Here is a 57,671-nt window from a genome sequence, read left to right as displayed (position 1 = left end):
TCCACGAGCTCTTCGTTCTTCTCGTCCATCCGTCTCATTCCTCTCGGATTTTAGGCATCCCAGGCATCGCGGCCGCGCAGTGCGCGCAGACCAATGTCGTGACGCAGGGTCTTGCCCTCAAAGTTGATCTTCTCGCAGGCCTCGTAGGCAAGGTCGCGAGCGTTCTCGAACGTATCGCCCAGCGCGGTCACGGCGAGCACACGACCGCCGTTGGTCACGAGCTTGCCGTCCACCACGGCGGTACCGGCGTGATACACCGTCACGTTCTCCATAGCCTCGGCATCCTCGATGCCGGTAATGACCTTGCCCTTCTCGTAGCTGCCGGGATAGCCCGCGCTCGTCAGGACAACGGCCACGGCCCACTCGTCACGCCAATCGAGCTCAACCTGATCGAGCTCGCAGTTGGCGCAGGCAAGCATGACCTCGACCAGGTCGTTCTTAAGGCGCGGCAGCACGACCTGCGTCTCAGGATCGCCAAAGCGGGCATTGAACTCCAGCACCTTGGGGCCGGCAGGGGTGAGCATAAAGCCGCCGTACAGGCAGCCGCGGTAGTCGATGCCCTCGGCAGCGAGCTCTGCCACGGTCTGCTCCATGACCTTCACCATGGTGGCGTGCTCCTCGTCGGTCACGATGGGCACCGGGCTGTAGACGCCCATGCCGCCGGTGTTGGGGCCCTTGTCGCCCTCGAGCGCACGCTTGTGATCCTGCGAGGTGGCCATGGGACGGACGGTCTTGCCGTCGGTAAAGGCCAGCAGCGAGCACTCGGGGCCGGTCAGCATCTTCTCGATGACCACCGTGTTGCCGGCATCGCCAAAGGTGCCGCCAAAACACTCACGCACAGCCTCCTCGGCCTGCGAAAGCTCGGTTGCCACGATAACGCCCTTGCCCGCGGCAAGGCCGTCGGCCTTGACGACCAGCGGAGCGCCCTGCTCGCGCACATAGGCAAGAGCCGAAGCCTCGTCGGTAAATGAGCCATAGGCTGCCGTCGGGATACCGGCGCGCTCCATGAGCTGCTTGGAGAACAGCTTAGAGCCCTCCATCTGGGCGCCCTCGGCACCCGGGCCAAAGCACGGGATGCCCGCCGCGCGGACGGCGTCGGCAACGCCCGCCACGAGCGGAGCCTCGGGGCCAATCACCACGAGTCCGCATCCATGGCTCTGGGCAAACGCCGCCACGGCCGCAGGATCGCAATCGTCGAGAACCACATTCTCGCCGCAGCTCGCGGTGCCGCCGTTACCCGGCGCGATGTAGAGCTTGCCGGCGCGCGGTGATGCTGCGAGCTTGGCTGCCAGAGCATGCTCGCGGCCGCCGCTGCCCAACAACAGGATGTCGATGGTTTGAGTGTCCGCCTTCAAGGGTGCCTCCTCTATGGATTACCGGCCCGCTCCGCGCGGGCCCTTTACAAGCAAATATACCCCTCGGCCGCCCATCTGGGCTGCAAAGGGGTATATCGCAATAACCAAATAACGCCGATTACTTCCAGAATCGGTTGATGATCTGCTCGCGACCGGCGCCAACGCCGATGAACGTCACGCGGGTGTGTGCCAGATCCTCGATAAACGCCACGTAGTCCTGAGCCTCCTGCGGCAGCTCATCAAAGCTGCGGCAGCCGGTGATGTCGCACTTCCAGCCAGGGAGCTCCTCGTAGACGGGCTTGGCATGCTCAAAACGCACCTGGTGCTCGGGCACGCTCGTGTAGCGCTCGCCGTCGACGTCATAGGCAACGCACACCTTAATGGTGTCGAAGGCCGAAAGCACGTCGAGCTTGGTCACAGCGATGTCGGTGAGGCCGTTGACGCGTGAGGCATAGTTGGCGATAGGGCCGTCAAACCAGCCGCAGCGACGACGGCGACCGGTGGTCACGCCGTACTCGTAGCCCTCCTCGGTCAGCGTGTGGCCGGCCTCGGACTCATAGGAAAGCTCGGTGGGCATGGGGCCCGAACCGACGCGGGTGATATAGGCCTTCATGACGCCCAGCACGCGGTCGACGTTCTTCATGCCGACGCCGGAACCGGTAATGGCGCCGCCGGCGGTGCAGTTAGAAGACGTCACGTACGGATAGGTGCCGTGATCGATGTCGAGCAGCGTCGCCTGGGCGCCCTCAAACAGCAAATCCTTGCCCTCATCGATCATGTTGTTGAGCAGCAGGCTCGTCTCGGTGATGTAGGGGCGCAGGCGCTCGGCCATGGGCAGGTACTCATCGCAAATCTGATCCACGGTGTAGGTGGGCAGGTTGTAGATGAGCTCTAGCTCGGGGTTCACGCGGGCAAGAGCGGTCTCCAGCTTATCGCGGAACAGCGCCTCATCCAGCATGTCCTGCATACGCAGGCCAATACGGGCCATCTTGTCCTGGTAGCACGGACCGATGCCGCGCTTAGTGGTACCGATGTTCTTCTTGCCGAGCTTCTGCTCAAAGGCGCCATCCAGATCGATGTGGTACGGCATGATGACATGCGCGTTGCCGCTGATCTTGAGATTCTTGGTGGTGATGCCGTCGGCCTCGAACATGTCGATCTCCTCAAGGACGACCTTGGGGTTGACGACGCAGCCGTTACCGATCACCGACACGTGGTCGGAATACATGATGCCGGAGGGCACCTGGTGCAGGCCGTACTTCTTGCCGTTGACGACGATGGTGTGGCCGGCGTTGTTGCCGCCCGAATAGCGCACGACGGCATCAAAGTCGCCGGCGACCAGGTCGCAGATCTTACCCTTGCCCTCATCGCCCCACTGGGCACCGACCAAAACGGTTGACGGCATGTTTACTCCTCACATTCATGGACTGTCCGCACACCGCAAGTGCGCAGAAGCACAAAACATTCCCAGTATACCCGTGCAACGGGCGCCTGTCCTACTCCTCGGTATGCGCCCCATCAAGCTCATAGAACTTGGTGGATGCCGGCAGGAACATCAGGTCGACGTCGCCAATCGGGCCCGAACGGTTCTTGGCCACGACGATACGCGTAACGCCCTCGTCGGGTCGGTCGTCGCGCGAGGCCTCGGCCTCGTCGGCGGATCGGTCCAAGAACATGACGATATCGGCATCCTGCTCGATGGAGCCCGATTCACGCAGGTCGGACAGCTGCGGGCGCTTGCCGGTACGGGATTCAACCTGACGCGACAGCTGCGACAACGCGATCAGCGGAATCTTGAGCTCCTTGGCCATAATCTTCAGACCACGCGACATCTCGGAGACCTCGACGGTGCGGCTCTCGGAACGACGTCCCGGCGGGGGACTCACCAGCTGCAAATAGTCCAGGATGATGATGGCCTTCTCCTTGTTATGGAGCATGCGGCGGCTCTTGGCGCGAATCTCGGTCACCGTGGTGCCGGGCGTATCGTCAATCAGAATATCGAGCTTGGACAGCGTCTGCGTGGCCTCATTGATGTTGGCCCACTGCTCGGGACTAATGCGGCCCGTACGGAAGTCGCTGATCGAGATCATGGCATAGGCGCAAATCAGACGCTGGGCAATTTCCTTGCCCGACATCTCCAGCGAGAAGAAGCCGACGGTATAGCCCGCTGCGGCGGCATTGAGCGCCAAGTTCAGGGCGAACGACGTCTTACCCACGGCGGGACGGGCGCCGATAATGATGAGCTGGCCCTCGCGGAAGCCCATGAGCATACGGTCGAGCGACGGGAAGCCCGTGGGCACGCCTGCAGCCTGACCGCCGGCCTTGCACACTTCCTCGGCCTCGTTATAGGCCTCGACCATAAACTCGGTCAGCGTCTTGTAGCTCGACTTAACCTCACGCGCCGTGACCTTGAGCAGCTTGCTCTCGGCCAGCTCCACGACCTCTTTGGTGTCGGTGGGGGCGTTGTAGGCCAGCGCGTTGATCTCGTTGGTGGCGCCAATCAGCTCGCGCAGCATCGAGTCGCGACGAACGATGGCGGCATGGTGCTGCCAGTTAACGAGCGACAGGGTCTGACCCATCAGCTCCAAAATGTATGCCTCGCCGCCCACGGCATCGAGCTTGTTGATGCTTCGCAGGTAATCGATCAGCGAGATGGAGTCGATGGGGATGCGGCTGTTGTACATATCGACCATCGCGGTATAGATGGTCTTATGAATAGGCCGGTAGAAGTCATCGGGCTGCAGCTCGACCTGGGCCTCTTCGACCACCTCAGGCGATAGCAGCATAGCAGCCAGTACGTTGGCCTCTGCATCTTGGTTTTGGGGGAGACCCAGCTTGGAACCACGGTCCTCGACCGTCAGCCCCGTCTCCCTATCGTCATATGCCATGAGCATCCTCATTCATATCGCTTGCGAGCATCCATAGTATCAGCCGCGGCTATAAATCGAGCCGCGCCTTGGCAATCATCACCGAACCAAACGGATGAACGGTCCCATACACGGGACCGCATCTCAATGACTGCCACGACACTCACCCAGCGCAAAAAATAAAAGGACGCCCTGGTCTCCCAGAGCGCCCTTCTTAGAACAAGATTGTTGCGTTGCAGCAAATGCTACTCGGCAGCAGCCTCGGTCTCGACCTCGGCGGTCTCGGTCTCGGCGACCTCAGCGGTCTCCTCAACCTCAGCCTCGGCAGCGAGCTCCTCGGCGGTAACGCCGACGAGAACGACAACCTCGGCCTTGATCTCGCGGTACAGCGAGATAGCGACGGTGTGGGCACCGGCAACCTTGATGGGCTTACCGAGCTCGACGCGCTTGCGGTCGATGTCCATACCGAGCTGATCCTTGATGGCGTCAGCGATCATAGCGGCGGTAACGGAGCCAAAGAGGATGCCCTCGTCGCCAACCTTGACGTCAACGGTGACCTGCTTGCCCTCGAAGGCAGCCTTGGTCTCGTTGGCGGTAGCCAGACGGACGGCCTCGCGCTTGGCGATGTTGTTGCGACGCTCGTCAAGCTGCTTGAGGTTGCCCTTGGTGGCGGCAACAGCGAGCTTCTTGGGGAACAGGAAGTTCTCAGCGTAACCCTGAGCGACCTCTACGACGTCACCCTCGCCGCCCTTGCCCTTGATCTCATCGAGAAGAATAACCTTCATGATGCGTCTCCCTTCTTAGCCGCGGTCGCGGTTGCCACGAGAGGAAACCACGGGGACGGTGTACGGCAGGAGAGCCATCTCGCGGGCGCGCTTGATGGCGTTGGCGATGTCATGCTGATGCTGCGTGCAAGCGCCAGTGACGCGACGGGGCTTGATCTTGCCACGGTCGGTCATGTACTTACGGAGAAGCTGAGTGTCCTTATAGTCGATGAACTCAGTGTTCTCCTTGCAGAACTGGCAGTACTTACGACGCGGCTGACGTGCAGAATAATCATTAGCCATGTCAAAATACCTTTCATTTGGCAACTTCGGCGAGTCGAAGCCGCCTCTCACTCAAAAATAGGTGAACAACCCTTAGAACGGGATGTCCTCATCGTAGACGTCGACCGCGGGCGGCGTAGCCACCGGTGCGGCAGGACGTGCTGCGGGCGCGGGAGCTGCGGGGGCGTAACCGCCCTGATCGTAGCCACCCTGGCTACCACGGGAGCTCATAAACTCGATCTCATCGACGATGACCTCAAGCTTGCTCCTGCGCTGACCGTCGCGCTCCCAAGAGCTGTAGCGCAGCTTGCCCTCGATCGCGACCTTGTTTCCCTTTGCCAGGAAACGGCTCACGGCCTCGGCGCGGGTGCCGAACATAGTGCAGTCAACAAAGTTGGGATAGTCCTCCCACTCGCCAGTCTGGGCGTTGCGGCGGCGATCGTTCACGGCGACGCCAAAGGACAGAACCTGGGTTCCGCCGGCGGTGGCGCGCAGCTCGGGATCGCGGGTGAGGTTACCGGTGATGTTCACTCGATTGATGCTCATAACTCACTACTTCCTCTTGGGGCACAAGCCCAGTCCAAAACGACAGTCTTACTCCTGGTCGTCGCGACGGACGATCATGTGGCGGACCACAGCGTCGGTGATGCGCAGGACGCGATCAAGCTCGGCGATCTGGGTAGGATCTGCGTGGAAGTTGATGAGGGTGTAGTCACCATCGGTGAGGTCGTTGATCTCGTAGGCGAGCTTGCGCTTGCCCCACTCGTCAACGGAGTCGACCTTGCCAGCGCCCTCAGCGATCGTGGTATCGATACGCTTCATAACAGCGAGACGAGTCTCGGGGTCGAGCGACGGGTCAACAAAGAACAGCAGTTCATAAGCCTTCATATTGTCACCTCCTCTGGGCAAATGTGGCTTCAGGTCGTGAAGGTGCGCCTGAAGCAGGAAAAGACTTGGTAATAATATCTTTCAACCTCCTAGGCTGCAAGAATATGCAGCTACAACCTCATGACCTCCACATATGCCCATGCTTACACAGCACTTCATGCGCGTTCTAACCAAATGCCGACCAAGAACTTGACGGATTTGTGGACAAGATACGGTGCCACGGGGACAAACTGGGTTAAGTCGCAGGTCAGCGGGCGCATGGTTGTGGTCGCAAAATACATACCAGTGGCTCACAGCACCACCCAAAGATTTTTAAATTCATTGCCGAGTCACTTATGAATACCCCTTTTGAACAATTGAGTTAATCAACCACGCTGGTCGGAAGGCGTTTTTTGGTACCTCAAACCCCACTGCAACGCCAAGCGCGGTCAAGCGCTTTAAAAAATGCCAACTTTTCTGTTTGCACTTTGCGATTCCTCGTGTATACTGACTTTCGCATTTAACGGAGAGTTGTCCGAGTGGCCGAAGGAGCACGATTGGAAATCGTGTAGGCGTCAAAAGCGTCTCCAGGGTTCAAATCCCTGACTCTCCGCCAGTTAATTCCAAAGCAGGCCTTTGAGCCTGCTTTGTTTTTACCCCACGCGGAGGGGTGGCAGAGTGGTTGAATGCGGCGGTCTCGAAAACCGTTTGGCCTGTATAAGGTCACGAGGGTTCGAATCCCTCCTCCTCCGCCATTTTGGTTGAAAAAGCTCCCAACAACGGGAGCTTTTTTGTTTTGAGTCCCTAACAAGCAAATACGGCGGAGGAGGAGGGATTCGAACCCGCCAGGGCGCGGAGCGTAAAGAAAACGCGCCTGTGGCGCGTTTTTAGCGCAGCGCGGTCGGCGTAAGCCGACCGGATAAATTTTGAGCTTCGCTCAAAATTTGGACATCCCTCCTATTCAGCCACGCCCCCATCGCGGTCGATCCCAGCCCCAAATCTCAAACGCGTACATCACCCTCCAAAACCGACATTTTTGACATCTTTGGAGGCTGACGTACATGTTTGGCCCTACGCCCGCATCCAGTCCCGACCGTTTACCGAGCAATAGGGTCGCCAGACCCGTCAACCATGTACTATGTACGGGCATTATCTAAACCCGCAATCAGAAGGACCCTATCTTGCCCATCGTCGCCGCTATGACCGTTACCTCACATGCCTCGGATGCCATGGTCGCTATTCCGTTTTGGCTTGAGATGTTCGCTGTTGTCGCGGCATCGATCTCAGGAGTTCTGGTTGCGCGCGAGCACAAGCTCGACCTGGTGGGCGCCGTCGCGCTCGCCGTGGTCTGTGGCCTGGGCGGCGGTCTTTTGCGCGATATGACGCTGCAGGTGGGCAACGTCTACATCCTCAACCAACCGATGGCGCTCCCGCTTTCCATTGCCACGGCAGCCATCATCTACATTTTCCCGGCAATCGTCGACAAGCCCGAAAAACTCATCCCCCTGCTCGACATCATCTCGGTCGGCATCTATGCCGCCACTGGAGCAGACAAGGCGCTGGTCTACGGCTTTGCGCCGGCGGTGTGCATCATGATGGGCTTTTTCACCGCGGTGGGCGGCGGCATGCTGCGTGACAGCTTTATGGGCGTGGTGCCGGGCATTTTCCAGCGCACCAACTTCTATGCCATCGCAGCCATTGCCGGCTCTGCAAGCTATGTATGCCTTGTCATGAGCGGCGTCGTCAGCAACATCACCGCGTTAATCGTATGCGTTGCGATAACCATGGGACTGCGCTGGCTGTCGCTGCGCTTCGACATCAAAAGCCCCACCGAGGAAGACATCGCACGTTTTTTGCACCGCAAAAAGTAGATTGCGCGGCCTCATCCTTCGAAATACAACCGAGAGGTTCTTTTAGAGCGCCCACGCGTTGGGTACCCTGTTAGGTGCATGTCGAGCATCTGACGAAGGATTCACTATGCCCTGCAATCAATTCCCGTCGACCCAGCGCCATAAAGCGTGGGGCCGCATCACCATCCTATTCGCGCTCATCGTGCTGGCGCTCACCGCACTTCCCACGGCGTCGTTCGCCGGCACGGACACCGCAGGAAACATACTTGCGACCGACAATGACGCCAATCCGTCCGGCGTCGAGGGTGACCTGTACTGGGCAGGCCAGGCTCTCAACTTGGACGATGCGTCCATCGACCGCGATATCATCGCCGCGGGCGATACCCTCTCGATCCGCGACTGCACGGTGGGCGGCGCCGTCCGTCTGGCGGCACGCACTATCGATATCGCCAAAACCACGGTTAATGGCAGCGTCACGGTGGCCGGTCAGCACGTTGTGCTCAATTCCGACAGCGCCGCCAACTGTTTTTACGCGATGGGCGAGACGGTTGCCCTGCGAGGCTCCGCCAAGTCGGCAGCGCTTGCAGGCGATACGGTGACCATCGACGGCACCGTCGAGGGCGATGTCGAGGTTTGGGCCGATAAGCTCGTCTTGGGCAAGAATGCCCGTATTACCGGCACCGTGAACGCGCACGTCTCCGAGGACCCCGAGCGTGCCGCAGGAGCCGAGGTAGGCGCACTCAAGATCGACCGCACCGAGAACGAGAGCGCGGCCACGACCGCTAACAACATCATCGGCGGCATCGTCGCCGCGGCGCTCTCGACCTGCTTTGTCGCCCTGCTGCTCGAGCTCGTCTTTCCGCGTGCAACCGCCAGCGCCGCTGGCATGCTCCACCAGCGCCCCACGCCCCTGTGGGTGAGCGGTCTTCTGGGTACGATTGCTGTCGTCCCCGCCGTCCTACTGCTGATTATCTCTATCGCTGGCCTGTCGCTTGCCGGAACCCTCTTGTGCGGCGTTATCGGCATCGCATTGGTGTCGAGTGCCTTTGCGGGGTGCGCAATCGCCCGCATGGTCGGACACAGCCAGAACCGTTACGCCATGGCGGCCGTGGGCGGCATCGCCGCGGGCGCGCTTACGGCAATCCCCCTCGTAGGCGACTTCATCAGCGGCGTAGCCTTTGTCTTTATGCTCGGCTACATCATCCAAATCATCTGGCGCAACGCCCACCTCAAGCCGCAGCAGGCAGCCAACACGCCAGGACTCCCCACCGCCTAGCCGCCAACCACCACAAAAGGGCCAGGCACCTTTGTGGTGGCGCAAAGCAACCTGATCCCATTGCACCAAAAAGGGCGCCGACCATTGCGGTCGACGCCCTTTCTTATTGGCAGTTATAAGCCCCAGCGCTTATTTGTTGACCTGGCCGGCGCGGACGGCTGCCTTCTTACGGTCGGTGGCGTTGAGCAGACGCTTGCGCAGGCGGATGTTCTTGGGAGTAATCTCCACCAGCTCGTCGTCGGCGATGTACTCCAGCGCCTCCTCCAGAGAGAAGGTGCGAGGCGGCACCAGCTGCACGGAGATGTCGGAGGTCGAGGAACGCTGGTTACCCAGGTTCTTGGTGCGGGCGATGTTGACGACCATGTCGCCGGCCTTGCTGCGCTCGCCCACGATCATGCCCTCGTAGCACTCGGTACCCGGCTCAACAAACAGCTGACCGCGCTCCTGCAGCGTGCCCAGGGCGTAGGCAACGGCCTTCTCGGTGGTCATGGAGATCATGGCGCCGTTCTGGCGGTTGCCGATCTCGCCGGCGTAGGGACCGTACTCCAGGAAGGTGTGGTAGAACACGCCCTCGCCGTGGGTGACGTTCATGATGCGGTTCTTAAGGCCCATGATGCCACGCGTCGGGATCTTAAACTCAAGGTGCGTCACGATGCCCGAGGTATCCATGCTCGTCATGATGCCACCGGAGGTGCCGAAGACCTCAACGACCTTGCCCGAGTACTCGTCCGGGCACTCGACGACGGCCTGCTCGACAGGCTCCATCTTGTTGCCGTTCTCGTCCTTCTTAAACAGAACGCGGGGACGGCCGACCTGGAACTCAAAGCCCTCGCGACGCATGGACTCCATCAGAACGGACAGGTGCAGGATGCCGCGACCCGAGACCTCGACGCCGCTCTTGTCCTCGAGCTCCTCGATCTTCATGGTCACGTTGTTCTCGGCCTCGTTGAACAGACGCTCCTTGAGCTGACGGGCGCCCACGATGTCGCCATCGCGGCCGACGAGCGGAGAGGTCGAAGCCTCAAAGACGATAGACAGGGTCGGCGGGTCGATCTCGATGGGCTCGAGCTCGACGGGGTTCTCGGGGTCGGTGTAGACATCGCCGATATCGGTGCGGTCAATACCGACAACGGCGGCGATGTCGCCGGCGCCGACTTCCTGGCACTCGGTACGGCCCAGGTAGTCGAAGGTAAAGAGCTGTTTGACGGTAGCGGTGGCGCTGGAGCCGTCGTTCTTGACAACCAGGATCTGGTCGCCCTGGTGAATGGCACCAGAGTACACGCGGCCGATACCGATGCGGCCGACAAAGTTAGAGTGGTCGATGGTCACGCACTGCATGGCCAGCGGAGCGGTCTCGTCAACCTCGGGTGCGGGCATGTCGTCGATGATCATGTCGAGCAGCGGGTACATGTCCATGTTGCCGTCCTCGGGATCATGACGGGCAAAGCCGTTGACGCCGCTGGCGTAGATGACATGCTCCATGGCAAACTCAAGCTGGTCGTCGGTAGCACCCAGGTCGGCCATAAGGTCCAGGCAGTCGTTGTAGGCCTTCTCGGGGTTGGCACCCGGACGGTCGATCTTGTTGATGACGATCATGATCTTGAGGCCGGTGTCGATAGCGTGACGCAGCACGAAGCGAGTCTGGGGCATGGGGCCCTCAAAGGCGTCGACCAGCAGCAGGGCGCCGTCGGCCATACGCAGCACGCGCTCGACCTCGCCGCCAAAGTCGGCGTGGCCCGGGGTGTCGATGACGTTGATCTTGACGTCCTTGTACTCGATAGAGATGTTCTTGGCGAGAATCGTGATGCCGCGCTCGCGCTCCTGGTCGTTAGAGTCCAGGACGCGGTCCTCGACCTGCTGGTTGGCACGGAAGGCGTCCGTGGCACGCAGGAGCTTGTCGACCATCGTCGTCTTGCCGTGGTCGACGTGGGCGATGATGGCGATGTTCCTCAGATTGTCTACGCGCATGTAGTTCCCCTATCTTCTATCCATATACAAACGGCACGCGTATGCGGCCCGCCCAGCGATACAACGCTCAGCGGGAATATTGAGCCTTTTACCGAAAACTCGTTTATTTTAGCGATTTTAGATGAGAGGGGTTTCCTCACCTGCAGGTTCAGGGTCGCTCCACATAAAACCATCGCCGGCGCCCATGCCCTCATACAGCACATATGCCGAAAAACCGCTCTCGAGCGTAGTCTCAAAGAAGCTCACGAGCAGAGCGTCGTGGTAGCCTCCGTCAATCTCGACGCAGCCGGTATAGCCAATGGCATAGCGGGCGATACGGCCCAGACCCTCGTCCTTAAGACCCATCTTATGCTCGGAGATAAAGTTGGTGGCCGCCTCGAGGCACGCCTCTTCGCCATCTTCGTCGAGTGCGGCCAGATAACGGTTGGAAGCGGCGTCCTCAATTGCCACAACCACGCCCGGGTTCTCGCCCGCGGCCAGGTCGTCCAAGAACGCACCAATCAGGTCACACACCATGGCGTCGAGCTCGGCGGAGACGTTAGCGGCGTCCTGCATATCCTGTGCCATCTTTAGACCTTCCCATCGAGTCCGGCGTCGTTACAGTTCTTGTGCCTCGGCAGCAATCTTGGCGGCAGCGTCGCGGGCGCGCATCATATCCATCGCGCGCTTGTCGAGTACCTTGATCTGGTTGGTCAGCATTACCGCATCGACCACACCCCAGATCACGAGGCCCGTAGAGATCGAAAACCCAAGCGCACCAACTGTACCACGAAGGCGCGAGCAGATAGCCGCGACAAGGGCGGAGACGACAACCATCTTGATAAACGAGCCGCGGCGCTCGCGAAGCGTGCGGGCCTGCGTCACATAGGCAATGCGTGCCGCCTCAGAAGCCTCCGAGCGCATCTGGGCCTCGCGCGCAATGGCCGCCGCCTCAGCCGACATACCGCCGGCCATCAGCGAACACTCCGCAACTCTGCCGCCCCGCATTTAGAAGTCATCGGGGGAGAGCGTATGGACGAACTCGTCGAACTTCTCGAACTCCTGCTCGTCGTCGACATCCTCGGCGTGGGTAGAAACAGTGCCCAAGCGATTCATGATGTCGTCCTCCACAAACATGGGAGCATTGCTGCGCACGGCAAGGGCAATGGCGTCACTGGGGCGGGCGTCGATCTTGCGCTCCTCGCCATCGACCAGTACGACGATCGTCGCGTAGAACACCGGCGGCTCGGCGCGAACGATCTCGATGCGCTCGAGTTTGGCACCCAGGGCGTCAACGGTATCGAGCAGCAGGTCATGGGTAATCGGGCGCTCGGCGCGGCCGCTATCGATGCCGCGGCTGATGGCAGCAGCTTCAAACGAACCAGTCTGAATGGAAAGGGAACGCAGCGGCGCGGGCGAGTCCGATTTGCTGCTGCGCTCACGAAGCACGATAAGCGATGGCACGGGACCGGCGGCCATGACGATGGTCTCTATGTCGACACGAACCATGGAACACCTCCGGTACGTAGCGGTTAACACGCGGCAGCCCGCCGCATTGAATAGCTATACTACCCAAACTTTCGCACAGCACACAAAATCAAAGTAGTCTTTTTGGGACGGGCTTTTTTGACTGTCTTCAGTAGATAAGAAAAGAGCCTCGAGGCAATTGCCCCGAGGCTCTTCACAGTTTTGATGGTGGACCTGACAAGATTCGAACTTGTGACCTCCCGGTTATCAGCCGGACGCTCTAACCAACTGAGCTACAGGTCCATCATGGTGGAGGTTAGGGGGATCGAACCCCTGACCTCAGGCTTGCAAAGCCCGCGCTCTCCCAGCTGAGCTAAACCCCCACGGAGACAGTAATAAACACCCCAGCGGCGACTCGGCTCTCGCTGGGGTGTTTATTGCGAAAGAAAGTGGTGGACCTGACAAGATTCGAACTTGTGACCTCCCGGTTATCAGCCGGACGCTCTAACCAACTGAGCTACAGGTCCATCGCGCAAGGGATATATTAGACGAGTCGTTACGCGCGCGTCAACAACTTTTTTGAAAATCTTTGAGGGGTGTCGGCCCCGGCTGCCCGGCGGCATGCGAAGTCGCCTGCTCGGACAGTCCTGCTCGCGCGGAGAGCACATTAAGTGCTCTCCGGCTCGTGCGGAACTCGCGATCGACTTCGCATGCCGCCGGGCAGCCGGGGCCGACGCGAGGTTCAAGATTGTCAAAAAAGCGGTCGGCGCGCAGTGCGCCGACCGCCGATATATGGGGTCTGATATTTTCTACCAGCTAGTTCCTCTTACTCGTCTAGGAGATCCTCTGGCATGTCGTTGCCGTCGCCTAGATCGACAGGGGTTTCTTCGGGGGCAGAGCCGTCTTCTGTGGCTTCGCCTTCGGGCTTCTCCTTGGCGGCCGTCATGCGGGCTACGGCGCAGATGCGGTCGTTGTCGTCGACGGTCATCATCTTGACGCCCTGGGTGGCGCGGCCGGTCTGGCTGATCTCGTCGGTCTTGACGCGAATGACCGTCGCGCCCTCCGTCACGATGAACAGCTCGTGCTGCGGGCCCACCGTCTTCATGGCCGCGAGGTTACCCTTACGCTCGGTCATTTGGATGGTGTAGACGCCCTGGCCGCCGCGATTCTGCTCCGGGTAGTCCGCGACCGGCGTGCGCTTGCCGTAGCCGCGCTCGGTGATGACGAATAGATCGCCGTTACCGTTAGTGACTTCCATGCCCAGAACGCTCACGCCGTCCTTCATTCCGATACCGCGAACGCCGCTGGTATCGCGGCCGGTGGCGCGCACCTGCTCCTCGGAGAACATGATCGCCTTGCCCGCGGTGGTGGCCAGGATAATCTTGTCGCCCTCGCGCACGCGGCGCACGGCGAGCAGCGCGTCGTCGTCACGCAGGTTGATAGCGATCAGGCCGTCGCGACGGCTGCGGTCATATGCGCTCATCACGGTCTTCTTGACCATGCCGCTCTTGGTGGCAAACATCAGGTACTCGTCGGCCGGGAACTCGCGGCAGCTGATGACGCTCGCGATCTTCTCGCCCTCCTCGAAGGGCAGCAGGTTGACGATCGCGGTACCGCGCGCCTGGCGCGTACCCACCGGCAGCTCGTGCACCTTCAGGCGATAGACCTTGCCCTTGTTCGAGAAGAACAGCACGTACTCGTGCGTGGACGCGATGAACATTTCGTCGATGACATCGTCCTCTTTGAGGTTGACGCCCTGCACGCCCTTGCCGCCGCGCTTCTGGGCGCGGTAGGCGGCCACCGGGATGCGCTTGACATAGCCGGTGTGGGTGATGGTCACGACCATGTCCTCGTCGGCGATGAGGTCCTCGACGTCCAGGTCTTTCTCGACATGGCTAATCTCGGTGCGGCGCTTATCGCCGAATTTCTTAGAGATCTCGCGCATCTCTTCCTTGATGACGCCCAGGATCTTCTCCTCGTGCGCCAGCAGGTCCTCGTAGTAGGCGATGGCGCGGCGCAGGCCGTCCAGTTCTTCCTGGATCTTGTCGCGCTCCAGGCCGGTCAGGCGGCGCAGCTTCATCTCGAGGATGGCCGTGGTCTGCTCGGGCGTAAAGCCAAAGCGCTCGATCAGGCGGCTGCTGGCCTCGGAATCGGTCTGCGAAGAGCGGATGATGCTGATGACCTCGTCGATATGGTCGAGAGCCATCAGGTAGCCCTCGAGGATATGGGCACGTGCCTGGGCCTTCTTAAGGTCGAAGCGGGTGCGGCGGGTGACGACGTCGACCTGGTGATCGATGTAGTGCTGCAGCATCTCGCGCAGGCTCAGGCATTTTGGAACGCCGTTGACGAGCGCCAGGTTGTTGGCGCCAAAGGTCGTCTGCAGCGAGGTGTACTTATACAGGTTGTTGAGCACGACCTGCGGAATGACGCCCTTCTTGAGCTCGATGACCAGACGGATGCCCTTCTGGTTGGACTCATCGCGCATATCCGAGATGCCCTCGATGCGCTTGTCGTTGACGAGCTGGGCGATCTTCTCCTGCAGGGTGCCCTTGTTGACCATATAGGGAATCTCGGTAAAGACCAGGCGGCTGCGGCCGGTCTTGGTGGACTCCACGTGTGCCTTGGCACGCACGGTAATGGAGCCGCGGCCGGTCTCGTAGCTCTGCTTAATGCCAGCGCTGCCCATGATGATGGCGCCGGTGGGGAAGTCCGGACCGGGCATGATCTGCATGAGTTCGTCGACGGTGGCGTCGGGGTTGTCGATCAGGTAACAGGTGGCCTCGATCGCCTCGGTGAGGTTGTGCGGGGCGATGTTGGTGGCCATGCCGACGGCGATGCCCTGGCTGCCGTTAACCAGCAGGTTGGGGAAGCGCGCAGGCAGTGCCACGGGCTCGGCGAGCGATTCGTCGTAGTTGGGCTGCCAGTCGACGGTATCCTTTTGCAAGTCACGCAGCAATTCCATGGCGGGCTTGGCCAGGCGGCTCTCGGTGTAACGCATGGCTGCCGCGCCGTCGCCGTCGATGTTGCCGAAGTTGCCGTGGCCGTCGATGAGCGGCGTGCGCATGGAGAACCACTGCGCCAGGCGGACCATGGCCTCATAGACCGCGACGTCGCCATGCGGGTGGTACTTACCGATAACTTCGCCGACCGTCCAGGCCGACTTCTTGTGTGGGCGGTTGGGGTAGATGCCGCTCTCGTTCATTGCGTACAGGATGCGGCGGTGCACCGGCTTTAAGCCGTCGCGCACGTCCGGCAGGGCGCGGGCTGTGATGACCGACATCGAATACTCGATAAACGACTGCTTCATCTCGCGACCGAACTCCGAAATCTGGAGCTGGCCGCCGTTGATATCCTCACCGGCCGAGGCACCACGGTCGACTTCGCCAAAGCTCTCCTCGAGCTCGGCGTCGTCGTCCTCTTCCTCATCATCATCGGGATCGGGGTTATAGGCGTCCGGGTCGCCGTCCTCGCCCTGCTCAGCACGGGCAAGCAGGCGCTTCAGATCATCGGGCATACCGGCGTCGCCGGCCTCGTCCATACCCTCGTTATTGTTGATATCGTCTGCCACGTTACCTCCTCATGGTTTGCGTGGTCCATTAATCATCCTGCCACGGAGACGGCTTTTCCAGGTGCCGCAGATTCGCTCGAAAGAGGAGGGAAGCGTACTTGGGTACGCGACCGACGATTGAGGGCGAAGGTGCGGTGGCTGGGAAAGCCGAACAGGTTAGGCGTCTAAGAAGCGCGCGTCGTGCGCGTGTTTTTCAATGTACTCGCGGCGATAGCCGACCTCGGAACCCATCAGCTCGCGCACGGCGCGGTCTGCCACCACGGCATCCTCGATCGACACGCGCTGCAGGATGCGGGTCTTGGGATCCATCGTCGTCGAGGCAAGCTGCTTGGGGTCCATCTCGCCCAGGCCCTTGTAGCGCTGGACGGTATAGCCCTTGCGCTTCTTGGTGATCTTGCCGTCCTTGGCCTTGCCGTCCTCGTCGTTGTCGTCGGGGTTCAGGCCCAGACTCTGGATGGTGTCGCGCAGGATCTCGTCTTCGGGCTGGCGGCCGTTGGGATACACGTAGTGGATCTTGTTGCGCACCTTAATGCCAAAGATGGGCGGGCAGGCAACATAGACGTAGCCGGCATCGATCAGCGGACGCATGTACTTGTAGAAGAACGTCAGCAGCAGGATGCGGATATGCGCACCGTCGACGTCTGCATCGGTCATGATGATGATCTTGTGGTAGCGCGCCTTGGTGATATCGAAGTCGCCGCCGTCGCCGGCACTCGTCGTGACGCCGCAGCCGATCGCGGTAATCAGCGACTGGATGGTGTCACTCGAGAACGCTCGATGGTCACCAACGCGCTCGACGTTCAGAATCTTGCCGCGCAGGGGCAGAATCGCCTGGATGTCTCGGCGACGGCCGTCCTTGGCCGAACCGCCTGCCGAGTCGCCCTCTACGATGAAGAGCTCGGTCAGCTCGGCATCGCGTACCGAGCAGTCAGCGAGCTTACCGGGCAGGGACGCCGTCTCGAGCAGGCTCTTGCGACGGGTCGCCTCGCGCGCCTTGCGGGCAGCGTTTCGCGCCTTGCAGGCCTGTTGCGCCTTCTTGACGATCTCGCGAGCGGGCTTGGGATGCTCCTCGAGGTAATCGGCGAGTCCGTCGGTCACGATCTTGAGCGTGAGCGCGCGCATATAGGAGCTACCGAGCTTGGCCTTGGTCTGGCCCTCAAACTGCGGATCGGGCAGCTTGACCGAGATAACGGCCGAAAGGCCCTCGCGCACATCGTCGCCGGTCAGGTTGGCGTCTTTTTCCTTGAGCAGGTTCTGTTTGCGCGCGTAGTCGTTGATCACGCGGGTGAGCGCGGTGCGGAAGCCCTCAAGGTGCATGCCGCCCTCGGGAGTGTAGATGTCGTTGGCAAACGACATGACGTTCTCGCCGTAGCCGCTATTCCACTGCAGGGAAACCTCGACCTCGCCCATCTTGGCCACGGGAGCGTCCGGGTCCGATTTGCCCTCGATGTAGATGGGCTCCTTAAAGGCCTCGGGGACGTCCTTGCCCTCGTTGAGGAACTTGACGAAGTCGATGATGCCGCCCTCGTAGCAAAACTCCTCCACGTGGGGAGTCGCTTCGCGCTCGTCGGTCAGCACGATTTTGAGGTTCTTATTGAGGAACGCCGTCTCCTGCAGACGGTTATGCAGCGTATCGAAATCGTAGATGCAGGTCTCGAAGATCTCGTCGTCGGGCCAGAAGGTGACGGTGGTGCCCGTCGAATCCGAGGTGCCCACGACCTCCATCTTCTTGACGGTCTTGCCGCGCGAGAACTCCATCTCGTAGGTGTTGCCATCGCGACGAACCTGAACGACCACACGCTTGGACAGTGCGTTGACGACGGAGATGCCCACGCCGTGCAGGCCGCCCGAGACCTTATAGGCCGAGTTATCGAACTTACCGCCGGCGTGCAAGATCGTCATGACGACCTCGAGCGTCGGGATCTTTTTAACAGGGTGCTCGTCGACGGGGATGCCGCGCCCGTTGTCGACGACCGTGATGGAGTTGTCGGCGTGGACCGTCACCTGGATCTCGGTGCAGAAACCGGCCATGGCCTCGTCGACAGAGTTGTCAACGATCTCCCACACCAGGTGATGCAGACCGCTGGCGCTCGTCGAGCCGATATACATGCCCGGGCGCTTACGAACGGCCTCGAGACCTTCGAGAATCTTAATCTCGCCGCCATCGTAATCGTTTTCGTTTGCCACACGTCCTCCTTCAGTCAAGAAAATGTGTACAGCCTTACTAGTTTATCGTAAAAAAATACCCTCGGGAACGAGGGTATTTGGCTCTACAAGGCCACCAGATGCGATTTAAGGCTCTTTTTTGCTTTGCACGCCCTTGGCCCACTCGGCACTGGCTCTCATGGCGTTCTCGAGGGCCTCGCGCAGTTTTTGGTCTTCGATGGGCGCCACTTGGCGCTCAATCTCGGTGCGCTCGGCATCGCTGAGGTCGGCGTGTGGGGCCGGCGGGCGCTCGGTCGTCGCTGGGCGAAGGCGCTCCTTGGCGGCGGGCGGCATGTGACCGGGCGCGGTGGTTTTGAACACCAGGCCGTCCACATGCGCACCGGCGCGCTCCATGCGCGCGCGGATGATCTCGCGCAACAACGTCATTTCCTGCGTCCACGAGGGCGAGTCGAGATATACCAGCAGCTCATTGGACTCGGGCAGGTAGCGCAGGCCCGTCACATGCCGCCCCTCGCGCGTGCCCGAGCACACCGCGTTCCACGCGCGATAGACCGCGCGCGACTCCTCGGCGGCCTCCATCTGCGCACGGCGCTCAGGGGTCGCAGCCGCCAGGATGCGCTGGCGCTCTGCGTTCAAAAAGCCACTGAAGGCGACCGTTTCGCTCTCGCGCTCGTAATTAGCACGTCTCACCCATGCTCACCACCTTGGCTCGATCAAGCAGGTCATCGGTAAAGTACCCCAGGTTGGTCGTGGTTATGACCGTCTGGATATCATCGCCGATCAGCCGCAGGAAAGCGCCGCGACGCTCGCCGTCGAGCTCGCTCATCACGTCGTCCAGAAGCAACAGCGGAGCAGTACCCAGAACATCGCGAGCCACGGCCACCTCGGCCACCTTCCAGGACAGTACCAACGTTCGCTGCTGTCCTTGGCTGGCAAATGAACGGGCGGAGCGACCCGCCACGGTAAATTCAATCTCGTCGCGATGCGGCCCCACCAACGTCACGCCGCGGCGAATTTCCTCGCCGGCGTGCTCATCAAGGGCGGCCAGCATGCGCTCGTACGCCCAGCCCTTCAGCTCTTCGCGATCCTCGACCTGGGGCAAATCCCCCAGCGTGGACGCATAGGACACGTTGGCGGCTTCACCGGACGCCACTTGCCCGTAGGCAGTACGCACATGGCCCGCCAGCCGGTCGAGCAGGGCCAACCGGTGCACGAGCAGAGCCGCGCCCGCGCGGGCAATCGAATCGTTCCACGCGCCGAGCATCTCACGGCAGCACCAGGTCTCCTTGAGCAAGGCGTTGCGCTGGGTCACGCAGCGCCCATAGGCGCTCGCAAGATCGGCATAGCGTGCGCTCAGTTGCATGCCAAAGTCATCGAGGGCGGCGCGGCGCACACTGGCGCCCCGCTTAACCATGTCCAGATGGTCGGGGCAAAACAGCACGCTCGGCAGAACCCCGCGCACACCGGCGGCAGAGCATCTCTTGCCGTTGCGGCTAAACGAGCGCTTACCGTCCTCCGCGCTCAATCCCATATCAAGCACGCGGCCGTCGCCCTCGAGCCTCAGCTCGACCCTGCACGAGCCCACGCCGTCATGAACGAGCTCGGCTGCGGTCGGATGCCTAAACGAGGCGCCGCTCGTCAGCAGCTGCAGCGCCTCTATGAGATTGGTCTTTCCCGCCGCGTTGGGTCCTGCAAGTATCGTCACGCCCTCGTCCAGGGCAAGGCGATAGCTATCGAAGCTGCGGTAGTGCGCGACGGAAAGATCGCGGGCGAACATGGTCATGGCGCAACGCTAGATGCGGACCGGCATGACCAGGTACAGGTAGTTGATCTTGTCGTAGGACTTGAAGATGCCCGCCTGCGAGTAGCTCTTGAGCTCCAGCGTGATCTCCTTCTCCTTGGATAGGGCATTGAGGCAGCCGAAGATGTAGTGGTAGTTGAAGGCGATGGTGCCCGACTCGCCCTCGGCCTCGACATCGATCGTCTCCTGCGCAAGGTCCTGGTCATTGGAGATGGAGGACAGGCCCATCTGCCCGTTCTCGACATCGATCTCGAACTTGACGGCGGGGTTGGCGCTCGCGATAACAGCCACGCGCTTGAGGGCGGCGTTAAGGGCGGCGACGTCGATCTTGACGCTCGTCACGCACGAATCGGGGATGAGCTGCTTGTAGTTGGGGTACACGCCCTCGATACGACGCGACACGTAGGTGGTGTTGCCGGCCTCGAAGACGACTTGGGTGTCGGTAGCCCCGATCATGATGGTCGCCTGGCTGGCCATGATGTTCAGCGCGTCGTTAAAGGCGTCAGCCGGAACGTTGAGTTCAAAGGAACCCTCGAGGGTCGAGGTCTCGACCTGCGTATCGCACACGGCCAAACGGAAGGAATCGGTCGCCACCAGGCGAACGGTGTTGTTCTCGACCTTCATGTGCACGCCGCCCAGGATGGGGCGGGCCTTGTCGGTCGAGGTGACGCGCCACACGCGGCCGACCATCTCGGACAAGATATCGGTCGGCAGCTCCACGGCACTCTCGATGGCATAGGCCGGAAACTCGGGGAAGTCATTAGCATCAAGCGTGTTCAGGCGGAACGAGCTCTTCTCGCAACCAATCAGCACCTGGCGCTCGGACAGCTCAAAGGTGACCGGGGCATCGGGGAGGGTCTTGGTGATATTGGAGAGCATCTTACAGGGGATAACCATCTCGCCCTCTTCTTCGACATGCGCCGCGATGCGATGACGGATCGAGATGGTGTAGTTAGAGGTCTGGAATTCCAAGATGCCGTCTTGCGCCTTGACGAGCACGCCCGACAGGATGGGAAGGGTGGATGCCGAAGCGACACCCTTCATAACGACGCCGATGGCTTGTGTGAGCGAGCTCTGGCTGACGGTGAACTTCATCTTTTAATACCTTTCTATAGATATAAATATCTTAATAATAGTAATAGCACTGACGAAACTGTTGATTATTCCCAAAGACGCAGGTCAGACCCAGAAAGAGAATCGACAGCAACCTGTGTGCAACAGGGGTGGTTTTCCACGTTCAAAATCTGCGCAAAACTTTTCATCACCGCGGGTTGGGTTTTAGACACCTTATGCCCGTGGTTTCGACAAGTTTTCAACAGGTGTCTCTATTTCCCTACGAGCGCAGTGTAATTTTATCGCGCAGCGACTTGAGGTCTTCGGTGACGGTGCGGTCTTCCTGGATCATCTTCTGGACCTTTTTGTAGCTCGTGCTGACGGTCGAGTGGTTGCGGTTGCCAAATTCGGCGCCCACCGCCGTGGTCGTCATTTCGCACATCTCGATGGCCAGGTAGATAGCGATATGGCGTGCTTTGGCGATATTGGCGTTGCGACGCGGGCCGATGAGCTCCTCGTGTGTCACGCCGTACTGCTCTTCGATGACGGACTGAACCGTCTGGACGTTGATCTTTTTGGCCGATGTGTCGAAGTACTGGCTGGCGATGGCGTCGATATCGTCAAAGGTGAGCTCTCCGCCCTCGCGCTCGCGGTCGCCCGCCTCGCCGGCGCAGCGCTCGCAAAAGCTCTCGAGTTCGCGGATGTTGGTGCCCGAGACCTCGGCCATGTGTTTAAAGTGCTCGTCGGTCAGGTGCCCGCCGTCGCCCCCATAGGCCGCCAGCAGTGAGTCGTCGCCCGCCTCGGGAGCGGCGACGATGGTGTTCTCGTAATAGCGCTGCAAGATCTTGTATTTCATCTCGTAGCTGGGCTCTGCGACCAGGCAGAGCATTCCGGCGTTGAAGCGGCTGGTCAGACGCTCGTCCATGCTCAGGTCCTTGGGGGCGCGGTCTGCCGCGATGACGACCTTCTTGTTGTTGCGGATGAACTCGTCCATGAGCTGGAAAAAGTAGTCCACACTCGCGCGCTTGCCGATGATGTTTTGGATGTCATCGATGATGAGCACGTCCACGCCGTGGTACGCCTGCATGATGGGGGCGTTGCTCTTCTTTTGACGGTCGAACTCGGTCATCAGGTCGTCCAGATATGCCTGGGAGTTGGCATACTTGACCTTGATCTCGGGCGACTTCTCGGCGAGCTCGTTTTTGATGGCGAGCAGCAGATGGGTCTTGCCCAGCCCCGATTTGCCATAGATGAACAGGGATGTGCATGTGCCGCGCTCGTCCGCGAGGGCGGCAAACTTGAGTGCCGAGCGATAGGCATGGCTGTTCTCGGGGCCGTAGACAAAGTTCTCAAAGGTAAATTTTGAGTTCGCGGCGAGCGGGGCTCCATCCGTATTCTGCTCGGCCGGCACGGTCGGTGCTGGCATGGGTGAAGCGGGGGCCGCAGCTTGCGTGGATTTAGTCGGCGCTCCGCCCTTCATCTGGTTCATCATGCGACGAAAATCGTCGGCCGAGAGCGTGTTCTTGATTGCAATGCCCGAATCCGCGCCCGCCGCTGCGTCGTGAGCGATGGGCATGTGCGTGACGGGTGCGTTCGTTGACGTCGCCGCCGCGCTCGTCAACGGTGCCATTGTTTCACGGGAAACATCGCTGTGCTGGTGCTCGATTGTCGGCACATCGCCTGCGGAGGCCGGCACCGCCGGGGAAGCAGCGGGAGCCGTGGCGGGCGCCGTGGCGGCAGCGGATTCCGTCGCGGCGCCTTGCGGTGCCACGATGTCGAGAGCAATCGGTGCAAAGGCGATTTCTTCCAGATAGGCCTCAATAGTCGGCTGATGCTTTTTGAGCTGCGCGATGGCAAAGCGCGAGGGGGCCTCGATCGTGAGCGTATCTTCGGTCAGGCTTATGGCGCGCGATTGCCCCAGCATGTTGATGAGGCGTGCATCTTGGCCGTCGCGCTGGCAAAAGGCGATGGCATCCCCCAGGATGATGCTTGCTTCCTCGTCCACTGTCTCTCCCGTTCTTTAGCTCTGAGCTCGTACGCGAGCGGCGCCGAGTTCGGTCAGATGGTATTTCTGGCCATGCTTGATGACCAAGCCGGCCTGCGCCAAGTCATTGAGCGTGCGTGACCAAGTGGGGGCCGAGTTTCCAAACGCCCTCGCAAGATCGGTTGCGCCGCACGCTTGATTTTGCGCCAGATAGCCCAGCGCGGCGTTGCCGCGATCGCTTACGAACACGTCCGGTTGTGGCTGTGCATACTGATTTACTGCATTAGGATACATCATTTGAGCTGCTGGTTGTTGAGAACTCTGCGTCGGCGGCATTTGCTGTTGAAAACTTTGAGGCCACTGTTGGTAAGGCTGCGGAGGCGTCTGCTGGGCCCAGGGGTTGTACTGCTGCTGCGGCATCTGCTGGTACGGCTGCTGATATCCCTGCTGGTACTGCTGCGGGAACTGCTGGCCATACCCCAGTGGCGGCATCTGCTGATATGGATATCCCTGTTGGTACGGCTGATAGCCCATTTGCTGGCCACCCGGCGCCCCCGTCGCCTGCTGCATTGCTGCTGCATCCTGATCAGCCAGCGGCATGGCCTCTGGCATGTTTGGCGGCATCGACATAGATGCCGCCTGGGGTTCTTGTGTGGGAAGCATTCCGGGCTGCTGCATCTGTCCCACGGGGGGCTGCATCTGCTGCGTTGCCACGGGCTGCTGCGCAAAAGCTCCCGGCAGGGGATATGTGGGCTGCTCCGTCTCGGGCCGCACGGCAGCGCCGCGTCCGCCGGCACGCTCGATTTCCTGCACGCGTTTAGGGTTCAGGCTTACCGTAACCACGGTGCCGTTGCCCATGTTGTCCTCGATGGATACGGCACCGCCGGCGTTTTCCAAATACTCCTGCACCATGGGAAACCCTGCTCCGGTTCCACGGATATAGCGCTTCATCTTGCTGTTTGCGCTGGTAACGCCAAAGTCGAAAGCACGTTCCTTGTCGTCGATGCCGGGTCCTTGGTCAGCAAAGCGGATGGTGTCTCCGCCGTCCAGAATCGAGATGATGGGCTCGGCAAAGTGTGCGTGGATAAAGTTTTCGACAATCTCGCGGATGACCATGAGCGAGATATGGCCACCTTGTTCTTTCATGCACTGGTAGACGGTGTTGGTCGTCTCTTCCAAATACGTGCGGACATCTTGCGGATCAATGACGATCACCCGCGGTGTCGACAGCATGTCGTCATAGACGGCGATGCGCGCGGCGTACATGGCTTTTGGCGCCTGCGTGGTCGTCTGCTCGCCTTCCGCACGCTCTTCGCGCACGCCGGTGATGTGCTCGTTGTCGGGTGCCGGGTCTCCGGAATCGACCATGGTGTAAAAGTCGTCAGACATGCCGCTCGCAATCTTTCAAAAGGTTTCGAACAAATAGTAGCTCACCGTGCAACGTTTCTCATCTTTCGACAACTTTTCAAAACTTGTTGAAAACTTTGGAAAACGGGTGAAAAGTTCTCAACATTGCCAACATGACCTGTTGAAAACTCGATGAAATATCGTGAAAGGTTGCCATGAGGCGCAAATTTCGGTTGTGCTTATGGGGGAACCGTGTGAACTGCGCAACCTTTTACCTTTGATTTCTTGACATTTGAACATTGATTTCCCTACAATCTTCAAGCTCACGTGTCTATATCTGCGTCCGCGTCCCCGCGGACACTCGAAATGCAGCAGGAGGAACTTAAGATGAAGCGTACGTATCAGCCTAATAAGCGTAAGCGTGCCAAGACCCATGGCTTCCGTGCCCGTATGGCCACCAAGGGTGGTCGTGCCGTGCTCGCCCGTCGCCGCGCCAAGGGCCGCAAGCGTCTCACTGTCTAGCAGCGATACACACATCTCGCATGAAGACTATTAAGTCTCGGCAAGATTTCGAGCATGTGTTCAGTCAGGGGCGTCGTTTCAATCACCCTCTGATTCGAATGACCATATGTGAATCGGTTGGCGAAGGCGACTCCGGAAGGGTCGCCTTCGTTGGTGCTAAACGGCTCGGTTGTGCAGTTGTGCGCAACCGTTCTAAGCGTGTGATGCGCGAGGCCGCCCGCAGCTGCGGATTTCCCGTTGCGGGTTATGACATCATCTTGTTTGCAACTCCCAAGACGAGGGTTTCCTCGCCGCAGGAGATGGACAAGGCGTTGCGTTCGCTTATGAAGCGCGCCGGCGTTGCCGGGGAGGAGCGATGAGCAATCACGTTTTGCGACGTGTTGCCATCGCTCCTATTCGCATATATCAACAGGTTATTTCGCCCTTATTGCCTGACGCCTGCATTTATTACCCAACGTGCTCGCAATACGCCATCCAGGCGATTGAGAAGCACGGTGTTTTGAGAGGCTGCTGGCTTGCCGTGAGGCGCATCGCTCGTTGCAATCCCCTGCACGTCGGCGGTTATGACCCTGTGCCCTAGCGGGCACTCGCTATCGGAGGAAAACTTACATGTGGGATTGGATCGTTAACATCCTTTTCGAGCTGCTCAAGCTCATCCAGACCTTTGCGGTCGACTGGGGCCTGTCCATCATCATCCTGGTGGTCATCATCCGTCTGCTGCTGACGCCGCTTATGCTCAAGTCGACCAAGTCGACGGCTCGCATGCAGGTGCTGCAGCCCAAGATGCTCGAGATCCAGGAGCGCTATGCCGACGATCCCCAGCGTCAGGCCGAGGAGATGCAGAAGTTCTACAGCGAGAACAAGTTCAACCCCATGGCTGGCTGTCTGCCGCTGCTGATTCAGATGCCTATCCTGTTCGCCCTGTTTACATTGCTGCGCAACCTGCCGCAGTACTTTAACGACGGCACGTTCTCGTTCTTCAACATCCTGCCCGACCTGACCACCACGCCGAGCGCTTCCTTTGCCGAAGGCTTTATGGTTGCACTGCCTGCGCTGGTTTGCCTGATCCTGTTTGCCGTCCTGACCCTGATTCCGCAGCTGTATATGTCGCGTAATCAGACTGGTCAGCAGGCCCAGAGCATGCGCATGATGGCCGTCGTGATGACCGTCATGATGCTTTGGATGGGCTGGAGCCTGCCCGTCGGCGTTCTGCTGTACTACGACGTGTCTTCCGCCTGGCAGGTTGTCCAGCAGATCTTCGTGACGCAGAAGGTTATCGATAAGGCCAAGGCCGATGAGGAAGAGCGTCTTAAGAATGCTCCGCTGCAGGTCGAGGTTACTCGTCGCGAGAAGAAGCCGCGCCCGCACAAGAAAAAGTAGTGGGACATTATTCTTATTTAGGTACCTAACTTTTGGAGTTCGTTATGTCTGAAGAGATCGTCGAGGATATGCTTGAGGAGGTTGCCCCGCAGGTCGCGGGCGATTATCCCGAGATTGCACAGCGTTACAAGGCTGGTGAAGAGCTGACCGATGAGGAGCTCGACACCATTGCCGATGTGGCTATTTCCATTCTGCGTTCCATCCTTTCGCACTTCGATGCGGCGAACTCTCCCATCGATGAGTATGAGGGCGATGAGGGTGAGTTGATTCTGGACGTAACCGCTCCGGATCTTGCTGTTCTCATTGGTCGTCACGGACGTACCCTCGATGCCCTTCAGGTTATGTTCTCGCTGCTGGTGAGCCGCAAGCTTGGCTTTAGGTATCCGGTCGTCGTCGACGTTGAGGGTTATAAGAGCCGTCGACAGGACAAGGTTGCATCTATGGCCCAGTCCGCCGCCGAGCGTGCTATTCGCACTCATAAGAGTGTTTCCCTGCCGCCCATGAATGCCTATGAACGTCGACTGGTCCATATTGCCCTTCGTGGCAACGATGCTGTCGACACACACTCTGAGGGCTCTGATCCCGATCGCCATGTTGTGATTGTTGCTCGATAAGCTTCTCGAGTCTATGCTAAGGGGATGTGGTTTCCACGTCCCCTTTTTTTGTCAAAAGTTCTTGATACACTGATTTTTGTCAGAAAGGAGTCGTCTTGTTTGTGCTAACTGATGAGCAGGCAAGCCAGATGTTGAGCCGTCTTATTTCGTATTGTAAAGACTATTCTTTGAAGGTCTCCGACGAAAACCTTCGTGTCTGTATCCAACATCTTGATCTTGTTCTTGAGGCCAATAAGAGTATTAATCTCACGCGTATCCTAAATATTGAAGACGCTGCCGTTCTCCATATTCTGGATTCACTTGTTTTACTGTTCTATATTAGCAAAGCTCCTGAAGGCGCTTTGCTTGATATGGGTACCGGCGCTGGTTTTCCAGGTGTTCCATTGACCATTGCGAGTGGTCGTAAAGCGGTGTATATCGATTCGGTTGGCAAGAAAGTTGATGCTGTTAATTCCTTTGTTAAGGAGCTTGGCCTTAAGCATGCTCATGCCGTTCACGTTCGTCTTGAGGAATATGCCCGAACTCATAAGAAGCAATTTGCAGTTGTGACCGCCCGTGCGCTCGCGCCATTACCGGTTCTCGTTGAGTATGCCTCTCCTTTTCTAAAAGATGGTGGCCTCTTTGTTGTTACAAAGGGGAATCCCTCGGATAAGGAGCTTCAATCGGGTCTTGCTGCTGCAAAGATATGTGGCTTTACCACTCTCATGACAGACGATCTCGATTTGCCGAATGGTCTGGGTCACCGCGAATTTATTATCCTTAAAAAGACTCGTCAGGCATCAGTTTCTCTTCCGCGTGCTAATGGTATGGCAAAAAAGAATCCGCTTGCCTAGATGTTTCACGTGAAACATAATGGATAGTGTCGAGTCGATATGTTTCACGTGAAACATAGCAGTCGATGTCGAATCGGAATGTTTCACGTGAAACATCCTCCGTTTGACAGCTTTAATACACACAAGGAGGGACCGTGGGATTTCGCGACGTTAAGCGTTCTAAGAGCGCAAAAGACACGCGCATCATTGCTATCATCAACCAAAAAGGCGGCGTAGGTAAGTCCACCACAGCTGTAAATCTTGCAGCAGCGTTGGGTGAACTGGGCCGAAAAACATTAATTGTCGATTTTGACCCGCAAGGAAATAGCACGAGCGGTTTTGGAATCGAGAAAGAAGAGCTCAATCACTGTATCTATGATGCATTGCTGAACGATGTCCCGGCAGAATCACTCATTCTTGATACAAATTGCAGTAAGGTATTTGTAATTCCGGCTACTATTCAGCTTGCGGGTGCGGAAATCGAACTTGTCAGTGCGATTGCCCGCGAGACTCGCTTAAAGGATCTGCTTGAGCCTGTTCAGGATGAGTTTGATTTTATATTTATCGACTGTCCGCCATCGCTTGGTTTGCTAACCATTAATGCGTTAACAGCTGCGGACAGTGTTTTGATTCCTATTCAGTGCGAATACTACGCACTTGAAGGTGTTACAAAGCTGCTTGAATCGATGAAAATGGTTAAAACGCGCCTGAATAAGAGCCTTGATACTTATGGCGTGCTTATGACTATGTACGATTCGCGCACATCGCTTTCGAACCAGGTTGTGGAAGAGGTTCAATCGTACTTTGGCAACAAGGCATTCAAGACCTTGATTCCACGTACAGTTAAAATTTCAGAAGCACCGTCGTTCGGTGAGCCTGTAATTACCTATGCGCCACAGAATAAGGGTGCAAAGGCGTATATGAACCTTGCTAAAGAGGTGATTAAGCGTGCCTAGTCCTAAGAAGCGCGGCGGCTTGGGTCGTGGTCTCAACGCACTGGTCTCGGAAGCTGAATATGAGACTGGTGGATCTGCAACATCAGCATCAAATGCCGCTTCAGAAACTAAACTTCCAATCGAAGATATCATTCCGAACCCAAATCAGCCACGAATTCATTTCAATGAGACTGAACTTCGCGAGCTGAGTGAGTCAATCCAGGAGCACGGCGTTCTGCAGCCGCTTCTTGTGCGCAAGCACGGTAACGGTTATGAGATTATTGCGGGTGAACGCCGTTATCAGGCTTCAAAGCTTGCTGGCCTTGAAGAGCTCCCCGTCATCATTAAGGACGTTGATGATGAGGAAATGCTCGCACTCGCGCTGATTGAAAACCTTCAGCGCTCTGACCTTAACCCCGTCGAAGAGGCTAAGGGATATCGACAGCTCATCGATTCAAGCGGTATGACTCAAGAAGCCTTGTCAAAGGCTGTCAGCAAGTCTCGCTCTGCAATCACCAATTCGTTGCGCTTGCTTGATCTTCCAGAGGTAGTTCAGCAGATGATCTTCGAAGGAAGGCTGGCCGCCGGTCATGCTCGTGCAATCCTTGCTGTTCCGTATGAAGATGCGCGCATTAAGCTTGCTGAGAAGGTTGTTGCAGAGGGATTGTCTGTCCGTGCGACAGAAAATCTTGCTCCACTGTTTTCTGCCGGAGAGACGCCTAAGACGCCCCGACCTGCCACGCCTCAGTCCTTTAAAAAGGCAGCACGTGTATTGCGTCAGGTGTTTAACACAAATGTTCGAGTGAAGAGCTCGCGTGGCAAAAATAAGATTGAGATCGAGTTTAAGGATGAGGAAGAGCTGTCTCGCATTCTTGGCGAGATGATTCAATTTGACCAGGGAGATCAGGATGAAGAATAGAGTTCTGACTGCTCTTGCTTTGGCTGCAACTGTAGCGGTTGGTGCATTTGCAGGATTTAAGGTCGCAACAGATGATGAATTGCGTGGTCGTCTGCTTCGCGGAGCGCAGGATATCGTCGATACGTCCAAAAAGAAAATGGATGTTATGACTGAGGATGTCGCTATGCGTACTGCTCAGGTAACTAAGAATCCGAAGATTAATCAAGATTGGGTTAATCATCAATGGGAAAATGTAGGCTTTTAGGTACCTAACAATTACTATCCTTTATTGAGGGGTCCTTCTCTGAACGCCAGAATGGGGTCCCTTATTTCGTACGAAAAATTGTTGAACAACTGAGCGATACAGATTATTGATAGATATGAAACAGCCCCGGTTGCAATTAGGCAACCGGGGCTGTTCGATGTTTCACATGAAACGTTTAGGTTGTTCTCCCCTACACGTTCTTCTGGACCTTGAAGCGCTGTTTGAGTTGGCCGCAAGCGGCGTCGATATCGTTGCCTCGAGAGTTGCGGATCGTGGTCTCAATACCACGGGACTCAAGACGACGCTGAAGGTCTTCAACCTTATGGATCGGCGACGGCTTGAGAGGGCTGCCCTCGATATCGTTGAGCTGGATCAGGTTGACGTGGCACAGCGTGCCCTCGCAGAAGTCGCAGAGTGCCTGCATCTCGGGGTTTGTGTCATTGACGCCCTCGATCATGGCGTATTCGTATGTCGGACGGCGGCCGGTCTTTTCGGTGTAGAGCTGAAGGGCCTCGTGAAGGCGCAGAAGTGTGTACTTCTTAACGCCCGGCATGAGTTTATTGCGGGTGGATTGAATGGCGGAGTGCAGCGAGACGGCGAGCGTGAACTGCTCGGGAATGTCGGCAAACTTACGGATACCAGGAATAACGCCGCTGGTGGAGACGGTGAGATGACGCGCTCCGATACCGATTCCGTCAGGGTCATTAAGGATGCGTAGTGCTTTGAGGACCTCGTCATAGTTGGCAAAAGGCTCACCCTGGCCCATGAACACGACGCTCGTCGCGCGCTCACCAAAGTCGTTGGAAACGTGGAGTACCTGGTCAACGATTTCCTGAGCGGTCAGTGAGCGCTTGAGGCCGTTCAGGCCGGTAGCGCAAAAAGCGCAGCCCATACCACAGCCCGCTTGGGTAGATACGCAGACAGACAGCTTGTTGCGACGAGGCATGCCGACGGTCTCGACGGAGATGCCGTCGTGATACTCGAGCAGGTATTTACGAGAGCCATCCTTAGACACCTGCTTGGTGAGCTCGGTCGGCGTGTCGAAGGCAAATGCCTCCTTCAGCTGCTCGCGGAAGGCCTTGGGAAGGTTTGTCATGTCATCAAACGAACAAACGTTCTTCTCAAAAACCCATTCGATGAGCTGCTTTGCGCGAAAAGCGGGTTGGCCGAGTTCGGCGACAAGTTCGCGAATATCGTTTTGGCTCAAGTCGCGAATGTCTTGAGATTTAGTCCTGGGATTCATGGAAGCCTTTCGATTTTGGGGAAACGTAGAGGGTATCGCTACAATATGGTATCAGCTGCAGGAATTATAGAGGAGGAGTCTGCCCATGCCGGGTAAAAGCCTAGAGAACATGCACGTAGCGGTCTTGGCGGGCGGCCATTCCGCCGAACGCGAGATTTCGCTCAATTCTGGAAAGAATGTCGTGGAGGCACTGAAGGAGGCCGGCTACACCTCGGTGGAGCTGCTCGACACCGCCGCCGATGACTTTATGGTGACTATGGCGACCGGTGGCTTCGACGTGGCGTTTATCGCCATGCACGGCGCCGGCGGCGAGGATGGCGCCATGCAGGGGGCCATGGAGACGCTGGGTATCCCCTACACGGCGTCAGGCGTGCTCGCCAGCGCATGTGGCGCCGATAAAGAGGTTTCAAAGCTTCTGTATGCCAAGGCGGGCATCCCCATTGCCCCCGGCCTGGCGCTTGAGGCGGGCGACGAGGTCGATATCGATCGTATCGTCGAGATTTGTGGCGAGCGGTGCTTTGTAAAGCCCGCCGTCAACGGCTCCAGCTATGGCATCTCTCTGGTCCATGAGCCCTCCGAGCTACCCGCGGCAATCGCCAAGGCGTTTGAGTACGGCGACAAAGTGCTGGTCGAGAAGTGCATCGAGGGTACCGAGATTACCGTCGGCGTATACGGCGAGGATGACGTGCGCGCCCTGCCGATTGTTGAGATCCGTAAGCCCGAGGACTGCGAGTTCTACGATCTGGACGTGAAGTATGTGGACCCCACGGATATCCATCGCATTCCGGCGCAGATTTCCCCCGAAAACTATGCACGTGCCCAGGAACTTGCCTGCGCGGCCCATAAGGCACTCGGCTGCCTGGGCATTTCACGCAGCGACTTTATCGTGAGCGAGGATGGCCCCGTCATCCTCGAGACCAACACGATTCCCGGCATGACCGATACGTCGCTGTATCCGGATGAGATTCGCCACACCGATGACATGACGTTCCCACAGGTCTGTGACAGTCTGATTCGTATGGGACTTCGTCGAGCGGGCGTTGCATGCTAATCGAGGACGCTGTTTCGTCGGGAACGCCGCAGTTTGTCATCGATTCCTATGCCACGCTTGCCGAGCGTGCCAAAACCCAATCGTTTGGTCTCATCGAGGAAGATGTTATCGTCCTCGATACCGAAACCACGGGTCTTTCGGTGCAGGACAATGAACTGATTGAGATCTCGGCTGCCCGTCTTTCGGGCCGCGAGATCGTCGACCGGTTCGATACCTTCGTGCACCCCAAGCAGCTGATTCCCGCCGAGATTACCGAACTCACGAGCATTACAAACGCCGATGTGGTGGATGCCCCATCGGCCGTCGATGCCGTGGCCGCTCTCGCCGATTTTGTCGGCGGCTGCCCGGTGATTGCGCATAACGCCACCTTCGACCGTTCGTTTATCGAGTCGGTCAAGGGCGGTGTCAACGTCAGCGACATCTGGATCGATTCGCTGGCACTGTCGCGCATCGCACTTCCGCGCTTGGCCTCGCACAAGCTGTCTTTTATGGCCGACTTGTTTGGGTGCGATTCGGTGTCGCATCGCGCGAACGCAGACGTTGATGCCCTGTGCGGTGTGTGGCGCGTGCTGTTGGTTGCGCTTACCGACCTGCCTTCGGGCCTTATGGCGCGCTTGGCGGACATGCACGCGGACGTGCCTTGGTCCTATCGCCCCATTTTTTCTTTTTTGGCCGGCCAGAACCCGGGTTCGATATTTTCGCTCAGCGCCGCTCGTGCTGACGTGCTCAAGGCCGATCGTGCAGACGATCGCGTTGATGCGGACGAGTTGCCGGTCCTTAAGATGCCGAGCCGTGAAGAGATCGAGGCGGATTATGCCCCCGGTGGCCTAGTCAATCGCATGTATCCCACGTACGAGCCGCGCGATGAGCAAATCGCGATGGCGCTCGAGGTCCGTGACGCGCTCGTTACGGGAACGCATCGCGTGATTGAGGCGGGGACGGGCGTCGGCAAATCGATGGCTTACCTGGTGCCTTTTGCCGAGGCCGCACGCCGCAACAACATCACGGTTGGTATCGCGACCAAATCGAATAATCTTGCCGACCAGCTTATGTACCATGAGCTGCCAAAGCTCGCCGAACAGCTGGACGGGGGCCTGTCGTTTTGTGCACTCAAAGGCTATGACCACTATCCGTGTCTACGCAAGCTCGAGCGCATGAGCCGTGGTCAGGTTGAGATCACCACCAAGCGCGATCCTGCTGACACGCTCACGGCGGTTGCGGTAATCATGGCGTATGTGTGCCAATCTGCCGATGGCGACCTCGATTCGCTCGGCATTCGCTGGCGCAGCGTCAACCGTCCCGACTTTACGACGGCTTCGCGCGAGTGTGCTCGTCGTCTGTGTCCGTTCTTCCCTGACAAATGCCTGGTCCACGGGGCGCGCCGTCGTGCGGCACATGCCGACGTGGTGGTCACCAACCATTCTCTGTTGTTCCGCAACGTGGCCGCCGAGGGGAGGATTTTGCCCCCGATTCGTCACTGGGTGGTCGACGAGGCCCATTCCATCGAGCGCGAGGCCCGTCGCCAATGGGCGCGCGTGGTTTCGGCAGATGAGTCGCGCGTGCTGTTTGAGCGCTTGGGTGGGTCGAGTGCCGGCGCGCTGAGTCAAGTTTCCCGTGACCTGGCCACTTCCGAGGGCTCCACGCTCTACCTGGGACTCACCGCCAAAGCGACGTCGACGGTTGCCCGCGCGAGCATGGCGATTGCCGATGTGTTCGATGGTGTGCGCGAGCTCGGCCGTCGCGCCCGTGGGAGCTACGATAACGCGAATCTGTGGATTGGCCCCGAGCTGCGCGAGTCGGATGACTGGCACGATTTTTTGCAGTCGGCCCATACCGCAATTGATGCGCTGGACCAGGCGGATAAAAGCGTAGACGCGCTGGTGCAGACCGTCGCCGCCGATAAGCCCGAGGTCGTTGTCGACCTAGGCGACATTTCGCGCCGTCTGCACGAGCTGGACGAGAACCTCAAACTCATCATTGAGGGTACGGATGAGCACTATGTGTACTCGCTGCAGGTGAACCGTCGGCTGCGCGCGGGCGGGGAGTCTATGACCGCCGAGCGCATCGATATCGGCGAGGCCTTGGCGAACGAGTGGCTGCCCGAAGTGCACACGGCCATCTTCGCTTCGGCGACCATGACGGTGTCCAAGAGCTTTGAGCATTTCAACCATGCTGTCGGCCTCGATCGCATCGGTGAGTCGACATCCTCATCGCTGCACCTGGATTCGAGCTATGACTTTGACTCGAATATGGCCGTGGTCGTGGCGGGGGACATTCCCGATCCGCGCGATCGCGAGCACTATCTGTCGGCGCTCGAGCGTGTGCTGGTCGATGCCCATCTCGCCATGGGTGGATCGGTGCTCACGCTCTTCACTAACAGGCGCGACATGGAGGACCTGTATGCCCGTGTCGAGCCCAAATTGGCGCGAGCGGGCCTGGAGCTCAATTGCCAGCAGCGCAACTCGTCCCCGCGTCGCCTGCGCGATCGGTTTATCAACGAGCCGACCTCATCGCTCTTTGCGCTCAAGGCCTTTTGGGAGGGCTTTGACGCCAGCGGCGAGACACTGCGTTGCGTCATTATCCCCAAGCTGCCGTTCTCGAGCCCCACGGATCCTCTTTCGTGTGAGCGCAACCTGCGCGAAGACCGCGCCTGGGCGCGCTACTCGCTGCCCGAGGCGGTGCTCGAAGTCAAGCAAGCCGCCGGCCGTCTCATCCGCTCGTCGACTGATTGCGGTGTGCTCATCTTGGCAGATCCGCGCTTGGTGACAAAGGGCTACGGCAAGAAGTTCTTGACGTCGCTGCCCACGACTTCCTACCAGCGTATCGAGTCGGCACAGATCGGTCATTATTTGCAGCTGTGGCGTGCACGCCACGAGCGACGCCGTTAAAGCGGGCAGGTCAGGCTCTTCGCCATATCGCATAGACGCAATGCCTGGGCGGGGTCATCCAGTATGCGGATGGCTCCGCCCGCTGCGATTACCTGGCAGAACAGCCAATGCTCTGACCCATAACGCACGGTCACCGTCGCCATGTCTGCCCCGTTTGGCTCAATCGACATGATGCCGGCCCAGTCTAGGCGCTCTGCCATGTCGAGCGGCATGAGGAGTTTTGCGCTCTGCTCCGCTTGGGAAAGGGATTCGTGGAGGGACAAGGACGCGGGCGCGTGGCGCTCCACGGAATCGTCGGTAAGGGTAAGGCCTTCGATTTTGTCCATGCGGTAGGAGCGCTGCTCGTCGACTTCGACATCCCAGGCAATCAGATAGGTTTGGTCGCCATGCGTCGCGATGCGCAGGGGGTCGATGAGACGCTCACGCGGCCGTGTGTCGTCCATCGAACGGTAGATGATGCGGCATCGAACGCCGTCTTGAATCGCGCAGTTCAGCTGTTGCCAGTGCGATCCTCGGGCAACGGTATCGACGACGCGCTGGTTGTAGCCGAGTTTCTCGGGTAGGAGGGCGTGTCGGATACGCTCTGCTGCCCGAGAGTCGATTCCCATCGATTCGAGTTCGTGGTTGAGCACGGCACCTTCGGCGGCACTTAGGCGCAAGGGCAGCACACGCCCCGCATCGCCTGTCAGGATGATGCACTCGCCGTGGCGCTCGCAGATGATGCGTGCGCCCGACTCACGGTCAGCGAGGGTCGAGACGATATCGATAATTTCGTCGAGCGCCGCACCCGTGATATCAAAACGGCTGCAGATATCCCCTCGTGTCATACCGGTCTCACCGGCAGCGTAGAGGGCCTCCATGATGTCAATCGCACGCGAGAGCCTTTGCTCGCTGGTGAGTTTACGCACGGGCATGCTCGTGCACCGTCCTTTCGATGAGGTGGTTCCACGCCAGTTTAAGTGCATCGGGGGCAACGGGTCTCATGCCGTCCATGGCGTGCTCCATACAAAACGAGGCAGCGGCATTAAGGTCGCGCACGCCGACGGTCCAGGTCCAACCCTCTTCGGTGTGCGTGAGCTCCCCGCGACCGCGCGTTAGGCCGCTGACCATGTCGGCCTGGGCTTGTGGGGCAAACGAAAAGGTCGCCATAACGGGCTTGCAATCGGCAAAATCAAACTCGAAGAACAGGCGATCGTTCAGGTTAAAGTCGGCGGGGATGGAGTAGGCCTTCGAGGGGCGCCATGCGCGAACGATACGGTCGCAGCGAAACGTCCTGATTTCATCGGTGGCGTTGTCGAGTCCGCAAAAATACGCCACACCCTCGTGCTCAAACATGCCGTATACGCAGACGGTGCGCTCTTTTTGCTCCCCGTGCCCGTTTTGATACAAAAAGCGCAGTGCGCAGCGTTCGGCGAAAGCGCTCCACACCGCATCGACGGCGGGTAAGCGACGGGCGGGAGGCTCTTCTGCGGTCGATGCGCCGGTGAGGTAGGCGATCTTGGAGCGTATGTCTGCAAGCGGCGTGGCAAACGCGGCCGAACCGGTCGCAAGGGTCTGGTCGATAGCGTCGAGCAAGATGTCCGCGTCGTCTGCGGTGATGAGGCCACCGGCCGCAAACGTGTGCTCGCGATCGATGGTCCACGCGCTTTCTTCGGTTTCTTGGGCGCCTGCTGCGCGGACTTCCTTGATCGTGATTCCGCGTTCGAGGAGTTTTTCGCGATCGCGGCGAAACTTGCGCTTGTCCGAGTCGATATTGCCCGACCCATAGCCAAGATCGGAATCCAGGACAATTTGCTCTGTGGTCAATGGCTCGGGAGAGCTGTTGAGGACAAAGAACAGATTGAGGATGCGCTGGGCGGTCTTGTCGAAACCGGGTTCCGGCGCCCCCTTTTTATTCGTTACGGTTGTATCGCTTGCCGTCATAGAATCCTCGCATGGGAAGGTGTTTGATGCCATGATTTTAGTCCGATATGGAGATTAGGCTATATCCTTGTCCGCTTGGGGCGTTAAGATGCCCAGAATTCGGCCGTTTGCGCCCGCTCGGGGTATACTTTCGACTATATACGGTTCTAATGTGCATACATTGGGCCTATTTGTCGGATTATGGATGTGGAGCGCATATGGCGAACACCCAGAACTATATTAACCACCTGTTGCAGAACACTGGCATCACGCCGGCGTGCAGCGAAGAAGAGCGCTTGGCTGCCGAAGATATCGCTCAAATTTTCCGCAACCACGGCTTTGATCCCGAGGTGCAGGAGTTTAATGCTCCCGCGCCGAGCAGGATGGCGTTTGCCGTTACGGGCATTCTGGCATTCGCCGGTGCCCTGCTTATGGGCATCGGTGGCGGTATCGGCTTAGTCGGCACCCTGTTGGCCATTGTCGGAGCCGTGCTCTATGTGCTCGAGAGAACCGGGCGTCCCGTGATCTCGCGCCTGGGCAAGACGGGCGTGAGCCAAAACGTCATCGCCTACCACAAGGCGTCGGGCCCGCTTGCCTCTCCGCGCAATCGCCCGGTTGTCGTCGTCGCGCACTATGACTCCCCGCGCGCCGAACTGCTCGCTCGCGAGCCCTATGCGCCGTACCGAGCGCTGATCGCCAAATTGCTCCCGATTGCCACGATTGCTCCCGCGGCTATTGCCATCCTGCGCATCTTGCCGCTTCCCGGCGCGTTGAAGGTCCTGCTGTGGATTGTCGCGATCCTTGCCTCCCTCGTGGCGCTCGCCAATGCCGCCAATATCATTTCCAATCGTTTTGTCCTTCCCTACACGTCCGGCTCGGTTTGCAACAAGTCCTCTGTTGCCGCCATGCTGGGTGTCATGGATAACGTCGCCCCCTATCAGGGTGAGAACGAGTTCCCTGACGATATTCCGTTTGACACGTATTTTGGCGAGCAGAAGCGTCGCGCCGAGGAGATGGCGCGCGCGGCAGCCGAGTACGCCGCGGCCCAGCAGCAAAACGATTACGGCAATACCATCGAGTACGAAGAGCCTGCCTATACCGAGGATGAGTATGGCCAGCCGGTCGCTCCCGAGGGTGAGCAGGGCGAGGCTTTTGATGAGCAAATCGATGGATTCGAAGGTGCTTCTGCCGACGAGACCCTGATTGGCGTCATTGCACCCGAGTCCCAGGTCCAAGATATTCCGGCCGAGGAGCCCGTTGCAGACGAGTCCGCTGCCGAGTCGGCAGAGGAGCCTGCCGCGGCCGAGCAGGCCGAGCCCGAGCCCAAGCTTTATCGCAATGCCGCCGGCAACATCCGGTTTGGCTCGGATGCCATCCGTGCCCTGGGAATGCTTCCCGAGTCCTGTACGCTCGATTACGAAGAGGGCGAGGAGCCGACGTTCGAGCCCGCGCCCCAGCCCGATCCGGTCGTGGCTGCGCAGCCCGATGAGGCCAATGCCGTCGAGACGGAAGCCGATGCGGAGACTGCTATCGATCCCGCAGCCGGTCTGGACGTCATGGCGCCTGCCCCGGCGCCCGAGGAGCTCGATAATACCGAGGACGACTACGATGCGTATCCGCAGCGTGTGTCCTACGAGAGCGACACCGATTTTTCTGCCGAGCTTCCGGTGACGACGCCCCATGCCGATATCGCTTCCGCGTTTTCTTCGATCGGTGCCAGCGCCTCCCATTTCTTTAAGGGGGCATTCGAAAAGGGCAAGAAACTCGTTGACGACTTTGAGGAAAAGCGCGCCGCTGCCCGCGAGGCAGCCGAGCGCGAGGCTGCAGCCCAGCAACAGGCGGCCGAGGCCGAGCGCGAGCGCGCGGCACAGGAATTTGAGCAAAACGACGCCGAGCAGCCGGTATCTGTTGATGTTGCCGACGCCACGACGTCTTTCGAGGCGCCGCAGCCTTCGCCTGCGGATGTTGCCGGGGAGACGGCGACTTTCGAAACCCAACAGCCGGTCGACAGCACTGTGTCGTTTGATGCCACGATGACGTTTGAGAAGCAGGGCACCGCTATCGCCGAGCCCCTTTCCGCTCCTGTCGAGGACGAGCCCGCTGCGCCCGATACGGTCGAGGATCAATCTGTGGCGGAACAGGTCGCTGCGGACAGCTCCGAGCAAGAGCCTGAGCCCGTGGCCCCCGAAGCTCCGCAGGCGGATGAGTCGAGGCCCTACTCTACGCAGATCTTCACCATGCCCGCGCCGAGTGATCCCGGCGCCACGGTTGCCAATGCTGCTCCGTCGCAGGCCGAGACGGTCGATGCTCTGATGGCTCAAATCTCGTCTCAGGCGTCGCCGCGCCCGAACATGAACGTTCCCGACCCGGCATCCGCGCCGGCTCCCATGCCCTCTGCGTCTCCGCTGGCCTCGGTCCCCGATCCCTCGATGCCTTCGATGCAGCAGGCCAATGTCGCCTCGCGCACCTCGCTGTTCGACCTTCCCGACCCTTCGGCTCAGGTTAACGATCCCTTCGCGACGGCACAGGGGCCCGAGCCCACATCGGCTCCGGTTGTTCCCCCCATGCCGGTCAGCTCGGATGTTCAGCCGCTTGAGACTATCTCGGCTCCTGCCGCTCCGGCCGCCAAGCCGCAAAAGCGCGGCTTGGGCGGTCTGTTCGGTCGCAAAAAGAAAAACGAGCAGGACAGCATGAGCGATTGGCTTGGTGTCGAGGATGATTACGACGCCAAGAAGTCTGGTCGCGGTATCGGCTCGTGGGATAACTTCGAGGATGACGACGACGGCTGGAAGGGCGGTGCCACGTCTTCCGATGGAGCTTCCGCCGAGGATATGCTCGCTGCCGTTGCCTCCATGGGCGATGACGAGCTGCTTGGCCACGACATCTGGTTTGTGGCTATAGGCGCTTCCGATTGCGACGGCGCCGGCATGAAGGCGTTCCTGGCCGCGCATCGCGACAAGCTCCGCGGCGTGTTCTTTATCAACCTTGAGTCCATTGGTGCCGGTAGGCTTTCGGTCGTGACGGTCGAGGGCGAGCAGCAGCTGCTCAAGGGTGACCGACGCATCATGAACTTGGTCAACAAGGTGTGCAAGTCGTTCCATGTCGATTGCGGTGCATTTGAGATGCCCTATGCCAAGACCGATGCCTATGCTGCTCTCGAGGCAAGCCGACGCGCCCTTACCATTGCCGGCGTCGACGGCCCACGTTTGGCATGCGCTCACACTGAGGACGATCTGCCGTACAACGTCAATCCGACAAATATCGCTACGGTGTCCGAGGTCGTGACCGAGGTCATTCGTCGTTCGTAGGTTGACCTATAAGGAGTCTGCGTGTTTTCGTACATCAAGCGCCACTGGCCCGTCTATCTCATCTTGGCCCTGATCGCCATTGTCCTTGGTTTCGGGGCCGCGTATATCGTGGGCGTTAAAGGCTCAACGCCTGAGTCCACGATTAGCGAAGAAGTGGAGCACGAGCAGAGTTTGGGAGCCGATGGCATCTCCGAGTCCGATCAAGCGCTCATCGACGGTGGGTCTGCATCTGGGGAATAGCCATTTCGCCACGAACGAATAAGAGGCGAGCCGGGAGACGGGCTCGCCTCTTTTTTATTGCGTCAGCGACGTTTTGACGCCAGCTTTAGATGGGCAAACCAGATTGCCGCGGCGCCGGAGGTCACGAAGGCGGTGAGGCAGGCGGCAATGGGAAGGGAGCCCGTTGCCGGTAAATCTTGCGGCATGGCGCATCGCTGGATGACGCGATCCTCGTCATGTGATTCAAGGTTGCTACCGCCGCCATTGCGACAGAGGTCAACGCGAGCGCTGTTGGCGAGTGCGGTCTGAGGCGTGTAAGACGACGCGGCCTGCATATGGATGACGGCACCGTGAATATCCGAGTCAAGGACGGCGCTCACATCATCAAGGTCGTCATGCTCGTCTTTGAGGTCCTCGCGGGTCCAAGATTCTGCAGCGCCTCTTGTCGTGAAGTCGGCCGATACGGCCCCGTACTCAAGACGAATGCCCGTGACGGCGGTATCGTCCAAAAGAGCGAGCTCTTTTGCCTCGAGGGTGACCGACTCCGTTGTTGGGATATCGGCTTTCCAAAGACGCCAATCGCCGTAATCGACCATGCGCAAATCGTCACCTAGGAGCTTTTTGACCTCGTCCGTTTCGAGCCAGGGGTTGTCATGCCCGGCGCTGAGCGTTGCATTGGTCTGTTCGCCCGTATCGATACTTCCCACTGGAGACGTTCGATACCACACGTTGCAAAGACCGTCGATGTCCCCGGTCGCGACAGGGGTTTCGATGGCGATGAGTTTGGCAGTGCCTTCCTTGGCGCATTCGAGATCGTCAGTGATGGTGAATTCATCAACCCAGGTATTCGACTCATTTTTAGCATCGAGCGTATAAGAGAAGGAGCCGTCCGCATCGGATTGTGCCACGGCTCGGTTTTTGCCATCGCCGTTGGCGACGAGACCCTTACCGATAGGGCGGGCGATCTCTTGCCGCTTGTCGACTCTGCCCTCGATCTCGATGGGTGCGTCCTTCATGGTTACCGTCTGCACTTCTCCTGTGGCCTTAATTTCAAACGTCATGTCTTCGGCAAGGTCGTAAGTGCGCGGGGGCATCACTTCGCACAGGGTGTAGGTGCCGGGCAAAAGATGCTCGATGCGATGCGGTTTGTCAGAGGAGGTCCAAGCGTCAATTTCGGTTCCGTCGGCACCGTGGAGGGAGAGCCGGGCGCCTTCCACTTCTTGTTTGCCGGTCAAATCTACTTTGGAGATGTCGATTTTGGTGTAGTCGTTAGAAACATCGAGGTGCGCATTGATCACGGGTGTTTCCTGACCGGCATACGACAGCTCGACGGTGTGGACGCTTTGGTCGAGCAGGTAACCTTCGGGTGCCTGCACCTCGATTACCTCATAGGTGGCGGTTCCGCACCCCAGTGAAAGATGAGTCGCGCACGCAAATCCCCGCTCGTCGGTCGTGATGGATGTGACGGTTTCGCCGTCCAGGGCAGCAATGCTGCCGTCGGGGCGCACGATATCGCCCGCGGCACGGATATCAAAAACAGCACCGGCAAGGGCGCGCCCACCTACGGCATCGTTCTTGACGATCTCGATGCTTCCTGTTGCCGCGTCGTCGTAAAACGAGGCGACCGCGACGGGCGTTAAGTTCATGTCGGCGGGAATCGTTATCTCCAGATCTTCACCAACAAGATACGGTTCCTTGGCGGAAGTCTCTCGTATGTAATACGTGCCCGGGTTAAGCGATTCGGGTAGGGTGACGGTGCCGGTTTCATCGGTCGTAAAGGTATTCATAACGGTATGGGCGGGATGCCAGGATGTTTGCGAGATGGGCTCACGGTCGCCGTTGAGCAGCTGAAAGGTGAACCCAGCGCGTGGTACGGCGTTGCCGGTCTGAGCATCGCGCTTCACGATTTGAAGATGTGTCGACAGGGCGTGGTTGTCTACGATGTACTGAAGCTCTGCGCCGTCCGTGATCTGCTCTGCTGTGATAGTCCATTCCCCTGCCTGCTTAAAGCCGTCGGGCACAGTGTCGACAACCTCACGAATGGTGTAGCCGGCACGGTCATACGGTATGGTTCCGCTGACGCCATCGGGGCGCTCTCCTGCGCCAAACCATGCTCCGGCCTGGTCTTTGGTCGATGCGAAGCCGTAGATATTGGTGGTCAGCGTTCCAACAACCTGCTGCGAAGTGTTGCTTGCCACTTCAAAGACCACGCCTTCCGCCGGCTGCTCTACACCAGATTCGTCACTATTACCGCAGTCCTTGAACTTTGAAATCTCGAGGTCAAAAGCGATGGGGATGTTGGGGATGCGACGCTCGAGTTCAACGACGCCCGCGTCTCCGAGCTGGTCGGCACCGATGGTATAGCTCCAGGTTTCATTGGAGGGCAGATAACCCTCGGGAGCTCTCGACTCATAGATGCTAAAGATGCCCAGGGGGATGTCGGTAAGTGTTGCCCGGCCGTCCTCATCCGTCGTGAGGGTGTGCGTCCAGCCCGGGGTAGACTGTGAGACGCAGGTGAACTCAGCGCCGGCAAGTGACGCGCTGACTTGAGGGCCTGCCCCTGTCGCGGCATCGACCTTTGCGATGCGCAGGGTAATGGTACCGGGCTGCTCATCGATGACGACATTCCCGCCGTCATTGCCGGTGGAAAAGGCGATGTGGTCACTCCTGGGGATATAACCCGCCGGAGCTTTGGTTTCGACCAGGTAATATGCCGCGTTGGGCAAAAGTGTCGCCTGCGCGCGACCGCTGCTGTCCATCTGGATGCTGCCGACACGCTTGTCGCCGACGCTCTCATAGATGTCGAACCTCGCTCCGTCGAGCCTGTAGGTATCGTTTTCGCTCGTGATGGCGGCGTTGGCTGACTGTTTTTGGAAGGATACGGAGACGGCCGGGAGCACGTAGAGCATGTCTTGACGTTTACTGCCGCCCGACACAGCTCCCAAATAGCGCCGCGCGCGATGCGGTGCGGCTTTAATGCTTCCCGACTTGGCGCCGTCGTGGAGCCAGCGCGCTGCGGCAACGACCTCATTGTCGCCGGAAAAATTTCCCCTCTCTGTGACGCCCCGGGCGGTTGTATATGAGAATGATCCGTCGGTATGGGTGGTGCCGTTGAGCATCCAGACGGCAAGTTGGGTTGCGGCACGTGCTCGATCGGGGGATAGGTTATGCCCGCCAAAGGATGTGGCGGTGGGGTAGCCATGACAGATGATGGCCGCGAATTCGTCTTCGAGCCATACCCAGCCCTGATTATAGGTGAGCCAGGGTCCGCCCGGTGTGCTAGGGCCAAAGCGCTCCTGGTTCATGCAGTAGGCAATCGAAGAATCCTGTGCCTCGTATTTGCCAACTTCAAAAGGACCGCATTCATTGCTGATAGTGCGGAATCCGAGCGATTCATAACCGTCGACGGCGAGCGCGGCATCCGGTGTCATGCAGCCTAAAAGTAAAAAGAGGACTAGGAGCAGCGATCCTGCTGTGATTGCGCTGTGGACAGAGTGCGTGGGTGCGTTGGACATGGCTGCTCCTTATCCCTCGTGCGCCGCACGGGGAGGCCGCGGCGCTTGGGATGAGGCTACCCCCGAGGTTCATGCGGGTAAGTACCAGAACCTGACCAAACGCTTGCCCGATATCTGACAAATGGCGCCTATGAAAGACAATGGAATAAAGCTGCAGGTAGACAACGGTAAATAGGAGAGCCTACAGGTCCCTATCTCCACAATTGGCTTGTTTGTAGGACGATTCTCCACAGCTAAAACAAGCATCGTCACCCTTGTATAGAACAAGACAACCGCGTTATACTATCCCCCACATATGCGGGCATCGCCAAGTGGTAAGGCATCAGCTTCCCAAGCTGACACTCGCGGGTTCGAGTCCCGTTGCCCGCTCCAGTTAAAAGCACAAGCACGGCACCATCACGGTGCCGTGCCTTTTTCAATAAAGTGCCGGGACTCGAACCCGCCAGGGTGCGAGCGTAAAGCAAACGCGAAGCGTTTGTAGCGAGCAGGCGAAGGCGCCGGAAGGCGCCTGAAGCCGGTGCGTATTTGCGAAGCAAATACGCGGACGTCCCGTTGCCCGCTCCACCGGGCACGGGAGACATGGGGACGGCCAATTCAACAAAGTTTCCCCCGCGGCTTCGTGAGGCCGAGGGGCTCGCCTGAAGCCGGTGCGTATTTGCTTCGCAAATACGCGGACGTCCTCATGACCGCTCCATCTGCAACATGTTAGGTTGATGCCCGTTGCTCATACGGGCGCCTGCGCACGGTACAATAGTCGAGTTACGACCAACGTGCCAATAGCCAAAAAGGAGCCGCTATGATCGATCGCTATACTCGCCCGGAGATGGGACACATCTTCTCCCTCGAGAACAAGTACGCCATTTGGCAGGAGATCGAGGTCCTGGCCTGCGAGGCCCAGGCGGAGCTCGGCAAGATCGGTATTTCTAAAGACGAAGCCCAGTGGATCCGCGATCACGCTAACTTTGAGAAGGCAAAGGTCGATGAGATCGAGGAAGTCACGCGCCACGACGTTATTGCTTTCCTGACCAACATGAAGGAGTACATCGACGCCGATGTTCCCGAGGGCGACCCCAAGCCCAGCCGCTGGGTCCACTACGGCATGACCAGTTCCGACCTGGGCGATACGGCTCTGTGCTACCAGCTCACCCAGGCCTGTGACCTGATCATCGAGGACGTCAAGAAGCTCGGCGAGATCTGCAAGCGTCGTGCCTTCGAGGAGCGCAACACACTCTGTGCCGGCCGTACTCATGGCATCCACGCCGAGCCGATGACCTTCGGTATGAAGTTTGGCTCTTGGGCCTGGGAGCTCAAGCGCGATCTGGACCGTCTCGAGGATGCCCGCAAGAACGTTGCCTTCGGTGCCATTTCGGGTGCTGTCGGCACCTACAGCTCCATCGAGCCGTTCGTCGAGGAGTACGTCTGCGAGCACTTGGGCCTGGTGCACGACCCGCTGTCCACGCAGGTCATCAGCCGCGACCATCACGCCTACCTCGCCGGCGTCCTTGCCACCACGGCGGCCACCTGCGAGCGCATCGCTACCGAGGTTCGCAATCTGCAGAAGACCGATACGCTCGAGGCCGAGGAGCCGTTCCGCAAGGGTCAAAAGGGCAGTTCCGCCATGCCGCACAAGCGCAACCCGATCACCATGGAGAAGGTCTGTGGCCTGTCGCGCATCGTGAAGTCCAACGCCCAGGTCGCCTTCGACAACGTCGCCCTGTGGCACGAGCGCGATATTTCGCACTCCTCTGCCGAGCGTGTCGCCCAGGCCGATAGTTTCATCGCGCTTGACCACATGTTCCAGTGCCTCATCCGCGTTATCGACGGCTTGCAGCTGTATCCGGCTCGCATGATGGCCAACCTCAACAAGACCCGCGGCCTTATCTTCTCCTCCAAGGTGCTGTTGGCCCTCGTCGACACTGGCATCACCCGCGAGGACGCCTACGCTATCGTGCAGGAAAACGCCATGGCCACCTGGCACGAAGTGCAGGATTGTGTCTCCGGTCCCACCTTTAAGGAGCGTCTCGAGGCCGATCCGCGCTGCACCGTCAGCCAGGAGAAGCTCGACGAGATCTTTGATCCGTGGGACTTCCTCACCCGCATCGACACGGTCTTCGATCGCCTGGAGCAGCTGAGCTTCGAGTAGGGTTAACCTAATTCGGCCGTTTGCGGATGCATTCCAACCTTTGGCGCCTTGCCCATCTTGGGTGAGGCGCTTTTTTATCGCCGCATCAGCCCCGGGTATACAATGAAATCCGACTGCTGTTTCGATGAAGGGAGGCTTGTGCCCGGACGTATCAAGCGAGCCGCCATCGTCTCGTTTGCGCTCATGCTCCTTGTTGCCGCCTGTGTGGCCGCCTTGTCGTATACCGTTCGAAGCAGCTCTTTCTCCTCGAATGAAGCCGACAAAGATCTCCCGGTACTCAAAATCGGCGTTACGGATAACGACCCCTATGTGTATGTCGATACCACGGGCGATTACGCCGGTATCGATATCGACATCGCCCGCGAGGCGTGTGAGCGTGCGGGGCTCAAGCCACAGTTTGTCGATATTGACTGGAACGATCGCGACCGGCTGCTCGAAAACGGCGATATCGATTGCCTATGGTGTGATTATTCTCCCTGTTATCGCGAGGATAAGTATTACTGGACCGAGCCGTATCTAACCGTGACGGTCTCGGTTGCCGCCAAGAAAACGAGTGGCATCAAGTCCTTGGCGCATCTCGATGGAAGCAAGACCATCGCGGTAATTGCGGGCTCGGTGAGTGAACGCCGATTGCTCGCAGGGGATCTGGAAATCTCGCCGAACGTGCAAATCAAATCGTATGGTTCTGCCGAACTCTGCAAAGCCGCCCTCGCCAAAGGGTATGTCGACTGTTGGATGGCGGACGTTCAGCCGCTTGACCGACTTGTCGCCCGGTATCCCGGCCTTTACCGCGTGTTCGCTGACAACGTTATGACGGTTGATCTGGGCGTCGCGTTTGATGACAGCTATGAAGGACCGATCGTAAAGGATCTCAATACCGCATTGTTTGCCATGGACCGAGATGGCACGATTGACCGTATTGTGGGCAATTACAAGACAGGAGCGACGACGGGCGGGCAAGGAGCAAATCCATGACAAATGATGAGCACCGCTTGCGTCGAAAGACTCTGGCCGTCATAGCTGTCGGCGTTATTGTCAGCGCTGTCTTGTTAGGCCTGTTGTATACGGTTGGAACCCATCGCTGCCTCGAAAAAACGCTTGGGTTTGGCCAAGAAACCATGGCGTTTTTGGAAAACGCTTGCGAAAAATATGACCGCTATGAACAGGGGAGAAAAACCGAAGAGACGCACGATTTGCTCGCCGCGGTCGAATCGTTTGCGACGTTCCTGTCCTCTGATCGCGTTGAGGTTAACGACGATCTTATCGAGCAATTTGTCCATGCCGAGAACCTTTCGGGGCTGATGGTCATGGACTCCGATGGCCATATGGCTGCCCACTACGACATCGATGGTCGCGATCCGCTCATGTTGTGGCGAGAGGAGCTGGCCTGTGCGCCGGTCGCATCGATGTATCAAGGTTCCAAAGTGACCTACTCAACTGTCGTCGAGCGCCGTGGTGTCGTTTTTGCCGTCTGTGCTATCCCGTATGGCGACGGCGTCGCCTTGGCATACCGCTCATTTGTTTCCGATCCAGCGGACGACTATTCATATGCCATAGCCGACGTGCTTTCGAACAGCACCTTCCACCAGGGCCCCACGGTGCTTGTTATGGAGGATGCGGAGATTGTCTCATCCAACAGCGCCGATGCTGACGTGTCGCTCGCCCGATTCCTCACCAGCGCAGGGGTTGAGTGGAAAGACGATGGCCTAACGCGCATCGAATATCGAGGAGACAAATGGTACGCGGTGCGTGCGGCATACAAGGACTACCGCCTGTTTGCGCTGTATCCCAAATCTGAGGTCATGTCTGGCAGGATCACATTTGTCGCCGCTGGCGTCTTGGTGTGCCTTGCGTTTTGGGTCGTGGTACTGTTGGCTCGAAATATCGTTGATCGCCGCAATTTGGTCGAAAAGGATAAACAGCTCGGCATTATCAATGCCATAAGCGCCATCTACGATTCGACCTTCCTTTTGCATCTCGACACCCTCGAGATCGAGGGAATCAATATGTCGCCGACGATAGCGAAGATATTTGCCGAGCACAGCGAGGCATATGACTTTATGGACACGGTCTGCCGGGATGTCGTGAGCCCCGAAAGCCGCGAAGCGGTTGTGGGACTCGTAGATATAAGTACGCTTCGCGAACGTATGGAGGGCGTACCGTACTTGGCTGCCGAGGTGCGAGATTGTCGAGGCGCTTGGTACTCGCTACAGGTTGTCCCCCAGCATCGCGATGAGCAAGGCCGGCTGGAGTCGGTCGTCGTGGCGACGCACAACATATCGATGGTCAAACATGCCGAGGAGCTGACATACCAAGACAAACTGACGGGGCTTCGCAACCGCAACTACCTTGAATCGCGCGGAGATAGCCTGGTAAACGAGGGCTTGCCCGTGAGCGTGATTATGTTGGACTGCAATTATCTCAAGCGGACCAACGATATCTACGGTCACGAGATGGGGGATGAACTGCTGCGACGGACGGCGTCCGTGCTGCGGCGGGTGGCTGGTGCGGATTACCTGCCGATGCGCGTTGGCGGCGACGAGTTTTTGCTGGTTTGCCCCCATACTGACAACGAGTCTGCGCTCGGGCTGGAACAGGATCTTCGTCTCGGTCTTGCCGCGGTAAGCGATGAGGCACTGACGGTCAGCGCATCGATTGGCGTGGCGACCGTCGAGACGGCTGGAAATACGCTGGCCGATGTATATCGTGTCGCCGACCACAATATGTATCGGGAGAAGCGCACAGTCCACGCACGGGGTACGGGCTGCTAATCTTGCCCCCACTAATCTATGCATCGTAGGATGTTGAATCGGTGCTTACGATAATAAGTCGGGCCAGGCGGGGATAATAGACGTCTGAAATTTCTTTCTGAGAGGGGATCTCAATGATTAGTTTTGACTACAAGCCTCAGGGTGTATGCTCTCGCAATATCCACCTCAATCTTTCCGATGACGGCAGCAAAGTGCTGGGCGTCGAGTTTACCGGCGGCTGCGACGGCAATCTCAAGGCTATCTCCAAGCTGGTTGAGGGTGCTCCTGCCGATCGCGTAATCGAGGTTCTCGCCGGTAATACCTGCGGTATGAAAAAGACCTCCTGCGCCGACCAGCTTACCCGCGCTATCGAGGCCGCTCGCGCCGAGATCGCCTAATGGGTATCGCCGACCACATCAAGAACGGAATATCGCGCCGCGGCTTTGTGCTCGGTGGAGCTGCCGCGGGCGCTGCCACGGTACTTGCCGGATGCTCGAAAAAAACGGGCACCAGCGACGATGCCGCCGGCGAGCCGCAGGTTATCAAAGATGACTCAAAAATCGTCTCGATTACGGATGAGTACGAGGCTGTCGAAATCGACCTCGAGCCTGCAGCTTCATGGACATTGCCTTTGGGTACGCTGCTGTATTACTGCGACGGTGATTACGCCGCGGCGATGATGGCGCCCGCATCGGCGCGGCATGCCAATACGCTCGGCATGCTCAACCTGGGCGACGGCTCACTCACGACGCTCGTCGAGGATCCCGTGGAAGGTGCGGGGTATTCGTTTTACGATGTCCGCGCCGGCGATGGCGTATTTGCTTGGGTCGAGATGAACTTTGCGAATGCATCATGGAAACTCTATGCGCAAAATACGGCAGGTGCGTCGCTTGTCGGCGATGTGGTCGAGCTCGACCGAGGCGGCAAGGACTACGACCCGCCGCTGTTTACGGCGTTCGAATCGTCCGTCATTTGGTACAAGATGCCTGCTGCAGGCGGCAATAAGACGAGTCACGACTCGTATTGCTACCGCCGCTCGCTCGACGAGGCAAAGGCCGAGGCCATTTGGAAGTCAACGGGCCGCTTTGCATCCGCCCCGCGTGTGAGTGACGGCATCTTGACCATTTCCCCGCGTGTGCGCAACGACGAGGGCGTCTACTACGGCATGACGGCGATCGACCTGACGGACGGCAACAATACCAAGAGGGCTCAGCTGGTCCTTCCCTCATCGGTGTCTCCCTTCGAGGCCGTATATATGGGCGACACGTTTGTGTTCTCCATCGAGGCCACCTATAGCGGCGTGGGGAGCCTAGGCAACATGGGCACCTATATCGGTAACGAGAATGGGACGTTCCTATTCCTGTCGCGCGAGCCGCTTGCGTGTGCTGCCGGCAGAAAAGGCAAATATCTGGTTAAGGTTCAGGCATCGCATTTTCTGATCGATACCTCCGCCAAAACCTATGGTTCGCTGCTGTCGCCCGACCGCGCTCTCGAATATGGCGATTATCCAGCTACGGCGGGTAAATCGAATACGTTTTTAACCTATGCCACGGTGCGTAATAGCCAAGGAATTCCCGAGACGGTTACCGCCCGCCTGTTCTCTCTTTAGCGCCGAGGGGTTAAAAGGGCGCCAACGGGGGAATAAACGCGTTGTAATTGTGAGTGCCGCCCGCCGAGCCGCCGCACTGTAGCGGTGCTCGGCGGGCATAGGTGCGTTAAAATGGGCTTGTTCTTAGCTAATTGAGACAGGGGGGCCGTGTTATGGCTTCAGATGCAAAAAAGATTCTGCTGGTCGAGGACGAGAAGGCAATCCGTGACGCTGTCGCTGCCTATCTCGAGCGCGAGGGCTACTGGGTTGTTGGCGTCGGGGACGGCCAGTCTGCGATCGAGGAGTTCGAGAAGCACCAGTTCGACCTGGTTGTGCTCGACCTTATGCTCCCCAAGATTCCCGGCGAGCGCGTTTGCCGCACCATTCGCGACACCTCGGATGTCCCCATCATTATGCTGACGGCCAAGGGCGAGATCGAGGATCGCATCATCGGCCTTGAGCTTGGTGCCGACGACTACCTGATTAAGCCGTTCTCGCCGCGTGAGCTCGTCGCCCGCGTCCGCGCCCTGTTCCGTCGTGCTCACCAGGCAGACGAGCCCGCCGTTGAGGTGCTCGACTTTGGCGATCTGGTCATCGATATCTCGGGCCACAAGATCTTGGTCGAGGACAAGGAAGTAGACCTGACTGCTTCCGAGTTTAAGCTGCTCACCACGCTTGCTCGCCATCCCGGTCGCGTCTATAACCGTATGGAGCTGGTCGAGAAGGTGCTCGGCTATGACTTTGAGGGCTACGAGCGCACCATCGACAGTCACGTCAAGAACCTTCGCGCCAAGCTGGGCGACGACCCCAAGAAGCCTAAGTGGCTCTACACCGTTCACGGCGTCGGTTATCGCTTCGAGGCTCCGGCCAAGACCGATAAGTCGGACGAGAAATAGGGAAATCACATATGACACCTGCGCGCTTTGAAATTGGGCAAAAGCATAAGCAGGAGAACGAGGCGGGTTCCAAGGCAAGTTGGAACACGCCTCGTTCCGATTCACGGCCAGCGATGAGCTATCCCTCGCGCATGGCCTTGGCTTTTGCCCTGACGTCGCTCATGACGGTATTGGTGCTGGTGGGCGTTGTCTCCGTTGTGTGGGGTACCGTCTTTTCGGATTACACGCGCTCCAATATCGTCGAGATTGCCAATTCTGCCGCCGAAAAGCTTGCGACGTCGTACGAGGAAAACGGCAACTGGACTGCGGGCGAGCTACGCACGATCGCGACATCGAGCTTGGTGTCCGACGACCTGAGTATGCAGGTTGTCAACAAAAAGGGCGTTGTCGTCTATGACGACTCATGGCCTTCGGCAAGTGCGACCGCCGATGTGCGCGAGAGCGAATCGGCGTCGAGCAGCTCGAGCGGTAAAAAGGCCTCGCATAGCCCGGTCTCGTCGGCGCCCACCGACTCCGATAGCGTTGCCAACGTCGAAATCATAACGTCTTCTGGCGAGCATGTCGGACAGGTGAAGCTATGGGCTATCGGCTCCGATGCCCTGCTCACCAAGGCGGATTCTGCGTTTAGGGAAAAGACTTTTAACGCCATGGCCCTTGCCGCGGTTGTTGCGGTCTGCATCTCAGTTGTTATCGGATCGTTCGTGTCGCGCATGCTTACCAGACCGATTCATCGTATAACCAGCACAGCCAAGCAAATTCGCGACGGCGATTTGTCCGCTCGTACCGGTTTGCGCGGCGACGATGAAATCGATCAGTTGGGTGAGACCTTTGACGAGATGGCCACCTCGCTCGAGAAAGATATGAAGCACGAAAAGCGCCTGACCTCGGATGTCGCACACGAGCTTCGCACGCCGCTCATGGCCATGCTTGCAACGGTCGAGGCCATGCAGGACGGCGTGTATCCCACCGACGATGAGCATCTGGAGACGGTCGCTTCCGAGACGCGCCGCCTGGCTCGTTTGGTGCAGCAGATGCTCGACCTATCGCGTATGGAAAACAGCACGGCGCCGCTCAATCTCGAACCGGTGGACATGGTTCCCTTTGTGCGGTCTATCGTCAACGCTCAGGAGCGCCTATTTGTTGACCGCGATCTGCGCTTGCGCTTTGCTGACGAGACCCAAGGTCACGACGATGTCGTCGAGGCCGATCCCGACATGATCACGCAGTGCGTCATCAACCTCATGAGCAACGCCATGCGCTACACCCCCGAGGGCGGTTGGGTCGTGGTGTCGGTGCTCAGTGACCGCAAGCATGTCAGTATTGCCGTTTCGGATACCGGTATCGGTATTGCCAAGGACGACCTGTCGCGCATCTTCGGGCGATTTTGGCGCGCAGATGCCAGCCGCGCCCGCGAAGCCGGCGGCCTGGGCGTTGGCCTCGCCGTGACCAAGCAAATCGTCGAGCGTCACCATGGCTACATATCCGTGGAGTCGGAGCTTGGAAAGGGTACGACTTTTACGATTCATCTGCCTCGCGAGCACACGGCGGACGCGGCATCTACTACAATGGAGCACTAGCTTTTCGCTATTCGGTGAAGGAGGGGCCGCGTTCCTGCCGCTCCGAGTTTGCGAAAACATGCGGGAAAGAACCCGCATTTCTGTCGTATTTAGGTAAGGAGTGACTCACGTGACAACGATGGAGCGTCGTCCGGATTCCCGTGGCAAGGTTCGTGATATCTACGATGCCGGCGAAAACCTGCTGATGGTCGCCACCGATCGCATTTCTGCGTTCGACTTTATTCTCCCCGACGAGATTCCGTTTAAGGGAGAGGTGCTCAACCGCATCTCGGCATTCTGGTTCGACAAGTTTGCCGATATCGTCCCCAACCACCTCGTCTCCATCGATCCGGCGGATTTCCCCGAGGAGTTTGCCGAGTATCGTGACTACCTCGCAGGCCGCGCCATGCTGGTCAAGAAGGCCCAGACGATTCCTATCGAGTGCATCGTCCGCGGTTATCTGACCGGTTCGGGCAAGAAGACCTATGACGAGAACGGCACCGTCTGCGGCATCCAGCTGCCCGAGGGTCTGACCGAGGCCTCCAAGCTTCCCGAGCCGCTGTTCACGCCGTCCACGAAGGCCGAGATCGGTGATCACGACGAGAATATCTCGTTTGAGCGTTGCTGCGAGATCGTTGGCGAGGACATCGCCACGCAGATTCGCGATCTGTCTCTCAAGATCTACAAGGCTGCTGCCGAGTATGCAGCGACCCGTGGCATCATCATTGCCGACACCAAGTTTGAGTTTGGTGTTATCGATGGCAAGGTCACGCTGATCGACGAGTGCCTCACGCCCGACTCCAGCCGTTTCTGGCCCGCCGCCAGCTACGAGGAGGGCAAGATCCAGCCTAGCTACGACAAGCAATTCGTCCGCAATTGGCTCAAGGCCAACTGGGATATGACGGGGGAGACCCCGCACCTGCCCGCCGAGGTCATCGATGGCACGTCCGAGCGCTATCGCGAGGCCTTCCAGATCATCACGGGCTCCCAGTTCACAAGCATGAAGGAGAACGCATAAGTGAGTACCCGTAGCGCCACGAACAAGCGCACGCAATCCCACGAAGTTACCGGGGTTGCGCGCAAGTCCGCCGCATCTGCTAAACCCGCCCGCCAAGCAGCGAGCTCCGTTCGCGTCGTGCCGGCTTCGTCTAAAGCTCGCCGCAAAGAGCTCGAGAAGGGTGAAAACCTGGAAGGCCTTTCCAAGGAGGAGAAGCGCGCCCGCAAGGCCAAGCAGCGTGCTCGCGAGGATCGTATCTATACGGTGTCGAATATTCTTCTCAAGCAGGATGAGGACTACACCAAGCGCCGTCGTATCTGGTGGGCCGTGCTCGCCATCGGCATGGTACTCGTCGTGGCAATTTGGGCTTCGCTCTACTTCGCTCCCGGCGGCACGGTGTCCAGTCCTGTTCAGATGGTCGGCATCGTTTTGTCCTATGTCATCATCCTGGGTGACTTTATCTACGACTTCGTTCGTATTCGTCCCTTGCGCAACATGTACCGCGCGCAGGCCGAGGGCATGTCCGAGAACAAGCTCAACGCTCTTATCGAGCGCTCGGCTGCCGAGGAGGACAAGAAGGACTCCAAGAAGAAGTAGCGTTTGTATCCATACATATCGCTAAGATATAAGGCGCGTCGTTTTTGCGGCGCGCCTTTTTACTGTTCTATAGATAGATGGAGTGGCACATGATTCGAGCTGCCCTAACGGTCGAGGAAGCTCTTGAGGGCATGAAGACCCTTGAGCCCAAGATTAAAAATTATGCGCGTCTCGTTGTCCGCAAGGGTGTAAACGTTAAGCCCGGCCAGGAGGTCGTCGTTCAGTCTCCCGTCGAGTGCGCATCATTTGCGCGCGTGGTGGTTGCGGAGGCTTATGACGCCGGTGCCGGTCACGTGACGGTCATCTGGGCCGACGACGCCGTGACGAGGCTTGCGTACGAGCATGTCGAGAAAAGCTATTTTGGGCAGACGCCCGAGTGGAAGCGCATACAGCTGGATTCTCTGGCCCAGGACGGTGCCTGCTTTATCTTTATCGAGGGTGCTGACCCCGCCGCTCTCAAGGGCATCGATCCTGCCAAGCCCGCTGCCGCTTCCAAGGCGAGGAACACGCAGTGCAAGATTTTCCGCCGCGGACTGGATTACAACATCAACCCGTGGTGCATTGCCGGAGCGCCGGTCGTGGCTTGGGCGCGCGAGGTGTTCCCGGGAGACGCCGATGAGGTTGCAATCTATAAACTATGGATTGCGATTCTGCATACCGCCCGTGCTGACGGCCAAGATCCGGAGAGTGACTGGGAGCTTCACGATGCGGCGTTTGAAAAGAACCTGCGCTTTCTGAACGAAAATCGTTTCGACTGCCTGCGCTATACCGCTTCGAATGGAACCGACCTGGTAATTGGTATGACGAAGGGGCATGAGTGGGCCGGCGGTAAGGGCGAGACCCCCGACGGTCACCCCTTCTTCCCCAACATCCCCACCGAGGAGGTCTTCACCTCGCCCGATCGTATGCGTGCTGACGGAATCGTCTATTCCGCAATGCCGCTTATCCATCACGGTAACAAGGTCGACGATTTTTGGATCAAGTTCGAGAACGGTCGTGTGGTGGATTACGACGCCCGTGTGGGAAAGGCGACACTCGCAAGTATCATCGATACTGACGAGGGCGCTGCTCATCTGGGAGAGGTTGCGCTCATTTCCAAGAACACGCCGATTCGCGAAAGCGGCATCCTGTTCTATGACACGCTCTATGACGAGAATGCCAGCTGCCATCTTGCACTGGGAGTCGGCTTCCCCGAGTGCATTGAGGGTGGATATGATATGTCCAAAGAGGAGCTCATTGAGCATGGCGTCAACGTTTCGAGCACGCACGTCGACTTTATGATCGGTACGGACGACATCGATATTGTGGGCATTACGCCCGATGGACGCGAAGTTGTGATTTTCCAGAACGGCCAATGGAGTTGGGAATAGTCCCAGACCGTGGTACAATGCCACCCGCGGGCCGTTAGCTCAGCTGGCAGAGCAGGGGACTTTTAATCCCAAGGTCCAGGGTTCGAACCCCTGACGGCCCACCATAGAATAGAAAAGCGACTGGCGGATGCTGGTCGCTTTTTTGTTGCCGCGGCACGGGTTCGAACCCGAAAGGGCGCGGAGCGCCGCAGCGGCCGCCTGCGGAGCAGGCTGAACCCCTGACGGCCCACCCAAAGGAAGGAAAACGAAATGAAAACAGATAGATACGGAATTAGCGGCAGCACATTAAAGATAATAGCAGCCATCTCGATGGTTCTCGATCATGTAAGCAGGATCGTCCTGACCAATGGAATCATGACTCACGCATCGTACAATCAGATATCAGACGAACAATGGGCGATTCTAAGCGAGGCTTCGGATGTGCTTCATGTTCTTGGCAGAATTGCATTTCCCTTATTTTGCTTTTTGATAGTTGAGGGATTTTTGCATACTCATGACATAAAGAAGTACCTGCGAAATATGCTTGTCTTTGCAATCATTGCGGAGCCCATATACGATTTCGTTCAAACCGGGCAGTTATTTGACCTTCGGCAACAAAATGTTATGTGTGAGCTCCTGCTTTCCTTGGTCTTTTTGATTGTTCTGGAAAAGATACAAAGTCTTTCAAAATGGAAGAGGCACATCGCAGAAATTGCTCTGATTGTTTTGACGGCACTGGCAGCTGAATACACTAAACTAGATGGCGGTGTGTATGGCATTCTGCTTGTGGCTGCGTTCTATTTATTCCACGACAACAAGGCCAAGATGTTCTTTGCTGCAGTATGCGCAGTGTTCCTTTCGTCGTGCCATATAGTTGGCGGCGGATTTGAGTTTGCTACAGCTAATGTATTAAATCCTGATGTTGCCGCCGCGGTCGTTTCGTTGCTGCTTATCAATCTTTATAATGGCAAGCGAGGGCTGAAGCTGAAATATTTCTTCTACATTTTCTATCCGGCACATCTTGCTCTGCTTTATGGTGTCTCACTTATTGTTTTGAACTGTCTTTAAAAACTCTCAAACAAGTCTCTGAAAGCAGAAACAAATTGACCCTAAGACTGCTTGTGAATTTCCGGAAGACCTGAGAGATGTGAGGATAGACAACGAGGGCTGCAGAAAGATGCTTCTCAGTTATCTGGCGGATCGACGTATCTGTATGAGGATCACTTCCACACACTCATTAATAACAGTGATAAACACGGCAGATCCTCAAAACATGAGGCTGCGGAGGTCGAACGATGCTTCGAAAGCATGAATGGCAGCGAGAAAATGAGTTCGGAAACACCCTCTAGATGCTCCAGCATAGAATTGAAAGCGATCAACTTCGGTTGGTCGCTTTTTTGTTGCCGGTGTACGGGTTCGAACCCGAACTTCTCTATATATAAGAACGCTTGGCGAACAAAACCTGCCTTTTACCGACGGGAAACAAATAGCTGATGCTTTTGGAGTAAAGTGGCGCACCAGAGATGACCGATGCCTTAACACCTATAAACCAGCTGGTCATCGCCAATATCAGAAGCTGCTGCTTCGAATACGGCCTCAGTGAAGCAACTGAGGGTTCTATTCATTTGTGAACAAAATATGGAGTGCAT

General features: G+C 58.3%; 49 protein-coding genes and 7 tRNA genes (1 of these 56 cut by a window edge). 30 read left to right on the top strand and 26 right to left on the bottom strand.

Features of this window, described 5'->3' with window-relative positions:
- The 8 genes from DW823_RS02450 to rpsF all read right to left on the bottom strand — a co-directional run.
- Positions 1–29: the 5' portion of an NUDIX domain-containing protein gene (locus tag DW823_RS02450; protein ID WP_118080034.1), read on the bottom strand. The gene continues 667 nt to the left of window position 1, outside the view; only the first 29 of its 696 coding nucleotides appear in the window; it begins with the start codon at positions 27–29; its stop codon lies off the left edge, out of view.
- A 21-nt stretch (positions 30–50) separates the two neighbouring features.
- Complete coding sequence (gene purD, locus DW823_RS02445) at positions 51–1,355, bottom strand: phosphoribosylamine--glycine ligase (protein WP_118080032.1); 1,305 nt, start codon at positions 1,353–1,355, stop codon at positions 51–53.
- Positions 1,356–1,473: 118 nt separating this feature from the next.
- Positions 1,474–2,760 carry an adenylosuccinate synthase gene (locus tag DW823_RS02440; protein WP_118080030.1) on the bottom strand — a complete coding sequence of 429 codons (1,287 nt, stop codon included), beginning with the start codon at positions 2,758–2,760 and terminating at the stop codon, positions 1,474–1,476.
- A 91-nt stretch (positions 2,761–2,851) separates the two neighbouring features.
- Positions 2,852–4,249, bottom strand: a complete 1,398-nt coding sequence (gene dnaB / locus DW823_RS02435) for a replicative DNA helicase (RefSeq protein ID WP_117778659.1) — start codon at positions 4,247–4,249, stop codon at positions 2,852–2,854.
- Between the two features lie 218 nt (positions 4,250–4,467).
- Positions 4,468–5,007, bottom strand: coding sequence for a 50S ribosomal protein L9 (rplI, locus tag DW823_RS02430; protein WP_118080028.1), 540 nt, complete (start codon positions 5,005–5,007; stop codon positions 4,468–4,470).
- A 15-nt stretch (positions 5,008–5,022) separates the two neighbouring features.
- Positions 5,023–5,289 carry a 30S ribosomal protein S18 gene (gene rpsR, locus DW823_RS02425; protein WP_117778657.1) on the bottom strand — a complete coding sequence of 89 codons (267 nt, stop codon included), beginning with the start codon at positions 5,287–5,289 and terminating at the stop codon, positions 5,023–5,025.
- Positions 5,290–5,361: 72 nt separating this feature from the next.
- Positions 5,362–5,814, bottom strand: a complete 453-nt coding sequence (locus DW823_RS02420) for a single-stranded DNA-binding protein (protein ID WP_118080026.1) — start codon at positions 5,812–5,814, stop codon at positions 5,362–5,364.
- Positions 5,815–5,862: 48 nt separating this feature from the next.
- Positions 5,863–6,156 carry a 30S ribosomal protein S6 gene (rpsF, locus tag DW823_RS02415; protein WP_006235831.1) on the bottom strand — a complete coding sequence of 98 codons (294 nt, stop codon included), beginning with the start codon at positions 6,154–6,156 and terminating at the stop codon, positions 5,863–5,865.
- Positions 6,157–6,660: 504 nt separating this feature from the next.
- Between rpsF and DW823_RS02410 the strand changes: the two genes are divergently transcribed.
- From DW823_RS02410 to DW823_RS02395, 4 genes are all read left to right on the top strand, one after another.
- Positions 6,661–6,751 (top strand) — tRNA-Ser (locus DW823_RS02410).
- Positions 6,752–6,799: 48 nt separating this feature from the next.
- Positions 6,800–6,890, top strand: a tRNA-Ser gene (locus DW823_RS02405).
- Between the two features lie 426 nt (positions 6,891–7,316).
- The gene (locus tag DW823_RS02400) at positions 7,317–8,006 is read left to right on the top strand and encodes a trimeric intracellular cation channel family protein (protein WP_233506191.1); all 690 of its coding nucleotides are present in this window, start codon (positions 7,317–7,319) and stop codon (positions 8,004–8,006) included.
- Positions 8,007–8,112: 106 nt separating this feature from the next.
- Complete coding sequence (locus tag DW823_RS02395; protein WP_117848448.1) at positions 8,113–9,261, top strand: polymer-forming cytoskeletal protein; 1,149 nt, start codon at positions 8,113–8,115, stop codon at positions 9,259–9,261.
- 129 nt (positions 9,262–9,390) lie between these two features.
- Here DW823_RS02395 and typA read toward each other — a convergent pair whose 3' ends face one another.
- From typA to DW823_RS02325, 14 genes are all read right to left on the bottom strand, one after another.
- Positions 9,391–11,229, bottom strand: a complete 1,839-nt coding sequence (typA, locus tag DW823_RS02390; protein WP_117735836.1) for a translational GTPase TypA — start codon at positions 11,227–11,229, stop codon at positions 9,391–9,393.
- A 117-nt stretch (positions 11,230–11,346) separates the two neighbouring features.
- The gene (locus tag DW823_RS02385) at positions 11,347–11,796 is read right to left on the bottom strand and encodes a hypothetical protein (RefSeq protein ID WP_117790677.1); all 450 of its coding nucleotides are present in this window, start codon (positions 11,794–11,796) and stop codon (positions 11,347–11,349) included.
- A gap of 30 nt (positions 11,797–11,826) precedes the next feature.
- Entirely contained in the window at positions 11,827–12,183 is a 357-nt protein-coding gene (locus DW823_RS02380) for a hypothetical protein (protein WP_117735835.1), read from the bottom strand.
- 33 nt (positions 12,184–12,216) lie between these two features.
- Positions 12,217–12,717 carry a bifunctional nuclease family protein gene (locus DW823_RS02375; RefSeq protein WP_117564020.1) on the bottom strand — a complete coding sequence of 167 codons (501 nt, stop codon included), beginning with the start codon at positions 12,715–12,717 and terminating at the stop codon, positions 12,217–12,219.
- A 184-nt stretch (positions 12,718–12,901) separates the two neighbouring features.
- Positions 12,902–12,978, bottom strand: a tRNA-Ile gene (locus tag DW823_RS02370).
- 4 nt (positions 12,979–12,982) lie between these two features.
- Positions 12,983–13,058: transfer RNA gene (locus DW823_RS02365), tRNA-Ala, on the bottom strand.
- 67 nt (positions 13,059–13,125) lie between these two features.
- Positions 13,126–13,202: transfer RNA gene (locus tag DW823_RS02360), tRNA-Ile, on the bottom strand.
- A 299-nt stretch (positions 13,203–13,501) separates the two neighbouring features.
- Positions 13,502–16,213 carry a DNA gyrase subunit A gene (gyrA, locus tag DW823_RS02355; RefSeq protein WP_118080289.1) on the bottom strand — a complete coding sequence of 904 codons (2,712 nt, stop codon included), beginning with the start codon at positions 16,211–16,213 and terminating at the stop codon, positions 13,502–13,504.
- Between the two features lie 186 nt (positions 16,214–16,399).
- Positions 16,400–18,430 carry a DNA topoisomerase (ATP-hydrolyzing) subunit B gene (gene gyrB, locus DW823_RS02350; protein WP_117769723.1) on the bottom strand — a complete coding sequence of 677 codons (2,031 nt, stop codon included), beginning with the start codon at positions 18,428–18,430 and terminating at the stop codon, positions 16,400–16,402.
- 105 nt (positions 18,431–18,535) lie between these two features.
- The gene (locus DW823_RS02345; protein ID WP_117848452.1) at positions 18,536–19,099 is read right to left on the bottom strand and encodes a DciA family protein; all 564 of its coding nucleotides are present in this window, start codon (positions 19,097–19,099) and stop codon (positions 18,536–18,538) included.
- A complete protein-coding gene (locus tag DW823_RS02340) occupies positions 19,086–20,192 on the bottom strand; it encodes a DNA replication/repair protein RecF (protein ID WP_117848453.1) in 1,107 nt (368 codons plus the stop codon). Before DW823_RS02340 ends, DW823_RS02345 begins: the two co-directional genes overlap by 14 nt.
- Positions 20,193–20,201: 9 nt before the next feature.
- On the bottom strand, positions 20,202–21,305 hold the full coding sequence (dnaN, locus tag DW823_RS02335; protein ID WP_117848454.1) for a DNA polymerase III subunit beta: 1,104 nt from the start codon (positions 21,303–21,305) through the stop codon (positions 20,202–20,204).
- Between the two features lie 238 nt (positions 21,306–21,543).
- A complete protein-coding gene (locus DW823_RS02330; RefSeq protein WP_117848455.1) occupies positions 21,544–23,268 on the bottom strand; it encodes a DnaA ATPase domain-containing protein in 1,725 nt (574 codons plus the stop codon).
- A gap of 15 nt (positions 23,269–23,283) precedes the next feature.
- Positions 23,284–24,636 carry an ATP-binding protein gene (locus tag DW823_RS02325; protein WP_118080023.1) on the bottom strand — a complete coding sequence of 451 codons (1,353 nt, stop codon included), beginning with the start codon at positions 24,634–24,636 and terminating at the stop codon, positions 23,284–23,286.
- 345 nt (positions 24,637–24,981) lie between these two features.
- On the opposite strand from DW823_RS02325, the gene rpmH reads away from it, so the two are divergent.
- From rpmH to DW823_RS02280, 9 genes are all read left to right on the top strand, one after another.
- Positions 24,982–25,116 (top strand): 50S ribosomal protein L34, encoded by a 135-nt coding sequence (rpmH, locus tag DW823_RS02320; protein ID WP_019127408.1) that lies wholly within the window; start codon positions 24,982–24,984, stop codon positions 25,114–25,116.
- A gap of 20 nt (positions 25,117–25,136) precedes the next feature.
- The gene (gene rnpA, locus DW823_RS02315; RefSeq protein ID WP_006236191.1) at positions 25,137–25,475 is read left to right on the top strand and encodes a ribonuclease P protein component; all 339 of its coding nucleotides are present in this window, start codon (positions 25,137–25,139) and stop codon (positions 25,473–25,475) included.
- Positions 25,472–25,696: a membrane protein insertion efficiency factor YidD gene (yidD, locus tag DW823_RS02310; protein WP_082222962.1), complete on the top strand. Its 225-nt coding sequence runs from the start codon at positions 25,472–25,474 to the stop codon at positions 25,694–25,696. The genes rnpA and yidD overlap by 4 nt, the downstream gene beginning before the upstream one ends.
- A 29-nt stretch (positions 25,697–25,725) precedes the next feature.
- Positions 25,726–26,496, top strand: a complete 771-nt coding sequence (locus DW823_RS02305; protein WP_118080021.1) for a YidC/Oxa1 family membrane protein insertase — start codon at positions 25,726–25,728, stop codon at positions 26,494–26,496.
- Positions 26,497–26,540: 44 nt separating this feature from the next.
- Positions 26,541–27,110, top strand: a complete 570-nt coding sequence (locus tag DW823_RS02300) for a R3H domain-containing nucleic acid-binding protein (RefSeq protein WP_118080019.1) — start codon at positions 26,541–26,543, stop codon at positions 27,108–27,110.
- 101 nt (positions 27,111–27,211) lie between these two features.
- Positions 27,212–27,943: a 16S rRNA (guanine(527)-N(7))-methyltransferase RsmG gene (gene rsmG / locus DW823_RS02295; RefSeq protein ID WP_233542962.1), complete on the top strand. Its 732-nt coding sequence runs from the start codon at positions 27,212–27,214 to the stop codon at positions 27,941–27,943.
- Positions 27,944–28,077: 134 nt separating this feature from the next.
- The gene (locus tag DW823_RS02290) at positions 28,078–28,878 is read left to right on the top strand and encodes a ParA family protein (protein ID WP_118080017.1); all 801 of its coding nucleotides are present in this window, start codon (positions 28,078–28,080) and stop codon (positions 28,876–28,878) included.
- Positions 28,871–29,776 (top strand): ParB/RepB/Spo0J family partition protein, encoded by a 906-nt coding sequence (locus DW823_RS02285; RefSeq protein WP_199574310.1) that lies wholly within the window; start codon positions 28,871–28,873, stop codon positions 29,774–29,776. The genes DW823_RS02290 and DW823_RS02285 overlap by 8 nt, the downstream gene beginning before the upstream one ends.
- On the top strand, positions 29,766–30,020 hold the full coding sequence (locus DW823_RS02280; protein WP_118080015.1) for a hypothetical protein: 255 nt from the start codon (positions 29,766–29,768) through the stop codon (positions 30,018–30,020). The genes DW823_RS02285 and DW823_RS02280 overlap by 11 nt, the downstream gene beginning before the upstream one ends.
- Before the next feature lie 190 nt (positions 30,021–30,210).
- Here the strand turns inward: DW823_RS02280 and rlmN are convergent, their stop codons facing one another.
- The gene (rlmN, locus tag DW823_RS02275) at positions 30,211–31,263 is read right to left on the bottom strand and encodes a 23S rRNA (adenine(2503)-C(2))-methyltransferase RlmN (RefSeq protein ID WP_118080013.1); all 1,053 of its coding nucleotides are present in this window, start codon (positions 31,261–31,263) and stop codon (positions 30,211–30,213) included.
- An 85-nt stretch (positions 31,264–31,348) separates the two neighbouring features.
- Between rlmN and DW823_RS02270 the strand changes: the two genes are divergently transcribed.
- Together DW823_RS02270 and DW823_RS02265 are read left to right on the top strand one after the other, a co-directional pair.
- Positions 31,349–32,314: a D-alanine--D-alanine ligase gene (locus DW823_RS02270; protein ID WP_118080011.1), complete on the top strand. Its 966-nt coding sequence runs from the start codon at positions 31,349–31,351 to the stop codon at positions 32,312–32,314.
- Positions 32,308–35,202 (top strand): helicase C-terminal domain-containing protein, encoded by a 2,895-nt coding sequence (locus DW823_RS02265; protein ID WP_118080009.1) that lies wholly within the window; start codon positions 32,308–32,310, stop codon positions 35,200–35,202. The genes DW823_RS02270 and DW823_RS02265 overlap by 7 nt, the downstream gene beginning before the upstream one ends.
- Here DW823_RS02265 and DW823_RS02260 read toward each other — a convergent pair.
- Entirely contained in the window at positions 35,199–36,116 is a 918-nt protein-coding gene (locus tag DW823_RS02260) for a YafY family protein (RefSeq protein ID WP_158567247.1), read from the bottom strand. The genes DW823_RS02265 and DW823_RS02260 overlap by 4 nt on opposite strands.
- Positions 36,103–37,158 carry a YafY family protein gene (locus tag DW823_RS02255; RefSeq protein WP_118080005.1) on the bottom strand — a complete coding sequence of 352 codons (1,056 nt, stop codon included), beginning with the start codon at positions 37,156–37,158 and terminating at the stop codon, positions 36,103–36,105. Before DW823_RS02255 ends, DW823_RS02260 begins: the two co-directional genes overlap by 14 nt.
- 164 nt (positions 37,159–37,322) lie before the next feature.
- Between DW823_RS02255 and DW823_RS02250 the strand changes: the two genes are divergently transcribed.
- The gene (locus tag DW823_RS02250) at positions 37,323–40,412 is read left to right on the top strand and encodes a M28 family peptidase (RefSeq protein WP_118080003.1); all 3,090 of its coding nucleotides are present in this window, start codon (positions 37,323–37,325) and stop codon (positions 40,410–40,412) included.
- Between the two features lie 21 nt (positions 40,413–40,433).
- Positions 40,434–40,652, top strand: a complete 219-nt coding sequence (locus DW823_RS02245) for a hypothetical protein (protein WP_118080001.1) — start codon at positions 40,434–40,436, stop codon at positions 40,650–40,652.
- Between the two features lie 62 nt (positions 40,653–40,714).
- Here the strand turns inward: DW823_RS02245 and DW823_RS02240 are convergent, their stop codons facing one another.
- Positions 40,715–44,146, bottom strand: a complete 3,432-nt coding sequence (locus DW823_RS02240) for a SpaA isopeptide-forming pilin-related protein (RefSeq protein ID WP_118079999.1) — start codon at positions 44,144–44,146, stop codon at positions 40,715–40,717.
- Between the two features lie 297 nt (positions 44,147–44,443).
- Between DW823_RS02240 and DW823_RS02235 the strand changes: the two genes are divergently transcribed.
- The 13 genes from DW823_RS02235 to DW823_RS02175 all read left to right on the top strand — a co-directional run bounded on the left by DW823_RS02235 (position 44,444) and on the right by DW823_RS02175 (position 57,090).
- A tRNA-Gly gene (locus tag DW823_RS02235) sits at positions 44,444–44,518 on the top strand.
- 424 nt (positions 44,519–44,942) lie between these two features.
- Positions 44,943–46,289: an adenylosuccinate lyase gene (gene purB / locus DW823_RS02230; RefSeq protein WP_118079996.1), complete on the top strand. Its 1,347-nt coding sequence runs from the start codon at positions 44,943–44,945 to the stop codon at positions 46,287–46,289.
- 138 nt (positions 46,290–46,427) lie between these two features.
- Positions 46,428–47,264 carry an ABC transporter substrate-binding protein gene (locus DW823_RS02225; protein WP_158567246.1) on the top strand — a complete coding sequence of 279 codons (837 nt, stop codon included), beginning with the start codon at positions 46,428–46,430 and terminating at the stop codon, positions 47,262–47,264.
- The gene (locus DW823_RS02220; RefSeq protein WP_118079990.1) at positions 47,261–49,060 is read left to right on the top strand and encodes a GGDEF domain-containing protein; all 1,800 of its coding nucleotides are present in this window, start codon (positions 47,261–47,263) and stop codon (positions 49,058–49,060) included. The genes DW823_RS02225 and DW823_RS02220 overlap by 4 nt, the downstream gene beginning before the upstream one ends.
- A gap of 113 nt (positions 49,061–49,173) precedes the next feature.
- Complete coding sequence (locus DW823_RS02215) at positions 49,174–49,437, top strand: TIGR03905 family TSCPD domain-containing protein (RefSeq protein ID WP_089572560.1); 264 nt, start codon at positions 49,174–49,176, stop codon at positions 49,435–49,437.
- Positions 49,437–50,648 carry a twin-arginine translocation signal domain-containing protein gene (locus DW823_RS02210; RefSeq protein ID WP_118079987.1) on the top strand — a complete coding sequence of 404 codons (1,212 nt, stop codon included), beginning with the start codon at positions 49,437–49,439 and terminating at the stop codon, positions 50,646–50,648. Before DW823_RS02215 ends, DW823_RS02210 begins: the two co-directional genes overlap by 1 nt.
- A 152-nt stretch (positions 50,649–50,800) precedes the next feature.
- Positions 50,801–51,523, top strand: a complete 723-nt coding sequence (locus DW823_RS02205; RefSeq protein ID WP_118079985.1) for a response regulator transcription factor — start codon at positions 50,801–50,803, stop codon at positions 51,521–51,523.
- Between the two features lie 11 nt (positions 51,524–51,534).
- Positions 51,535–53,100 carry a cell wall metabolism sensor histidine kinase WalK gene (locus DW823_RS02200; RefSeq protein ID WP_118079983.1) on the top strand — a complete coding sequence of 522 codons (1,566 nt, stop codon included), beginning with the start codon at positions 51,535–51,537 and terminating at the stop codon, positions 53,098–53,100.
- Positions 53,101–53,218: 118 nt separating this feature from the next.
- Entirely contained in the window at positions 53,219–54,097 is an 879-nt protein-coding gene (locus DW823_RS02195; RefSeq protein WP_035136481.1) for a phosphoribosylaminoimidazolesuccinocarboxamide synthase, read from the top strand.
- Positions 54,098–54,673: a hypothetical protein gene (locus DW823_RS02190; RefSeq protein ID WP_118079980.1), complete on the top strand. Its 576-nt coding sequence runs from the start codon at positions 54,098–54,100 to the stop codon at positions 54,671–54,673. It abuts the gene before it with no gap.
- Between the two features lie 89 nt (positions 54,674–54,762).
- Entirely contained in the window at positions 54,763–56,043 is a 1,281-nt protein-coding gene (locus tag DW823_RS02185; protein WP_118079977.1) for an aminopeptidase, read from the top strand.
- Positions 56,044–56,071: 28 nt separating this feature from the next.
- Positions 56,072–56,147, top strand: a tRNA-Lys gene (locus tag DW823_RS02180).
- Positions 56,148–56,292: 145 nt separating this feature from the next.
- Positions 56,293–57,090 (top strand): TraX family protein, encoded by a 798-nt coding sequence (locus DW823_RS02175; RefSeq protein WP_118079975.1) that lies wholly within the window; start codon positions 56,293–56,295, stop codon positions 57,088–57,090.
- Positions 57,091–57,671: the final 581 nt, after the last annotated feature.

The organism is Collinsella sp. AM34-10 (assembly GCF_003469185.1).
Lineage (GTDB): Bacteria > Actinomycetota > Coriobacteriia > Coriobacteriales > Coriobacteriaceae > Collinsella.
Note: the sequence above shows the minus strand (reverse complement) of the source record. Positions and strands in the feature narration are given on the sequence as shown.

What these genes read in the sequence shown, in the direction of transcription:
- DW823_RS02340 (WP_117848453.1), bottom strand. Translation starts at nt 20,192, where the DNA reads ATGACCATGTTCGCCCGCGATCTTTCCGTCGCGCACTACCGCAGCTTC.
- DW823_RS02200 (WP_118079983.1), top strand. Translation starts at nt 51,535, where the DNA reads ATGACACCTGCGCGCTTTGAAATTGGGCAAAAGCATAAGCAGGAGAAC.
- rpmH (WP_019127408.1), top strand. Translation starts at nt 24,982, where the DNA reads ATGAAGCGTACGTATCAGCCTAATAAGCGTAAGCGTGCCAAGACCCAT.
- DW823_RS02185 (WP_118079977.1), top strand. Translation starts at nt 54,763, where the DNA reads ATGATTCGAGCTGCCCTAACGGTCGAGGAAGCTCTTGAGGGCATGAAG.
- DW823_RS02395 (WP_117848448.1), top strand. Translation starts at nt 8,113, where the DNA reads ATGCCCTGCAATCAATTCCCGTCGACCCAGCGCCATAAAGCGTGGGGC.
- DW823_RS02255 (WP_118080005.1), bottom strand. Translation starts at nt 37,158, where the DNA reads ATGGCATCAAACACCTTCCCATGCGAGGATTCTATGACGGCAAGCGAT.
- yidD (WP_082222962.1), top strand. Translation starts at nt 25,472, where the DNA reads ATGAGCAATCACGTTTTGCGACGTGTTGCCATCGCTCCTATTCGCATA.
- rlmN (WP_118080013.1), bottom strand. Translation starts at nt 31,263, where the DNA reads ATGAATCCCAGGACTAAATCTCAAGACATTCGCGACTTGAGCCAAAAC.
- DW823_RS02260 (WP_158567247.1), bottom strand. Translation starts at nt 36,116, where the DNA reads ATGCCCGTGCGTAAACTCACCAGCGAGCAAAGGCTCTCGCGTGCGATT.
- dnaN (WP_117848454.1), bottom strand. Translation starts at nt 21,305, where the DNA reads ATGAAGTTCACCGTCAGCCAGAGCTCGCTCACACAAGCCATCGGCGTC.
- DW823_RS02250 (WP_118080003.1), top strand. Translation starts at nt 37,323, where the DNA reads ATGGCGAACACCCAGAACTATATTAACCACCTGTTGCAGAACACTGGC.
- dnaB (WP_117778659.1), bottom strand. Translation starts at nt 4,249, where the DNA reads ATGCTCATGGCATATGACGATAGGGAGACGGGGCTGACGGTCGAGGAC.
- DW823_RS02380 (WP_117735835.1), bottom strand. Translation starts at nt 12,183, where the DNA reads ATGGCCGGCGGTATGTCGGCTGAGGCGGCGGCCATTGCGCGCGAGGCC.
- DW823_RS02270 (WP_118080011.1), top strand. Translation starts at nt 31,349, where the DNA reads ATGCCGGGTAAAAGCCTAGAGAACATGCACGTAGCGGTCTTGGCGGGC.
- DW823_RS02220 (WP_118079990.1), top strand. Translation starts at nt 47,261, where the DNA reads ATGACAAATGATGAGCACCGCTTGCGTCGAAAGACTCTGGCCGTCATA.
- rpsF (WP_006235831.1), bottom strand. Translation starts at nt 6,156, where the DNA reads ATGAAGGCTTATGAACTGCTGTTCTTTGTTGACCCGTCGCTCGACCCC.
- DW823_RS02175 (WP_118079975.1), top strand. Translation starts at nt 56,293, where the DNA reads ATGAAAACAGATAGATACGGAATTAGCGGCAGCACATTAAAGATAATA.
- DW823_RS02375 (WP_117564020.1), bottom strand. Translation starts at nt 12,717, where the DNA reads ATGGTTCGTGTCGACATAGAGACCATCGTCATGGCCGCCGGTCCCGTG.
- DW823_RS02195 (WP_035136481.1), top strand. Translation starts at nt 53,219, where the DNA reads ATGGAGCGTCGTCCGGATTCCCGTGGCAAGGTTCGTGATATCTACGAT.
- DW823_RS02215 (WP_089572560.1), top strand. Translation starts at nt 49,174, where the DNA reads ATGATTAGTTTTGACTACAAGCCTCAGGGTGTATGCTCTCGCAATATC.
- rpsR (WP_117778657.1), bottom strand. Translation starts at nt 5,289, where the DNA reads ATGGCTAATGATTATTCTGCACGTCAGCCGCGTCGTAAGTACTGCCAG.
- DW823_RS02420 (WP_118080026.1), bottom strand. Translation starts at nt 5,814, where the DNA reads ATGAGCATCAATCGAGTGAACATCACCGGTAACCTCACCCGCGATCCC.
- purB (WP_118079996.1), top strand. Translation starts at nt 44,943, where the DNA reads ATGATCGATCGCTATACTCGCCCGGAGATGGGACACATCTTCTCCCTC.
- rplI (WP_118080028.1), bottom strand. Translation starts at nt 5,007, where the DNA reads ATGAAGGTTATTCTTCTCGATGAGATCAAGGGCAAGGGCGGCGAGGGT.
- gyrA (WP_118080289.1), bottom strand. Translation starts at nt 16,213, where the DNA reads ATGGACGAGGCCGGCGACGCCGGTATGCCCGATGATCTGAAGCGCCTG.
- DW823_RS02300 (WP_118080019.1), top strand. Translation starts at nt 26,541, where the DNA reads ATGTCTGAAGAGATCGTCGAGGATATGCTTGAGGAGGTTGCCCCGCAG.
- DW823_RS02205 (WP_118079985.1), top strand. Translation starts at nt 50,801, where the DNA reads ATGGCTTCAGATGCAAAAAAGATTCTGCTGGTCGAGGACGAGAAGGCA.
- DW823_RS02305 (WP_118080021.1), top strand. Translation starts at nt 25,726, where the DNA reads ATGTGGGATTGGATCGTTAACATCCTTTTCGAGCTGCTCAAGCTCATC.
- DW823_RS02265 (WP_118080009.1), top strand. Translation starts at nt 32,308, where the DNA reads ATGCTAATCGAGGACGCTGTTTCGTCGGGAACGCCGCAGTTTGTCATC.
- typA (WP_117735836.1), bottom strand. Translation starts at nt 11,229, where the DNA reads ATGCGCGTAGACAATCTGAGGAACATCGCCATCATCGCCCACGTCGAC.
- DW823_RS02280 (WP_118080015.1), top strand. Translation starts at nt 29,766, where the DNA reads ATGAAGAATAGAGTTCTGACTGCTCTTGCTTTGGCTGCAACTGTAGCG.
- DW823_RS02210 (WP_118079987.1), top strand. Translation starts at nt 49,437, where the DNA reads ATGGGTATCGCCGACCACATCAAGAACGGAATATCGCGCCGCGGCTTT.
- DW823_RS02440 (WP_118080030.1), bottom strand. Translation starts at nt 2,760, where the DNA reads ATGCCGTCAACCGTTTTGGTCGGTGCCCAGTGGGGCGATGAGGGCAAG.
- DW823_RS02325 (WP_118080023.1), bottom strand. Translation starts at nt 24,636, where the DNA reads ATGTCTGACGACTTTTACACCATGGTCGATTCCGGAGACCCGGCACCC.
- DW823_RS02385 (WP_117790677.1), bottom strand. Translation starts at nt 11,796, where the DNA reads ATGGCACAGGATATGCAGGACGCCGCTAACGTCTCCGCCGAGCTCGAC.
- rnpA (WP_006236191.1), top strand. Translation starts at nt 25,137, where the DNA reads ATGAAGACTATTAAGTCTCGGCAAGATTTCGAGCATGTGTTCAGTCAG.
- DW823_RS02240 (WP_118079999.1), bottom strand. Translation starts at nt 44,146, where the DNA reads ATGTCCAACGCACCCACGCACTCTGTCCACAGCGCAATCACAGCAGGA.